The following is a 56,309-nucleotide window of genomic DNA, read 5'->3' as shown; positions in this document are numbered from 1 at the left end:
CAGCGTCACGCGCGGCAGCAGGGCTTTTTCGGCGCTTTCCAAGCGGGAATCGGCGGCACGCAAGCGTCTAAAGGCGGCGATCACATCCGGGCGGCGATCCAATAACTCGGCCGGCAAGCCGGCGCTCAAGGTGGGCGGCGGTTGCGGCAACGATAATGTAGGGTCGAATTCATTCGACCCATCTTGCTTGGCTGGATTGTCCCCCGGATAGCGGCCCAGCAAGGTTTGCAGTCGCTTGCCAATTAATTGCACATCGTTTCTAGCCTGCGCCAGCTGTGCTTCGGCATTCGCCAGATCGGTTAGGACCAGACGCAAATCCAGGCCGCGAGTCAAGCCCTTGTTGAAGCGGCCGCGTACCAAGTCGACGATCACACCTCGGTCCTTGACCGACTGCGCCGCTACCGCCGCTTGCAGTTGCGCTTCGCTGAATTCGAAATAGGCTTGAGCAATCCTTGCCGCCAATGACAGTTGCGCGGCGCGGTAATCGTCGCCGGCGGCCTCGGCTTCGGTTTCCGCCGCTTGTTGTCCGGCCTTGATCCGTCCCCAGACATCCAGTTCCCAACTCAGGTTAAACATCGCCGTAAACGCGCCGGATTCGCTGTTTTCGCCACCAATATTGGTCTTTGCGCGTTGATAGCCGGAGATTAAAGACAGTTGCGGCCAGCGTCCGGAACCGGCAATAACCGCCTGCTCACGCGCCGCATCGACGCTAGCCGCAGCGCTTTTCAAATCGAAGTTATCCGTCAGGCCTGCTCGTACCAACGCCATTAAATGCGGATCATTAAAGGTTTCCAACCAACCTGACGCGGCGGGCTCGGCAAAATGGCCGTTGCTGCTCCAGCGTGGCTGCACCTGAAAAGCCAAGGCTTTTGCGTCCCGAGGCGCAGGCGATTCACAGCCAACGGTCCATACCGCCGATAAGGCTGAAAGAATCCATAACATCGGGCGGTGGGGTTTGGTGGGCATTAGGTCGGGATGGGGCGGGAATCGATAAATAAATCTGATGAATAGGGGTGGCTATTGATTAAGACGTTCAAAGCGGCTAAATCCCCACCGCAACCGAAAAATAATTGGGGCAAAATTCCGCACGGCATTTGATTGGCAGCAAAGACTTGGAACCAAGCTAACTATTCAGCGAACCCGCTGAGGCAAACTCACTCGACCTCTTAACCGGTAAGTTGCTTCAACTAAACCAAAGAAGTCCGTCATGCCCACCGGAATTTGTTTTTACTGCGTTACAATCCCTACTTTGCGCATGGCGCTCGTTTCCAGTCAATTCTTCAAACTACCCAGCCACACGATGAATATTTCGTTTGAAATCGTCCCTCGCAGCCTAGAGGCCTTCGACCAGCAATACGGCTTTGTGCAAACGCTGGACAAAGGTATCAACATCATCAATGTCCCGGATATCCAGCGCTTCGATACCCGTAGCTGGGAATTGGCGACCCGCGTTGATCGAAGCAGATACCGCTTTATCCCGCATTTTCGCGCGATTGATTTTAAAATCGAAAGCGGCGAACTCTACCGCATCATCGAAGAATATGCGCTCGACAGCGTGTTGCTTGTATCCGGCGATCCGCCGGAAGGGCTGAAGCGGTCTTTTTACAATACCGATGTGGTCGATTTGATTCGGGCGGTGCGCCAGCGTTTCCCAAGCCTGCATATTTATGCCGGCTTCGACCCGCACCGCAGCGGCGTCCAGGATGAATGCGACTATATCCAGCGCAAGGTCGATGCCGGTGCCGGCGGGTTTTTCTCTCAGCCGTTCTACGACAGCCGCATGATCGACATCTACGCCGAGCATATGCAAGACCTGGAAACTTACATCGGCATCAGCCCGATCACCAGCAAGGCTTCCATGAACTACTGGGAAGTAAAAAATAAGGTCAAGTTTCCGAAGAGTTTTCGGCCGGATTACGACTGGAACGTCGAATTTGCCAACGGCGTAATCGCCTCGGCGGCGGCGAATGGCTTGAACGTCTATTTCATGCCGATTCGGATTGACTTGGCGCGGTATTTTGGGGCAATTAGATTGGGCGGGTAATGTTGACGCCGACCATCGTTCCCAGATTTCGCGTCAGGTTCCCTCTCCTTCTGGGAGAGGGTTAGGGTGAGGGGATAAATAAGGAAAAAACGTTATTCTGATCCCCTCATCCCAACCTTCCCTTTATGCCCCGTGGGTACGGCGGGAGAAGGGGCGGGTGTGGGGTTGCGCGAACGCTGCCATAGATGCTCTGTGTCGCCCTATATACTATTCGCTATCGCTGGACCCGATTGAATGCCGCTTCCGGCATCGGCTGCCCGGATCAATCTAATCCGAGAGTTAACCTAAAAAAACAACTCGCGCATTTTTTGCCCCGGCGATTCGGCACGCATGAACGCTTCGCCGACCAGGAAGGTATAGATGCCGTTATCCTGCATCAATTTCACATCGGCCGGGGTGTGGATGCCGCTTTCGGTGACGATTAATTTGTCGGCAGGGATGGTGTTTTTCAAATCGATTGTGGTTTGCAAGGACACGTCAAAGGTACGCAGATTGCGGTTGTTGATGCCGATCATATTGGTGTTCAACTTTAGCGCTCGTTCCAGTTCCTCCGCGTCGTGTACTTCGGTCAGCACGTCCATGCCCAAGCCAGTGGCGGTGTCGGCCAGTTCTTTCAACATCGCATCATCCAGTGCGGCGACGATCAGCAAGATGCAATCGGCACCGAGGGCTCGCGATTCGTGAATTTGATACGGGTCGATCATGAAGTCCTTGCGAATCGCCGGCAGTGGGCAGTTTTGCCGCACCATTTGCAGATTGGCCTCCGAACCTTGGAAAAACTCTTTGTCGGTCAGCACCGACAAGCAAGTCGCGCCGCTAAATGCATAATCGACGGCTATTTCCACCGGCTTGAAATTCTCGCGAATCACGCCCTGGCTGGGCGAGGCTTTCTTGATTTCGGCGATGATCGCCGGCTTTTTCTGATCGGCCTTGCTGCGCAACGCCGAATAAAAGCCGCGCGGACCTTGCACGGTGCCGGCCAGTTCTTCCAGCAGCGACAGCGGCGTATTGCTTTTGCGGCGGGCGACTTCTTCGGCTTTTTTGGTTAGGATGGTTTTTAGGATGTCAGGTGTATCGGTCATGATGCTTGCTTTGTTTGTGTCGCTAACGCGACGGTTATTTTAAAGTCGGGTCTCGGCCCGACAGCCGAGATACTTTCTTTTGCTTGGCCAAAAGAAAGTATCCAAAGAAAAGGCCACCCCGATGCCGCTTTTTCCCTGCGCTCCTCGGGTTTGAACGGGGTTTTCGGAAGGGCTATCCCTAGCCCTCCGAAAACGAGCGGCATCCCTGCCGCTCCCCTGCGGGCTGATCCGTCCAAACCCTCCGGTGCTCGGCGCGGCATAGGGGGAGAAAACCGTCCCGGAATTCTAAGTTGGAAAAACTGGGCCGGTAGGACCGAGAATTTAATCTTAATCGGGCGCAGACTGGTTTTGAATCCGCCATATTTATGCATTTATTAAAGAAATTCTTTAAATTGTTGTATTTCCTTGAGCGGCCAATAGTAGGCTTTTGGTTCTGATTTCAAAGTCTTCAGAAAAATCAGCTGCTTTCAGTTTTTTAACTAGTTTTCTGACTTGTTCGCATTCGGTGTAATTAAAATTTGATCGTAACCATAAAAAACATATTATGAGCCAAGATGAGTATTTGCATATGTCACTTAAGTCACCGTGATTAATTTTAACTCCATCGCCTTCATGAACAATTTTAGATCTAAGATCATAAAGTACATTAATGCGCTTTGATAAGCAACGAATATTAGGCCTGTCACTAAACTCGTGTCCGCAATACCAAATTAAAATAGATACGCCGTCAATAAGATTTTTTGTTATTCCCTGTTGAGAATGAAAACCTGTTGTCAGCAAGCTTTCAATGGAAATCCAATACTTGACGAACGCCGAATCTGTTTTGAAATCGTTTTGAGCTTCTCCGATCCAATAAATAGCAGATTTAACTGCCTTTTCATAGTTATTAGAAGGATAAAAAATAAACACACTTAACTCATTTAAATAACCATTTTTCTTTAAATCGGAAAGGTTTTTTCTATAAATGTCAAAAGGAAGTAATGGGGCCGCCCCCCGATGATTAGGTAAGGAAATACTGTTAGACTCAACATAAAAAAAATCCGAATTTTTTTTAGGCCATTCGTTTTCTATAGAAATCTTAACCAAACCTTCTTTCACACGATCATGGTGGAACACACAAAATATGAATCTAAAATAAGAAATTACCGCATTCGCCTTCTCTCTGGCGACTAGTTCAGATAAATAGCGACAACCAAAAATACTTACCACTAAAACAGTTTTTCCAACAGAAGTTTTATTTAAAGTTGAATGCAAATGTTCTGTCCATCGATGATTATCACTCTTGTTGTCATCAAAAAATCGGTCAGCTAATATTTTATCAAATAAAACTATCGATACATCGCCGAACGCCTCTTGCGATATATCTTTTAACATCAACCCTTCTACAGGAAAGTAAAAGCTATATTTATGTAGTTTTGAGTTAATTTTCTCAATCCATGAAGAAACAAAAAAATCAAAATCAGATTTATTTCTCGTAAAAAAATGTTCATCAACTGACTCCACAAACGCTGAAAAAACAGTATCTAAACTAGCAACCCCACTAATATCCTCCCAAGCCATAAATTCTTTACAAAAATCTAAAAATAAATTGCATGTCTCGCGAGAATAAGCCAGCCTTGATTTATGGAGGTCATTTGGGTAATTTTCAATATCTTCTAAACAGGAAGGGATAATGAAATTTTTCTTATTCATGATAGAAGAAAAAGAACACTGTAGTTTTTTATGCAATTTCCTAGGTATATTTTGAAATATAATTTCCATTGAATATATTTACTTTTAGCTCGTAGGATGTGCTGAACAAACTAGATAGCATCGTTCGCGACAGATAGGCCTCCTAACATCTGAAGCATCCTGCGATAGAACTTGAAAACCCAGATAAAAATTTATCCAACAACTTTTCTTCTCGCGACGGGGTTAATCCCCTATGCCGCGCCGAGCACCGGAGGGTTTGGACGGATTGGCCCACAGGGGAGCGGCAGGGATGCCGCTCGTTTTCGGAGGGCTATGGATAGCCCTTCCGAAAACCCCGTTCAAACCCTACGGCGCGCAGGAAGCTAGCGGCATCGGGGTGGCTTTTTCTTTGGATACTTTCTTTTGGCCAAACAAAAGAAAGTATCGCGCCTGTCGGTGCGCGAACCGACTTTAAATCAAGCCGTCGCGATAGCGACACACATGTAATCTCAAGCCGCTATCGTCTGCACCGTCAACTTAACCCCAAGCGCCTTACAAACCTTGGCAATAGTCTCGAAGCGTGGCTGGGCATCGGCGCGTAAGGCTTTATACAAAGCTTCGCGACTGATGCCGGCGGCATTGGCAATCTCGGTCATGCCTCGCGCTCTGGCGATGCTGCCGAGTGCATGGGCCAAGGCTGCGGAGTCATCTTCTTCCAGAACCACGGTCAGGTATTCGGCAATGGCTTGATCGCTATCCAGATGTTCGGTAATGTCAAACACGGGTAAGTCGGCGATTTTAATTTTTTCATTCATGATTCAGTCCTCCAACAACGCGGCTAGGCGTTGAGCTTTGGCAATATCAGCGGTCTGACTGGATTTATCACCGCCACCCAGCATCACAATCAACACATCGCCCCGCTGCACGTAGTACATCCGCCAGCCCGGACCGAAATGTTCACGCATTTCAAAAACACCCTCGCCTACGGTTTTCACGTCGCCGAGTTTGCCTTGTTGGGCTTTTTCCAATCGGCGCGCCAAACGGCGACGGGTCAATCCATCTTTCAAGCCAAACAGCCATTCGCTGAATGCGGGGAGTTGTTTGATTGTGTACATACAGAAACTGTAATCGAACGATTACATTACGTCAATACTTTAACCAGCTTTGGAATACTCAATCAACGCCTCAAACTTACCCAACGCACTCCCATCCGCCAAAACCTGATGTGCCCGGCGAATGCCGGCATCCAGCGAATCGGTCAAATCGGCGGCATAAATCGCCGCGCCAGCATTTAAGGCGACAATGTCGCGGGCCGGGCCAGGTTGGTTGTTCAATACCGCGCGGATGATAGCCAGGCTATCGGCGGCGCAGGTAATCGACAAGGTTTCCAGGCTGGCGCGGGACAAACCAAATCCTTCAGGCGTGATGGTGTAGCAATGGACAATACCGTCGATTAATTCGGCAACGTCGGTCGGTGCGGCGATACTGATTTCATCCAGTCCGTCCCGCGCGTGCACTACCAACACATGCTTGCTGCCCAGTTTTTTCAGGACTTCCGCGACCGGCACCAGCCATTGTTTATCGAACACGCCGATCAATTGATGCGGGGCATTGGCCGGGTTGGAGAGCGGGCCGATCAGATTGAACAGAGTGCGCACGCCCATTTCCTTACGCGGGCCGACGGTGTGGCGCACTGCGCTGTGATGTTTGGCGGCAAACAAAAAGCCCACTCCAATTTCGTTTACGCATTGCGCCACTTGTTCAGCAGGCATATCCAGATTGATGCCGGCCGCTTCCAATACATCGGCACTGCCGCAACTGCTGGATACCGAGCGATTCCCGTGCTTAGCTACTTTGCCGCCCGCCGCCGCGACCACGAAGGCGGCGGTGGTGGATATATTAAAAGTATTGGCGCCGTCGCCGCCGGTGCCGCAGGTGTCTATCACATGTTCGCCGTGTACCGGCACTTGGCGCACCAGCTCGCGCAACACGCTGACCGCCGCGGCAATTTCTTCGATAGTTTCGCCCTTGCAGCGCAACGCAATTAAAAAACCGGCGATTTGCGCATCGGTCAGCTCGCCTTGCATCATGGTACGCATCACCGCGCGCATTTCCTCGGTGCTGAGGTCTTGTTTATCCAGAAGTTTTTGCAGCGTGGCTTGGATTTGCATGGAATGGATAGCCAGTGTATTTGTCGAGGTTGGGATGATAACAAACGCCGGCAATTATAGAAAACCTGGCAGATGCTGAATCCGGAGCGAACCCGGTCGCTTTGGACGATAGAATCTCGCGAACGTTAAGTTTGCGGGGGTAAGCATCTCATGCCACAAAAGCAGACGGCGGGGCTGAAATCCGGTATCGGGGCATCGCTATTGGTAGGTAAAAAAGGCCGTTTTAACCTCAAGATAATTTATAAATTTCAAGTTTTTTTGACTTTACGCATTGATTAATCCGTATTGTCTCCAGGGTAATTGACGGTGGCTAATTTAGCTGTTAAATGACGCTTAAGACTAGCTTTTTAAGTAAGCGGCTTGATGCCGTCAGCTAGTCTTATAGTGCATGGCGATGGCCTTTGGCCGTTTGGTAATGCGCGAAAAAATTGTTCCCGTTAATCAATGGAGAAACGACCATGAAACACCTTTCTAAGCCGATTCGGCGACTTTGCATTAAGACTTACCTATTCAGTTTGCTGGCACTGCCTCTTTGCGTTGTGCAACCCGCTGGGGCGGCCATGATTTCCGCGAGCGCGGCCATCGACTGGAGTACCTTTAAAATTACAGCCATCGATATCGGGAATGGCCTGCCGACCTTGACCTGGAGTAACCAGAATGACAACAGCCAAGTAAATTATGGTTACTACTATGCCAATGACAGCGCGGCAAATTGGAGCTCCGGGACTACGGCCACCGAAGGGGTATCCACATCAAGCTATAGCAAGTCTGCTTCCAGCTCCACATCGATTAGCGAGATAAAATCCAATGCTTCAATCGACGGCGCCTTTCCTTATCAAGGCTTATCGGCTAGTAGCAATAGTCAACGATCCGGCAATTTTACCGTGCAAGGTAGCGGGCTTTTACTTTTTGAGGCGAATTACAGTTTGACGGGAGACGTGGGTACGTCGAGTAATGCCTCGGCAAGCTCCAACATTAACTTCAATTTGAGTTATTACAACGGCGAGCATTCCGGGTCAGTTAACCAAAATATCAACCGATATATTTCAAGCGGCTCCGCGCCCGTTGCGGAAACCGATGTCTTGTCTGTCGCTTTGGTCTTTAAAGACGGCTGGAGCGGAAACTTTTCCGCGAGTACCAATGCATATGTTTCCGGTTACGACTACGGCAGCGGAGGCGGCGGAAGCGTACCGTTACCCGGCGCTTTCTGGCTATTCGGCAGCGCATTAGCCGGAGCCGCCTCACTGCGGTCGGCGAATACTATCCGCATGATGAAATCATTCGCAAAAGCCGCGAGCTAAATTAGATGATTGGGGGGTAGCTTCCGTCTACCCCTTTTTATTGGAATTGCACTGGCCCAATGATCACCTCGGCGGGCATTTTGTCCTGCCGTCATTTGACTTTCATATTTCCCGGTCGGCATCCTTGATGCGGTTATTTAGCAGGCGTTTATTTTTCAAAAACCCGAACGATTCAATCGGTCGGATTCGGCCAACAGCCGCCGCCAAAACTCCCGATTCTCATTGCTGCCGTAGCCAAGCTAAGGCCCCTAAACCTGCCGCGCGGCCGGTGGCCAAGCAGGCAGTGAGCAGATATCCACCCGTCGGCGCTTCCCAATCGAGCATTTCTCCCGCCACGAACAAGCCGGGAAACTTTCGCAGCATCAGCTGTTGGTCCAACTCGGTGAAACTGACGCCGCCGGCACTACTGATCGCTTCTGCAATAGGCCGGGTAGCCGTTAGCGTGATGGGCAGTGCTTTCAAGGTTATGGCAAGTTTGGCTGGATCGTCCATTTCGGCGGCAGACAAGGTTTCGCGCAACAAAGCGGCTTTGGCGCCGCTAATACCTAAACGTTTGCGCAGATGATTGCTCAAGCTGTCCTTACCGCGCGGCTTGGCCAGACGGTCGATGATATTTGCCAAGCTGCGATCCGGCAGCAAATCCAACTGTATCAACGCAGAACCCCTGGCAGCGATTTCCTCGCGCACCGGCGCGGACAACGCATAGATCAAGCCGCCTTCCAAACCGTACTCGGCTACCGTCAATTCACCTTGCTGGTTGAACGACTCACCAAGCTGGTTGCTGAATAGGATACTGACTGGCTTGAGCGGCTGGCCGGCAAAACGCTCGCGAAAATAGTCGCTCCAAACCGTTTCGAAACCGCAATTGGCCGGTTTTAGTGGTTCAACTGCGATGCCGCGCTGCGACAATATTGATTGCCAAATACCAGTCGAACCCAACTGCGGCCAACTGCCACCGCCCAAAGCCAAAACCACCGCATCGGCCTGGACAATTCGCTCGCCATCGGGCGTATCGAAGCGTAGGTCATTTTCCACCCAACCTAGCCAGCGATGGCGCATGCGAAACTGCACGCCGTTGGAACGCAGGCGATGCAGCCAAGCTCGCAACAACGGCGCGGCTTTCATCTCGTTTGGAAACACGCGGCCCGAGGTGCCGACAAAGGTTTCGATACCCAAACCTTGCACCCAGGCCCGCAACGCGTCCGGTAAAAAATCGTTCAATATCGGTTCCAGTTCCGCGCGCCGTGCACCGTAGCGGGACAAAAACTGCGCGAATGGTTCTGAATGGGTAATATTCATACCGCCCTTGCCAGCCATCAAAAACTTGCGTCCGGCCGAGGGCATAGCATCGTAAACGCTGACGTTCAAGCCGGCTTGGCTCAATACTTCGGAGGCCATCAGGCCTGCGGGACCGGCGCCGATTATGGCGACAGAATGTTTTGAATGGGTCACAGACCTGTCAAGTGAGAATGGATATTGCGGCAGCTATTTAGCCAAAGCTACCGGATAGTTCGGATGCTGCGGATTGACTATCAGTACTTGCTGACGCGGGTCGACGATTAAATCCATTGCTTCCATGGGAATAACACCTAGCAAAGGCTCGTTGCCCAATACCACAGCCTCGGTTACATAGGTTCGATTGGCGAACGCGATTTCAATGGGGGCTATTTTGGGTACTTTGCGCTGATGACCATCAGCCAGGGTCACTACCTGCTGGCTGACTTCGGTAATATCGAAGCCTAGTTGCAAGGCAATTTCTTCGGTGACACACATGAAGGTTGCACCAGTATCGACCAAGGCGTCTATCTCGACTTGTTTGCGGTTGAATAGGTTGGTTATTTTTAAGGTCGCATAGGTCAAGCCCATAAGTTACCTCCAAAGATCGCTGGAATCGTTCTTCAAAATATTTCGAATCGATTTTGATGGATCGGCATTCAAAAACGGTTGGTGGCTTGCAATGGAAATCTCTCCGGATGTTTGATCATCTCCACAGTCAGGTCTATATCCATGTCCGGCCAATAAAAATGATTGGGGGAAGGCTCTTCTACGTTACAGATAGCCTGAAAGGATTGGTTTTTAAGCCACGGAAAATTGTCGTAGGACATATAGAGCTCCTTTTCCCGAGTGTTTAATAAAATGCCGTGGCTGAAAATTTGGCTTACTTCAACAATAAAATCTTTATCGCGAGCTAGTGTAGCTGAGTCGCGTGTCGTACCATTTTTTCGGAGACCGGAAATTTGCTGCCAAATCATTGGAAGCGCCGCCACACCCAAAATCAGTTGAAACCAAAAAGCAAACCAGAACAAACCCGGCCGCCTGTCAATATCAATAATCGAGCTACTGCGACCAAAACCGATTTCACCTATAAACAACGCTTCCAGACATCCGTATACAAAATATAAGTCCCAAGCGAGAAGCAACCACCAAAAGCACAAGCCAAGCACTATAGATATGCGCGATTTAGTCCAGCCCACGCCTTAAATTACCTTTCCAAAAAATTCCGCAACATATCGTGCCCATGTTCGGTCAAGATCGACTCGGGATGGAATTGCACGCCTTCTATATCCAGGGTTTTATGTCTGACACCCATGATTTCGTCGATGTTACCGGCCTCGTCCTGGGTCCAGGCGGTCACTTCCAGGCAATCCGGTAAGCTGGTTTGTTCGATGACCAGCGAATGGTAACGGGTGGCGGTAAATGGATTGTTCAGGCCTTTGAATACACCGGCATCCTTGTGATAAACCGGTGAAGTCTTGCCGTGCATGATTTGCTTGGCGTGGATAATGTTGCCGCCAAAGGCGTAGCCGATACTTTGATGCCCTAAACAGACGCCCAGAATCGGATATTTACCGGCATAGCGGTGGATCGTGTCCACGGAAATACCCGCTTCTTTCGGTGTGCAGGGGCCGGGGGAAATCACGATTTTGTCCGGGCGCAACGCTTCTATTTCTTCCACCGTCACTTCGTCGTTGCGCACCACCACCACGTCGGCGCCGAGTTCGCCGAAATATTGCACCAGGTTGTAGGTGAAGGAATCGTAGTTGTCGACCATCACCAATCTGACGCCGCTCATGCTTTGCCTCCAAGGCCGGCTTCGGCCATGCTGACGGCGCGGAACACCGCGCGGCCTTTGTTCATTGTTTCATCCCATTCGTTGCGCGGCACGGAATCGTAAACGATGCCGGCGCCCGCCTGAATGTGTAAGGTTTGATCTTTAATCACCGCCGTGCGGATCGCAATCGCTGTATCCAGATTGCCGGACCAGGAAATGTAACCCACCGCGCCGGAATAAATGCCGCGCTTGACCGGCTCCAGTTCGTCGATGATTTCCATGGCCCGAATCTTTGGCGCGCCGCTGACGGTGCCGGCCGGGAAGGTGGCCGCCAGTACATCAAACGCGTTTTTGCCTTCCTGCAATTCACCGGTGACATTGGAGACGATGTGCATCACGTGCGAATAGCGTTCGACGATCATTTTGTCGGTGAGCTTGACGCTACCAATTTTGGCGACTCGGCCGGTGTCATTGCGGCCCAGGTCTATCAGCATCAAGTGTTCAGCGATTTCCTTCGGATCGGCCAGCAGTTCTTTTTCCAACTCCAAATCCTGTTCGTGTGTCTCGCCGCGCCGCCGAGTACCGGCGATTGGCCTGACGGTGATTTCGTTGTCTTCCAGGCGCACCAAAATTTCCGGTGACGAGCCCACCACCTGTAGATCGTCAAGATTCATGAAAAACATGTAGGGCGACGGATTCAGACAGCGGAGTGCCCGGTATAGATCCAACGGCGCGGCGCTGAAAGGAATCGACATCCGTTGCGACAATACCACCTGCATGCAATCGCCGTCGGTGATGTATTGCTTGGCTTTCAGTACCGCATTTTCAAAGCCTTGTTGGGTAAAGCCGGAAATAAAATCGGTTTCCTGTACATGCTTGGTCGCGGCATTCGGTTGCGGGTGGGCGTGCGGTTTGCGAAGTTTTTCTACCAGACGATCAAGTTTGGCTTTAGCGTTGTGGTAAGCATTGTCCTGGGCCGGATCGGCATGGGTCAGCAACAGCATTTTGCCGGACAGGTTGTCGAATATCAGCAAGTCTTGCGACACCATCAACAGAATATCCGGCGCGCCGATAGGATCGGGCTTGCCGCTGGGTTGCAGACGCGGTTCGATATAGCCTATGGTCTCGTAACCAAAATAACCGACCAAGCCACCATTGAAACGCGGCAAACCCGGCACGTCCGGCACGTTGTAGTTTTGCCGAAATTCTTCTATCCACTCCAGTGGCTGGGCGTGCTCAAACGTTTGCGTGACCTGACCGTCTTTTTCGACCGTGATGCTGTGGCCGCTGATTTTGATACGGGTTTTGCAAGGCAAGCCGATGATCGAATACCGTCCCCATTGCTCGCCGCCATGCACGGATTCGAACAAATAGGAATAAGGGCCGTCGGCCAGCTTTAAATATGCGCTGAGCGGCGTGTCCAGATCGGCCAGCACTTCGCGGCAGATCGGGATGCGGTTGTAGCCTTGTTGGGCGTATGCGGTAAATTCGGCGGGTGTCATTATTATTCTCTTGAAGCAACCGGTTGTGCGACTGCCGATTGTAACGCACAACGCGCCCGGCAGCGACCCGCGCGGCTTAAATCTATTCGCTCTGAGTTAACCGGCTTTGGAATGCTCGCGCCAGTCGATTTTATCCAGACCGAAGCGTTCTATTTTCCGGTACAAGGTAGTGCGGGTTATGCCCAGGTTTTTTGCCGCCAAGGATATATTGCCCGCGCATTCGCGCAGGCTGGCTTTAATGCCGTGCAACTCCCAGTCTTCCAAGGTCATGGCCCGGCCCGGCACCGCCGCTAGCGGGTAACTTGGCCCGTTGTCCAAGGCTTTATTGGCTATCCCCGGCATTACCTTGCCGAGTTCTTCGACAAAATCCAGCGGTAAATCCTGGCGGGTGATCAGGGTGTCGCCAGCGGTGTATAGCGTCGCCCTGATCACGTTAATCAGCTGACGAATATTGCCCGGCCACGGGTGTTGCTCGATCAACGCAATGACGCTCGGGCAAATGCTGATTGCCTGGGGGTTGGGCAGATTTGCCAGTTCGCGCTGCAAGATGTGATGAATGATGCCGAGCTTGTCGTCGCGCTCGCGCAAGGGTGGCAGATGAATTTGCGCGCCGTTAAGTCGGTAATACAAATCGCGGCGGAAACGGCCGGCTTCCACGGCTTCCAGCAAAGGGACGTTAGTCGCGGCGACGATTTGCACGTCCACCTTAATCGGCTTGCTGCCGCCGACCGGGGTGAATTCCGAGGTTTCCAAAACTCGTAACAGCGTGGACTGCAAATCCAGGCTCATATCGCCGATTTCATCCAGGAACAGGATGCCTTTGTCGGCCAACAGAAACTTCCCAGGCTTGCCGGCGCTGCGAGCACCGGTGAAACTACCGGCTTCGTAACCGAACAGTTCGCTTTCGATTAAGTCATGCGGAATCGACGCGCAGTTGATCGCGATCAAGGGCTGACTTTTTCGCGGTCCGGCGTGCTTCAACAGATTGACGAAATGATCCTTGCCCACACCCGATTCGCCGGTAATCAATATGGGGATTTTGTGCTGCTGCAGCTTCTGAGCTTTGTCGACCAAGGCCGTTAATTGTTCGGACATCGCTGCTTCGTGCTGGCTGGGCGGCTTTTTAGCCAGTTTGAACGGAATTTTTTCCAAAACTCGGGCCTGTGCCACCGGATTTTGCGTTAAAGGCAAATTGGTATTCAGCAGTACGCAGAGCAGATGTAGAAACGCGAACAAGGAGTTCATGCTTTCCTGTCTATCGCTGATCAAGCCGATCACGGCCTGTATGTTGTCGTCCTGGTCCAACAAGGGGTAACCGACCGTGGTGAATGGGTGAAGCAGGCTTAAAAAATGTTCCATACCTTGAAACGCAATCGGCTTTTTTAACTGGGCTGCCGTGCCGATGCCGTTGTTGCCCAAGACTGTTTCGCTCCAGCGGCTGTGTTTTTCATACAAACTCCGCATAAAGGGACTGGCAAACGGATTTTCGCCTAACACTTGTAGCAATTGCCCATGGGCGTCCGTAAGCACCAGCATCACCCCGGCCTCCTTTAAAAATACGTCGAATTGGTGCCCCAAGCGGCTGAGCATATCCGAAATGCGTTGCGCCTGATTGCAGAAGGCGGGGAGCGGGTCGGTGGCGGTGTTTAGATGATCCCAACGCACATAATTGCCTAACGGCAATTGATAGTCTTCCAGGCAGCGGCGCCAGGATTCCGTAACTTCCGCGCGCACCCAGTCCGCGTGATCCGGCACGCAGCGGCTTTGCGCCATCCAGCGCCAGGCTTGTATCGGTCGGTCAACTTCAAACTCTAGTGCGGTTTTGAACGAGCAAGCTTCTTTGATGATTTTGACGTTGTGGGGCAAATGCAAGGCAATATCCATTTTTCCTCTTGTATTTTGGCGTGCCAAATTAGTATCGGCACAAAACAAAAATATAAAAAACAGAGGTTTAGCTGCTTTTTACTGCGATGCGGACCAAAATAACAAAATCAAAAAAAGAGGCAATGCGACATAACGTCACATTGCCTAACTCTATTGCAGAATTGAGGTAAAAAAGCTCTCACTTTCGGAGGTGGAGAGGAGGTAGGAAGGGTATTGATTACATGCGCGGATCTTCGCGGGTGGCGGCGGCCCATTCCGGCGAATAGCCGGTCATGACGGACAGGTCCGGCACGTTCATGACGACGGTGTCGCTGCTGATCAAGGTGCCCACCACACTGACCGCATTGCGCAAGGCCATACGCAGCACTTTCACGGGATCGAGAATACCAATCTCCAAAAAATGTCCGTAGCGTAACTGCTGCATATCCACGGCAAAGGTCGGATCAGTCTCCGAAGACAAGCGCATCAGCACTTCTTCACTGTTCAGGCCGCAATTGCTCAACAATTGCCGGAGGGGCGCGCCGAGCGCTTGCTTGACGATGGCGATACCTTGCTGTTGCTCGGCATTTTCGGCAATCACTTCGTCCAGCACCGCCATGCATCGCCACAAGCCCACGCCGCCACCGGGTAAAACCCCTTCCGCCAGCGCCGCCTTGGCGGATAAATAGGCATTTTCGATCCGTACCAAACGTTCCTTGATTTCCACATCGGTGATGCCGCCGACACTGAAGGTGCCGGTCTTGCCCGACAGGACCGAGATGCGCTCTTCCAGCTCGTCTGCTTCGTGTAAATTGCCGGTGGCGGAACCTTCGCCGGGCTTGCGGGCGCGAACCAGATCCAACTCCCGTTGGAGCGCCTGTATGCGTGTATTCACCGGTTCGCGCGAACCAGCCGCGCCGATGATCGTCGTATTGCCTTCTGATATGACCGCGCGCTGTGCCTGACCGAGTTGGGCCAGCGTGACGTCTTCCAGGCGCATGGCATGCGCCTCCAAAATAGCGGTGCCGCCAGCCAATAAGGCCAAGTCGCTCAAGCGATTGACGCGCTTGTCGCCAAAACCCGGCGGCTTGACCGCCACCACTTTGAAAATGCCGCGTACATGATTCAGCAACAAGCCGGTCAACGCCTGCTCGGCCACCGCTTCGGCAATCACCAACAGCGCCCGGCCTTCCGCCGCAACCTCTTCCAGAATGGGTACCAGATCCATAAAGTCACTGATTTCCCGGTCATACAACAGAATGTAGGGCCGCTCCAAAACCGCTTCAGCGCGGGTTTTATCGGTGATGAAATACGGCGACAAATAGCCTTGCTCGTAATGGATACCTTCCACAATCTCCAATTGATCTTCGCGGCCATTGCCCAGCTGAAAGGTCAAGGTGCCTGCTTCGCCGAGCTCGGCCAAGGCCTCTTTCAGCAACTTGCCGACACCAGCCTCGCCTTTACTGGCGACCAACGCGATTTTTTCAACCCAGTCTTCCGTGCTGTCGGTGACGGCGTTTTTTTGCAAATGCTGCTCCACCAAGATCAGCGCCAACTCCATGCCTTTTTGCAATTGCATGGGATGAAAGCCGGCCGCGACGCTTTTCAGCGCTTCCACCGCCAGGCTTTGCGCCAGAACAATCGCCGTGGTAGTACCGTCACCCACTTCGCGAGACACCGCACCGGCGACATCCCGCAACATGCGCGCGCCCAAATCGGCGATGCGATCTTCCATGACGATGGCATTGGCCACAGTGACGCCATCTCGGGTAAAGACGGGCATGATGCCGTCGGTCCGGTGTTGAATCATCACGGCGGGACCGGCGCTACCCAGCGTAACGCTCGCCGCTCGCGCCACCGCATTGATACCTTGCAGCAAACGCTGCCGAGCTTCCGGGTTGTAAATAACTTGTTTACTCATTTCTAGGATGTCTCAATCGGTTAGAGGTGTGAATTTAATTTCATTAAGGTTTGCCCCACTTGAGCGCGGGTTTGATGAGCACGTTTGGCATTGGCCCAGATACGGATAAGAATTTTGTCCCAATAGTCCAAGCCGCGTTTAAAGTCAGTTTCTTCTTCCGCAGTGAATTCCTGATTCCAGAATTCCTTTAATTCCTGAACCCTGGCATGCCCTAGCTTTTCCAGAATTTCCTGTTCTTCCATGACCAGTTTTCTGATCGTTTCATCCAGTTGAATAGCCATGCCTGCAAGAAACTCTAAATCATCGGCTTTCATAATTAGCCTCAGCATCGTTGCGCCTTTTTCGGCACGAAAATAGCGGTTTTAAATTGGCAAACAGGCGTGTCGAGCTTCGCCAAAACCCTACGCCAGCCTATTTGCCGGTGGCATTACGGCGACCCACTGGGCAGGAATTTTTCAAGGTAGATGCGTTCCTTGGGGATGCCCATTTCGGCGCACACCGCAAAGGTGGCGTCGACCATGCCCGGCGGCCCGCAGAGGTATAAATCGGGCTTGGCACCGGTATCCTTCAAATCGCGGCGCAGAATGTCCACCACGCTGCCTTTTTCACAATGCCAGTCGTCCGAGCATTTCCAGACGCAGTTTCTCAGCTCCAGCGTCGGCATTTGCGCGGCCAACTGGTTCAACTCGTCCAGATGAAAAATTTCGGCTTCGGTATTCACCCCAAAATAAATGATGCACTTCTGCGGCTCATCCCATTCCTGCATGCGGCGCACCATCGACAGTATCGGCGCCAGCCCGGTACCGCCGGCCACGAAATAGCGCGGGGTAAAGCCGTTTTCTTTCAAGCCGAAAATGCCCGACGGGCCTTTGACATTTAGTTTCTGACCCAGCTTGGCCTCGTTTTTTAAATACTCCGAAAATTTGCCGCCATCCACGATGCGAATCAAAAACTCCAGATCGCCTGTTTTATTGGACGTATTGGCGGGGGAATAGGAACGGGTGATGGTCGTGCCGGGAATTTCCAAATCAAAAAACTGCCCGGAGTCGAACTTAATGGTTTGATCGTCCCCCGTGCGCCGCAGCAGAAGTTTCATCACGTTGATGGAGATTTGCGACAACTCAATCACTTCCGCTACAAACGTCAAACCTTCCGGCGAGAATGAAATCCTGTCGTAGGTATAAGGCACTTCGACTTCTAAATCGCTTACGGGGTAGCAGCGGCACAACAACACTTCGCCGGCCTCTTCCTCTTCATACGGCAAGGCCTGCGAACTGCATTTGCCCAACACATAATCGCCTTCCGCGCAAAATCCTTTGCAGGTGGCGCAGCCACCTTCGCGACACGACGACATCAGGTAAATATCCTGCCGTACCGCGGCAGTGATGACATCCTCGTCTTCGTAACAATCAAAGCAAACGGATTCCCCGTCTTGAGTAATGATTTTAATTTGATGGGCGCTCATGTCATTCTCCAAGGCATTGGCTTTTGGCCGACACGCTGAAAAACGCCAATACGTGGTCAACCGCGCGCCTCGATGCGTCCAGCGTCAGGGAACAGCCTTCCTGCACCAGTTTTTGGTCGCGGTAGATGGTCCAACGCCACATAAATTCCAGATCTTCGCTGAATGCAGTGTAGGGTTCGATATCGTATAGCTTGGTGAGCTTGTCGGCTTCGCACGGAAAAGCGGGCGTAACCGCCGACTTAAAATTTGAGAAAAAATCCATGATACTGATTCTATGAAAGGGTTCGTTGGTATCGAAGCGCACACAAACGCAGCCTTGCTCACTGCTACGTAAGCTACCAGTAGGTTTTGTCCGCTATCGGTTTATTGGCTGTAAAGGATTCGCCACGCCTCCGGCGTGGCGATCCACAACATGCCGTACCCGCCTAGTCAGGTCACGGCAATCCTGCCCGGCGATTACTGTAAGGTAACCACTTTCACACCGCGTTTTTTACGCAATGCCTCTAACGGCAAGGCGTAGTAGTCGGTGTTACGCAGTTCCATCAACTTGGTGCCCAATTGCCTATCCGTGTCGAGAAACACATTGACCGGCATGACAGGCGGTTTGCAAGCCAGTCTGAAGTTGATATGAATGCGCTCCGCTTCGTACATGTCCTCGCAGGCTTCCATTTTGCCGATGACTTCATTGGCGACTTGCTGGGCATTGGCGCCGCAGCTGCAATTGTTGAGCAGCTGGGTGTCGTTGAATTCCTTATGTTTCAATAGCGCCAGCTTCTCTTCAATTTTCAGCTCTATCCAAAGGCCATCCAGTTCCAAAGACCAGTCGGTTTTGAACGGGCTCATGTGCTTGGCGCGAAAATCGGTGATGAAGGCATGCGCTTTCGCCACCGTGTCCAGCGTCGCAATTTTTGCCATCCAGGCGTTACGGGTCGGATTATCGTGAATATTTGCCATTGTTATCCCCTATGCTGCGGCTAAGTCTTTGAGTTTGACGTCAAGGCCCATCAATTCAGATGTGATGGTAAAGGTTTCGCCCAAGGTGTAGGCCCGGCCGATGGTGGATGAAACATCCACCAACAAGTCGTAAACGCTGTAATGTTTACCCAGCAACTCCGAGACTTCGACACAGTCGATCTCGATTTTGCCGGTCGCTTTCAGCCACCAAAAGCCGGCGCGATCTTCGACCACCAGCGTGGGGTTGTCCGCCTTGTGAGAGCCCTGCAAAATTTCTTCGACCACAGTGTTGAGTTCGTCCGACTTTTTCAAGACCAGCACCACCTCGTGGCTTTCATGCACGACCTGGTTGTCTTCGGCAAAGTACTCGTCGGCAAAGGCTTTGCCGGTTTTTTGCATAATGCCTGCGTTGTAAGCATTTGAACTTTTAGACATGATATTTCCTTATTTAAGTCCGCTTAATACGGTTTTGACGAGGGCGGCGGTATCGACTTTGTAGTTGATCGGATCGGCAAAATCGCGTTTCCAATCGGCAAATACCCTAACCAGCGCCGCTTCAATGGCGGCTTTGTCGCTGACACCTTTGATTTCCGGAATCGTGGCGTAAATAGCCATGAAATCTTTCAGTGCGTTGACGGTTCTGGGTAGCCATTTATTGGCCCAGGCCCGCATCAAACGATTGTTGTAATCGCCGAATTCCACATCGGCGCCCAGACAGGTATGGAACATGTCGGTGGTAATGCCCTTGGTTTGCGAGAAATACAACTGCATTTGATTGATAAAGAACGGGGTCAAGTTGTCGCCGTAATAAGACGACAAGCGCATAAAAAACTCTCTGCGCACAAATTGCCCGAAGATCGGATCGCAAATCATATGGCCCGAGAACAGGATTTCATTCCAGTCGTAAGTGGCTTGCCAAATATCTTGCACCAATTCTCTGGCGCCTTTGAAAATAGCGCCTTTAGTCCATTCCTGTTTCGGAATATCGGTGGACTCGGGGAAACCCGGCACCAATTTGGACAAAAAGGTTCTCTCCGCCTGGATCATTTGCGCGTTGTCGACCTTGTCCAGGCCAATCATCGCACTGCTCATCCGCAAGGTATCACCCAGACAATCGCGCACCACGGAGGAATGCGAATTGAACAGGCCGTACTCGTAAAAGCCGAACGCGCCTAGATAATCGCCCAATACTTCATCACGCCAGACCGGATCGATGGAACGCACATGGCCGTCGGCGGAATAAGCTTTCAGGAAGCGGTCGGTATAACGCCACTCTTCGGCTTTATCCTTGACATACAGCGCATGCCAACGGAAAGCCGGGTCGCGGTGCGCCAGCCAATCCGAGCTGCGCATTTCGGTGGATTCGTTACTCCAGGACGGGCGGCCGCCATGGAATTTTTGGGTCCAATCGCCCCAATCCAAACCACCGGGAATCCAGTCCGGGGTCGGCTGGCTATAGCAACACAACACTTCGTATTCATTAATCCTCTTACCGCGCGGCTTCATGAAATAGTTCATTTTCCGTTGTGTTTCCAACGGTTTATCCGGCACGGCGGCCATGATTACTGCGGCAATTTCCGGGTCGGTCAGGCCGCGTCTGCCACCATTCACTTCTATAGTCATAAGCAATTTCCTTAAAGAGTTGAAACGATTAGAGGGCTTTCAAAGGATCGGAAAACACACAGTTAATCCGTTTGATGTCGTCCAGTGTCCACAGCTTGCCGTCTTTTTTGGTGTGTGGCTGGCTGATCAGGGTTTTGCCGTCGCTGCGCAGACCAAAACCTTCGGCAATCACTTCGGACAGTTCGCGACCTTCGTATTGCTCGAAGATGTTTTGGCACTCATAACGCTCGGGTTCCGACAGCCACATTCTTTCGCCCCACTGGTCGCTGAAGGAATGTTTTTTGCCGTTGTATTCAAGAACGCGCAGAGTGCTTTCGCCTTTGCAGTAACTAGGGCAGAACGGTACTTGCGAAACCCGGTCGATATAGATCGGATGGTTGTTTTCGATAAACCATTGGATGGGCAGGAAGCCGCTGCTGGGATCTTCGCAACCTCGCGCACGCCATTCGTCATAGACTTTGCCGTACATGTCGTACCAGCCTGGGTAGTTGGCTTCGTACCAATCAGCCTCTTCCTGGGTTGGCAGGCTCAAACGGAAGAAACCGGTGGGCCACAAGGCATAAGCAATCAGGAACAAGTCGTGATGCGCCCAGTACGCATCTTTTTTGGCGTCGCGTAAGCTGCGTGGCGATTCCACGCCGTATTTGCCCAGGCGACCGATCCAAATGCCGCCCCAATCTTCGTACACCCAGCGATTCCAGGTTTTTACCCAAGGCTCGACTTTGAAATGACTGCCGTACTCGAACATCATGCCCAATACCGGTGTGAAGTACTTTTGTTGGGTCCAGAAGGCGTTGTTCAAATCGGTGTTCAGATATTTCGAAGCCGCTTCGTCGTTGGCGATGGATACCACGGTTTGATAACCGTTGGCCATGTGGCGCAGTTCGTCGGTTTCGATGGACAGGAACACAGTCGGTGTCATTTCGTCGCCATTGGCGGACGCCCACTCGGTTACCGCCACGATCAATGGGTTGGTAAAGCAGGCTTCACCGACCAATTGCAGGTTGATGGAACACTCCACCGCATCGCCGGAAATAAAGCCGTCGGAGAACACCCGCTTCATGCCTTTCCACAATGGACCAATGGCTCGAGTGCGGCGCGCATCGTTATGGCCGGCGGCATCCTGACCTTGTTTGGCAAAGTAATAGTTGATGTAAGCACATTGGTTGGTGTGACGAATTTCGTCCAGCACTTGGCCCAAGTAACCGTTTTTTTGTTCGGGTGCGGTCGCTGAGTCCCACAACATACCAGTCGCGGCGATCGCATTGTATTCGCCCACTTCCAGGAAGTTGGAGATGACCTTCATCGATTCATTCCATTTCGGATGCACGCGATTGGCGGCATCCACCCGCGTCAACACGTCTTGCAAGCTACCGAATTGACGCTCGTCCTTAACCGATTCCATGCGCGCATATTCTTTAGCGATCAGCTTGAACTGCTCCTTGGTATCGTTGGCCATTTTGTATTTGGTGGAATACTTGGTCCGATTTTTATCAAAATCCCAGGTAAAGCTCTGCATCCAGCGGTGAACTTCCTGTGCACCTACACTGACGGGCGCCGGATTGGCGGCCAACGCATCGGTAGCGGCTTTTGTAGCAGTACTTATAGCCATATTGAATCCTCGTTGTGGTGTTATAAGAATGGCGAGGCTGTCGTCATTCAGCTAAGCGGTGACTTTCCGTTGCCTTAAAGCGCTGATTGGCCTGGACTGACGCCAGCCTCGGAGGTCAAAAAGCAACACGTGTGCCAGTATTTAGAATTTTGATTAAGTCTTTACTAACAATGTCTTAGAGAAAATTGTCTATGGCTTTGAGGCTGCGCTTTTTAAGAATGAACGTCCAATAACTGGACACTGCTTAGAAATAAGACGTCTAGTTCGCCGGGTTTGCTGATCGATACCGGCACTGGGATACAATGCCGGTTTTGTTTGGATTACGAGAAAATTCGCAATGAAACTGCTGAGCTTTAAACACAACGGTCAAATTCAAATCGGCGCGCTGCTTGCCGAGCAAATCGTCCCGGCTGGCGCGGATTTGCCCGGCAATATGCTCGATTTTCTAGCGGCTGGAGAGCCGGCAAGACAAGCGCTGCAAAAGCTGATCGATGCCGGCGGCAACCGCATACCCTTGAGCGATGTGCAACTGCTGGCGCCGATTCAGCGTCCAGGTAAGTTGCTGGGGGTTGGTTTGAATTATGCCGATCACATCGGTGAAACGGGTTTGGAAAAGCCGGAATATCCGACTTTTTTCACCAAACAAAGTACTTGTGTCATCGCCGACGGCGACGCGATACATGTGCCACCCGTATCGGACAAAGTGGATTACGAAGGCGAACTGGCATTCGTGATTGGAAAGCGCTGCAAACAGGTGCCGGTCGAACAAGCACATGACGTGATCGCCGCTTACACCATTTGCAATGATGTGACAGTGCGCGACTGGCAGCAGCGCACGCCGACCTGGACCTTGGGCAAGTCGTTTGATACTCATGGCCCGCTGGGGCCTTGGCTGGTCACTGCCGACGAAATCGCCGACCCGCACAATCTGAGCTTAAAAACCTGGGTGGACGACGAGTTGCGGCAAAACGGCAATACCAGCGAGATGATTTTTAACTGCTACGAGTTAATTGCGTATCTGACGCAAGTGATGACACTCGAACCTGGCGATGTAATCAGCACCGGCACGCCGGCCGGCGTGGGGGTAAAAATGAAGCCGCGCGGCTATCTAAAACCGGGGCAGACGGTACGCATCGAAATCGAAGGCATCGGCACGCTGAGTAATCCGGTGATTGCCGAGCCGGAACATTTTTTGGTTGCTGGCTGACTTTAAGCATCGATTAAGTCTGCCTGGAGTAAGCTTGAGCTCAACTAAACATTAGAGGGCCAACCAGCCAAGAGGCAGTCATGAAAACCATACAAGTCGCCATTCTCACCATCGCCGCATTAACCCTGTCGGGTTGCGCGACCGGCTATTATCAGCGTGGTTATGGGAGTTACGGCAGTGGCTATTCGTCGCCAAGCCATTACCAAAGCTATGGCCGCGGCTATTCCAGCCCGAGCACCAGCATCACGTATGGCAGATACTATGTGCAGCCGAGTTATCGCTCGGAGCATCATCACGACGATCACCATGACTGGCATCAACCATCACCGCATTTCGATCGTCACAATGGTGGCTGGGGCGGTCGGGATTTCGGGCGTCGGGACTTTGTTCGGGAACAGCACGCCGAACAAAGGCCCCATCAGCAGCAATCGATGCCGGAGCGGCAAGAACGTGGTTTCGGTCGCAGGGATGGCGACGGCGACCGTCAACCGCGCGGTGGTTGGGGCGGCCGTTTCGGAAGACGCGGCGATTAACGTTGCCGGGACAATCTACAATTCGATGCGTATCCCCAGCTCGATCACGCGTTCGACGGGGATTTTGAAATACTCTATCGCACTGCTGGAATTGTGCGTTAAGAAGCTGAACAAGGAACGCCGCCATTTCGGCATCGGGCTTTTACGACGGAACGAAAGTTTTTCGCTGCCGATGAAAAACGATACGGTTTTTTGATCGATATCCAAACCTTCGTGACAGCAAAGTTGCAGGGCGCGCCGCACGTCCTGTTCCTCCTGGAAACCGAAGTAAAGTTTCACCCGGTAAAAATTACCGCTGTCGCCGAACATACGGATTTTTACCCGGTGCGCTTCATCGACATAAGGCTCTTCGCGAGTCACGATGGTCAGCACGATGAGTTTTTCGTGCATCACATGGTTATGCTCCAGATTATGCAGCAGCACCTGCGGCACGCCGTGGACGCTGCGGGCCATATAAATGGCGGTGCCGGGCACCGTAACCAGGGGCCGGTCTTTCAAGCGTTCGTCCAGCTCTTCAAACAGCACCCTTCTTTCTTCCAGATATCTGGCCAATAATTCCTTGCCTTTGATCCAGGTAGTCATAATTAAAAACAACACCGTACCCACCACCAGAGGCAACCAGCCGCCATGAGGGATTTTCAGGCTGTTGGAAGACAGGAACAATAGATCGATAACTAAAAATGTCGATAGGAAAGTAATACTGGTGGCTCTGTTCCATTGCCATAGTGCCTGGATCACAATAAACGCCAGGATGGTATCGACGATCATCGTGCCGGTCACCGCAATGCCGTAAGCCGATGCCAATGCGGACGAAGATCTGAAACTCAAAACTAAAATAAACACCGAGACCAACAGTAACCAATTGACAGCAGGCAGATAGACTTGGCCCATTTCGTCGCCGGAGGTGTGGCGAATATTCATCCTTGGGCAGTATCCAAGTTGGATGGCTTGCCGGGTTACCGAAAACGCGCCGGAAATGACAGCTTGCGAGGCGATCACGGTGGACAGTGTGGCCAGAATCAGCAACGGATACATGGCCCAGTGCGGCGCCATCAAATAAAACGGATTTTCGACAGCCTTGGGATTGCCGATCAGCAACGCGCCTTGGCCGAAGTAATTGAGCAGCAAGGCCGGAAATACGAAATAAAACCAGGCACGCCGAATCGGCTTCAAGCCGAAATGTCCCATATCGGCATATAAGGCTTCCGCGCCGGTAATCGCCAGCACCACCGCCCCCATGATTAAAAAGCCCTTCCAGCCCAGTTCGAACAACAAACTGACCGCATAGTAAGGGTTGATCGCCATCAGTACATCCGGGTGTTGGACAATATTGACGACACCCAAAAGCCCCAGCGAGGCAAACCAGAAACACATGATGGGCGCAAACATTCTGCCGACTTTGCCGGTGCCTTTGGTCTGGATAAAGAACAGTACACTGAGCACGACAATGGTAATCGGCAAAACGTAGTGTTCCAGGCGCGGCGCCACGATTTGCAAGCCTTCCACGGCGCTGAGCACCGAAATAGCCGGTGTAATCATGCTGTCGCCGTAAAACAGCGAAGCGCCAAGCAGACCGATAGTGACGATAAATGCCTTACGTTCCGGATTGTCCCTGGAACCGTGCAACGCCAAGGCCATCAAGGCCATGATGCCGCCTTCGCCCTTGTTGTCGGCGCGCATGATAAAAATCGCGTATTTGGTGGTTACCACCAAGGTGATGGCCCAAAAGATCAAGGACAACACCCCGAGCACATGGGTGGCGTCGGTCGGCAAGCCGCCGTGAAAAACCTCTTTTACCGCATACAATGGGCTGGTGCCGATGTCCCCAAACACCACGCCTATCGCACTTAAAGCCAGTGTGTTGACTTGTCCCTGGGTATGATCGGATTGTTTTACGGGCATATGGAATGAATCGGAGATACAAGACGGGAGCGGAAATTATGCCACAGATTGTAATTTAGCCCGAAATCGTCGTCAGCCAGTGGGGATTTTAACGGCTGAAACGTCTTAGTAGGGAATGGTTGGATAGCGTCATCTCCTGTAAGGATGGCTGTCGCGCTAGGACGTATTAATTTACAATGCCCGGCTAAATTCGAATCGCGCTTAATTTTGTATTCAACAGTTTATATGTATTTATTTAAAAACCACGAGGATGCTTTGCAAAATAAAGAGTTAGCGTCATTCGGCGGTTATCTGCCGGCGGTGGCAAGCGGTTCCGGCTCATTTTGGCGGACCCTATTGGGCGAAGAGCGGCCCGCCAGCATGCTCAGGCTGTTAACCCTTCTGGTATTGTTGCTGCATATTTGGGGTTTGCAGCAATTATTGAGACCCGAGGAAAAAGTCACGCCGGCACAGCCTTTGATGATGGAAGTGTCGATGATAGCAATGTCGGCGCCAAAGCCTGCTGCGGCTCCGCCGCCTCCAGCACCGCCGCCACCTAAAAAAGAGCCGCCACCGAAAAAGCCGCAGCCGAAGCCGGTTCCGAAAAAAGCGCCGCCCATCGTGCAAAAGGCGCCGGAATATGCGCCGGTGGAGCCTGTTTCCGAGCCGCAACCGACACCGGTAACTAATACCGCTAGCAATCCGCCGGTGACGACTACGACAACCAGCACTACCGCGACCAACGCCGAGCAGTTTACCGAAGCTAATTTTCGGGCCAATTATGCCCATAACCCCAAGCCCGAATATCCGATGATTGCTAAAAGCCGCGGATGGCAGGGCAAGGTGATGTTGCGGGTGCAGGTGTCGGCGGAAGGCTTGAGCGATTCGGTGGCTGTCGAACATAGCAGCGGCCACGAAATGCTTGACGAATCGGCGGTGGAAGCCGTGAAAAAATGGAAATTCATTCCGGCCAAACGCGGCGAAACGCCGGTGGCCAGTTCGGTGATTGTGCCAATAATTTTTACTTTGCGTGAATAAAAATCGGAGAGATTAATGCCCTACCATATAGCCCCGGAAGCGGTTATCGACGCTACCCTTTACACATTGCTGGTGTTTTCGTTGATAACGTGGACTTTGATTTTTTTCAAAATCTGGCAGTTTGCCAAGAATAATTATTATAACAAACAGTACAACACCGCTTTTTGGGACGCTACAGATTTAAAAGCCGCTGAACAACTGCCTCCGGAAACCGCGCGCGGCCCGAAAGCCCGCATCGCCGGCTGCGGATTTGCCTGGCTGGCGGAAATGACGCATCCGGAAACTTGCACCAGCCTGAAATTTCGTGGCTCTCCACAAGACTTGCTGGAACAAACCTTACGTAAACAGACGCAGGACGAGCAGCGCCGGATGGAAAGCGGCTTGACCATGCTGGCCAGCATCGGCAGCACCGCGCCATTCGTCGGCCTGTTCGGTACCGTGCTAGGCATTATGCATGCCATGCACGATATCAGCGCCAGCGGTTCGGCCAGTTTGGACGTGGTAGCCGGGCCTATCGGCGATGCATTAATTGCCACGGCTATCGGTATCGCCGTAGCCGTACCGGCAGTGTTGGCCTATAATTTCTTCCAGCGTCGCGCCAAGCACCATCGGGCTTCGCTGGAAAATTTCGTCGACGGTTTTCTCCACATCGCCTTCGGCGACTCAAACATCAATACCAGTAAAAACAAGGATTAATTACATGGGATTTAAAACAAACTCAGACGACGATGGGCCGGTAAGCGAAATTAATGTTACGCCGCTGGTAGATGTGATGTTGGTGTTGGTGATTATCTTGTTGGTCACCGCACCGTTGTTGACCCAATCGGTCAACGTGGCTTTGCCGAAAACGGCCTCCACTACGCCGGATTTGGAAAAGCAGCCGATGCAATTAGGTATAGACGCGCAAGGCGCCGTGACCCTGAATAAAAACGCCGTGGCCGATTTAGCGGCGTTGGATACCACGCTAAGAAGCGAGTTGGCCGGCAACCCCGAGCTAATCATTCATATTTATGCCGATCAAGGCGTAAATTACGGCAAAGTTGCGGAAGTGATGGCTACAGTGCAACATGCCGGTATTTCCAAACTGGCATTTGTGACCCTGGAAAAATAGGCAATATCGGCTGGGTTTTGTTTGCCCAACCCGCGCTCTACCCTCGAACGCTTTAACTATTCTGTTTAATAAATCCGGGTCGCCGATTACCCGGATTTATTTTTCCCGACATTCTTTTCAATATATTCGATCATCAAGCCGGCAATATCTTTGTCGCTGGTCTTTTCTATGCCTTCCAAACCAGGCGAGGAATTGACTTCCATCACCAGCGGTCCGCGTTTGGAGCGCAGCAAATCGACGCCGCAGACATTTAGACCCATGATTTTCGCGGCGCGTACCGCCGCCGAGCGTTCCTGCGGAGTCAGCCTGACCAGCGTGGCCGTGCCGCCACGATGCAGATTGGAACGAAACTCGCCTTCGCGGCCTTGACGTTTCATCGCCGCTACCACCTTGTCGCCGATCACGAAGCAGCGGATGTCGCTACCGGCGGCTTCCTGAATGAACTCCTGCACCATGATGTTGGCGTTTAGGCCCATGAAGGCCTGAATTACGCTATGCGCGGCATTGTGAGTTTCAGCGAGTACCACGCCTATACCTTGCGAGCCTTCCACCAGTTTGATCACCAGCGGTGCGCCGCCGACTTCAGCGATTAGATCTTCGATATTGTCCGGATTGTGAGCAAACGCGGTAATCGGCAGGTCGATGCCTTTGCGGGCCAGCAATTGACTGGACGCCAGTTTGTCGCGGGAGCGGCTGATCGATGCGGAATTGTTGAGGACGAAGGTGTTCATCACCTCGAACTGCCGCAACACCGCCGTGCCGTAAAAGGTGATAGACGCGCCGATGCGGGGAATGACCGCATCGTAACCCACCAGATTTTCGCCCATGTAATGAATGGACGGCTTCATCGAGGTGATGTTCATATAACAATGGGTCGGGTCCAATACCCTGGCCTCATGACCGCGGGCGGCGGCGGCTTCCAGCAGCCGGACGCTGGAATACAGCGTCGCGTCGCGCGACAGGATTGCTATCTTCATAGGCTAATGGTGCCGCGTTTACAGATGAATGCCGTCAAAGTCGCTGACTTGAACATGTTCGGCGCCGGCATCTGGCACCTGCTCGCGCACCAGCCAGCAGGTCGCGAAACCGGCCTGACGGGCAGCGTCCAATTCGTCCTTTATATCCGACAAAAACAGGATTTGTTCGGCCGGTAAGCCGAGTTCGGCGGCAATATGCTCATAGGAAATGGCCTCTTTCTTACCGCCAATGTGCGTATCGAAGTAACCGGAAAATATTGGCGTGAGATCGCCGAAGTCGCTGTATCCAAACAGCAGTTTTTGCGCCTGCACCGAGCCGGATGAATAGACATATAGCTTGTAGCCCAAGCCAAACCAGTTTCTTAAGTTGCGCACTGCATCTTCGTAGACATGGCCGGTGAAATCACCGTTGCGATATCCATCCTGCCAGATCAAACCCTGTAAGGATTTTAACGGCGTAAGTTTTTGATCGGTATCTATCCAGTGGATAAATTGCGCAATCAGCGCCTCCTCATCCAGTTCACCGCCGGCAATTTCCTTGGCCTCGGCCAATAATGGCTTTATCTCGGTTTGCGCTCGATGGTTTCTAATAAAATCCGGCAAGTGGGCGCGGGCATACGGAAACAACACATCTTTTACAAACGACAGCGACGAAGTCGTGCCTTCGATATCGGTGACGATGGCTTTGATCATAACGCGGTCAAATATTGATCCAAAGTCGGAAAGCTTTCGGCAATCGGATTGCCGGTAAACTCCGCCACCCAGCCGTCTTCGGTCGTGAATAAACGAATGCATTTAAACGCCGGGGTTTCGCCCATGTCGAACCAATGCGTGGTGTTGGCCGGCACACTAATCAGATCGCCTTGCTCGCACAGTACCGCATAAACCTGGTCGCCGACATGCAGATAAAACAGCCCTTTGCCTTCCACGAAGAAGCGCACTTCGAAATCACTGTGCGTATGCTCGGATAAAAACTTCTGCCGTAACGCGTCTTTATTGGGATGGTCGGCGTTCAGACTAGTCACGTCTACCGACTGAAAACCATATTGCTGTTTGAGTTTGTCTATCGAACTTTCATAAGCCTTTAATACCGTCTCGGCATCGTCCGCAGCCGAAAATTGGCAATCGGCCTGCCATCGTTCGAACTGTACGCCAATCCCTTGCAGTTGCTCGGCTATTCCGGCAAAGTCCCGGAAGGTATTGCCGTTTTGCGGCTGATTAGCAGGGTAGAGGGTTAATGCGCTCATAATCGTGTTACTCCATGTAGGCGAATTTCAACGTCGAATAAAAATTCCAGTGCTTCCAGGTGACGCAAAGCGTCGTCTACGGATGCGCCCCAAGTATAAAAACCGTGACCGGCGATAATATAGCCGTAAACTGCATGGTCGTGGCGGTCCAGATAATTCTCCACCTTGTCGGCCAATCTGGGAATGTCCTGATCGTTACCGAAAATGGGGATGGAAATGCGGGTTTCATGGGTGTTGATGCCGGTAAACGCTTTCAGCAATTCGTAATCCTTCAGCACGATCTCATGCTTGAACAAGCGCGCCGTCAACGTGGCATTAATCGAATGTGGATGCAGCACTGCCTGAACCTCGGGAAAACGTTGGTATAGCGAAGTATGCAACAGTGTTTCCGCTGACGGTTTCTTCCCGTCCAGGGAACGGCCTTTGCTGTCGATCAACATGATGTCGTCGGCTTCTAAACGGCCTTTATGCCGGCCGGACACAGTGATAGCAATATTGCCGTCGCTGAGTTTGGCGGAGAAATTACCGCTGGTAGCGGGTACCCAGCCCTTGCCATCGATGAAGCGGCCGGCGGCAATCAACTGATCTGCCTTGCGGAAAAATTCGTCGGTTTTTGCTGTCATGGAATGTTTTGCGGATTGCAAAAGAAAAAGAAGAGAAAGAGTTGGCCTGTAAGCCGGGTTCTGTCGTGAACAGCCATTCATCTAGGCGTCAGATCACTCTGACGCTCAAGCAATCTACCCAGGAGCAACGCGGGCCACGCCAATGCTCCTCTATTTGATCTTGCTCCGGGTGGGGTTTACCCTGCCACACCTGTTACCAGTTGCGCGGTGCGCTCTTACCGCACCATTTCACCCTTACCGGGTTCCGAAGAACCAGGCGGTATATTTTCTGCGGCACTTTCCGTAGGCTCACGCCTCCCAGGCATTACCTGGCACCCTGCCCTATGGAGCCCGGACTTTCCTCCCTTTTATTTGCATAAAACGGCGACTGTTCGGCCAACTCTGCGGAGGATTATACAGGCAACGCCGGAAAATAGTTACGGCACATGTTTTCCGACCCTTAAAACCGAGCGGCAGTTAGTGGCGATAGCCGGGTTCGTGGTAAATTTCCGCATCATTCAAGCTTCCAAAGGTATCGCCATGACCACCATCCGCCAAGACGATTTCATCCAAAGCATCGCCGATGCCTTGCAATATATTTCCTATTACCACCCGCAAGATTTCATTCAGGCCCTGCATGCGGCTTATCTCAAGGAGCAAAGCCCGGCCGCCAAGGATGCGATGGCGCAAATTCTGATCAATTCGCGGATGTGCGCGGAAGGCCGGCGGCCGATTTGTCAGGACACCGGTATCGTCACAGTGTTTTTAAAAATTGGCATGGAGGTGCGCTGGGACGCCAAGTTGAGTGTCACCGAGATGGTCAACGAAGGCGTGCGCCAGGCTTATCTGCATCCGGATAACGTTCTTAGGGCTTCTATCCTGTCCGATCCGGCCGGCAAGCGCATTAACACCAAAGACAACACCCCGGCGGTCGTCCATATGGAACTGGTGTCAGGCGACAAAGTGGACGTGGAAGTGGCGGCTAAAGGCGGCGGTTCGGAAGCCAAATCCAAATTCGTGATGCTGAATCCGGCCGACAGCATCGTCGATTGGGTGATGAAAACCGTGCCGACCATGGGCGCCGGTTGGTGTCCGCCCGGTATTTTGGGTATCGGCATCGGCGGTACCGCCGAGAAAGCCATGATCCTGGCTAAGCAGGCTTGCATGGGCTCTATCGACATTCAGGACTTGATCGCGCGCGGCCCCAGCAACGCGCTGGAAGAATTGCGACTGGAGTTGTACGACAAGGTCAACGCCCTAGGCATCGGTGCGCAAGGTCTGGGGGGGCTGACCACGGTGCTGGATGTAAAAATCCTCGATTACCCAACCCACGCCGCCAACAAACCGGTGGCGATGATCCCCAACTGCGCCGCCACCCGCCACGCCCATTTCGTATTGGACGGCTCGGGCCCAGCCGTATTAACGCCGCCCAAATTATCGGACTGGCCGGAAATCACGCAATCCGCCAGCACGGCGCGACGGGTCAATATCGACGGCCTGACCAAGCAAGACGTTGCCAACTGGAAACCCGGCGAAACCTTGTTGCTCAGCGGTACTTTGCTGACCGGCCGCGATGCCGCCCACAAGCGCATCGCTGATCTGCTGAACAAAGGCGAACCTTTGCCGAACGGTGTGGAATTAAAAGACAAATTCATTTATTACGTCGGTCCGGTCGATGCGGTGCGCGACGAAGTGGTCGGCCCTGCCGGCCCGACTACTGCGACGCGGATGGACAGCTTTACCGAGACAGTGTTGGCAAAAACCGGCTTGCTGGGCATGATAGGTAAATCCGAACGCGGTCCGATAGCGATAGCCGCCATCGCCAAACACAAAGCCGTGTATTTGATCGCGGTTGGCGGCGCGGCCTATTTGGTTTCCAAAGCCATCAAACAGGCGCGCATCGTCGCGTTTCCCGAATTAGGCATGGAAGCGATTCACGAGTTCGTTGTCGAAGACATGCCGGTGACAGTGGCTGTAGATAGTCTCGGGGAGTCGATCCACAATACCGCGCCTAAAGTTTGGCAAGCGAAGATTGGGAAAATACCCGTGGTTGTGGAGTGATTTGTTTACTTTTTAACTGATCTTCAAATAAGCGTCATACCCGCACGGATACCCACAGGGCACAAGAGCGGGTATCCAGTGCCATGGATGGTAGACTTCGAATCAACCCTGAATTCTGGTTGCCCCTAAAGCACCCCTTCATAAATCTCCGCCACCGCTAATTCCAAGCCTATCGATTGCAACAAGACCTGCTCACCTTCCCGATAAAGCCGCAAATCCCATTGTTCGTCGCGGCTGTAACACTCCACGCGCTGGGTGTCCTGAGCAATCAACACGTATTCTTCCAGGCTGGGTAGTTTGCGGTAACGGTGGAATTTTTCGGCGCGGTCGTAACGTTCGGTAGCATCCGATAACACTTCGATGATGAGTTTCGGCTGGCTATTGTAATGTTCGGCGGTGTCGGTGGCAGAGCAGGTGACATGTAGATCCGGGTAGAAGAAGCAATCGTCCTGGGCGGTTTGCACGCGGACTTTCATATCCGAATTAAAAACCCGGCACGGTGTAGCGCGTAAATGTGCAAAAACTAATCCGGACAGATTCATGCTGATGATGTTATGCGACCTTTTTGCCCCTGACATCGCATAAACCTCGCCATTAATATACTCATGCTTGATCTCGCTGACCAATTCACCTTGCAGATAGTCCGCCACGCTGACTATTAATTTTTCCGCTAACGCCATGTGTATTTCCTCTTGTTCGCCTAGCCGGGATTTTAACCAACAGTGGCACTAAGCGATAGCATCGACAAACACAGCTCCCAAGCCGGCGGTCTTTTCTGCAGCCTGGAAAACCAGGTCTAAACTGAAAACTCATTTTTTCCGTTTGGTCTGCCATGCAAATTGTGTCTTTATTATTCATTGGATTTTCTTTAGGCGCGGCAATGTTGTTAATCGTCGGCAACCTCATGCAGCGCCAGGAACTGCTGCGCGGCACCGCGCAACGGGCCGGATTTTTGTTGATCGCCGGCTTGGCAGGCATTCAAATCCTGCATCTGGGCTGGATACTAAGCCGATTCGATTACCTGCACTCTGCGCTGTATTTGCTATTGCTTTACAGCATCGCCCCCAGCTTTTATTTCTACAGCCGGCAGTTATTGCGTTCTCAAGTTCACTACCGCTGGCAGGACGGCCTGCATGGTTTACCGTTGGCGCTGAGCATTGGCTTGCCTTACCACCTGGCCTTGCCCGGTGCTTTTTTAATCGGCAGCGGCTATTTGCTTTGGCTGGCGAAAACGGTCTATTTACTGCGCGCACAACGCCGGCGTTTTCATCTGGAGCTGTTGGCGCTGGGGACTTTGTTTGCGATTGCGCTGGCAGTGTTGGTGTTGGGTTTTATCTGGCCCTTGCTCAATGAAACCGACTTTATCGGCGCTTACAGCATCTTGATCGGTTTGGCATTTTTTGCGGTTACGTTGACCTTGCTGCGTTTCCCCGGCATTGCCGCCGACGTGTCGGAAGCTGTGCAAGCAGCTTATGCGGAATCGACGCTAAAAAATATCGATAAAGCGGCAGTGTTGGCCAAGCTCGACGCGTTGATGACACAGGACAAACTATATGCACTGGAAACCTTGAACCTAGGCCTGTTGTCGGAACAACTGGAATTGAGCCAACATCAATTATCCGAACTGATTAATACCGAATTTCAACAAGGCTTTTCCCGCTACATCCGCGAGCAGCGCATAGCCGCAGCGAAAAAACTGCTATTGGCAGAACCTAATGCGTCGGTATTGTCGATAGGCCTGTCGGTGGGTTTTAGCACCCAGTCTAATTTTTACGCGGCGTTTCGCGACATCGTCGGCATCGCACCGGGACAGTATCGAAAAACACACGCCGCCTAAAAAACTCCATTTTTATCATTTTGTAAATCCATAAGTCGTTGAGGTTTATGGGTTTATCTTCAGCAGAAATTATTTTTATTCCTGTCCTATCAATCTGGAAGTGCGTCCAAATCGCTGTCGTTAATCTGCTTCTGCCTCTCAAATTTGGAGCACAACCATGAACATTCTATTAACCGGCGCGACCGGTTTTATCGGCAACGCCGTACTACGGGAATTGCTGCGACAGGGTCACCAGGTCACGGCCTGTTGCCGTCACCCCGAACGCCTGCTGATCGATCATCCAAAACTAACATTGCTGACCTTGGATTTTGCCAAGGCCGGCAAGATCGAATGCTGGTTGCCGCATTTGCAAGGCATAGACGCAATCGTCAACTGCGTGGGCATCATTGCGGAGAGCAAGCACCAAAGCTTTGCCCAATTGCACACCCAAGCGCCGACTGCCTTATTCCAGGCAGGCGCGCAAGTCGGTATTCAAAAGATCGTCCAACTTTCCGCCCTCGGCTCCGACGCTGATGCCAAATCAGCCTACCACCTCAGCAAAAAAGTAGCCGACGATGCCTTACGTGAATTGACCGTGGACTGGTTTGTACTGCAACCGTCGCTGGTTTACGGCCCGGGCGGGCAAAGTAGCGGCTTGTTTCATGCTTTGGCCGCATTTCCAGTGCATTTTCTACCGGATGGCGGACGCCAGCTATTACAACCGATTCATATAGCAGATCTGGCTACTGCTGTTTGTCATTGTCTTGAACCGGCTGTGTCTGGTCGCCAGAGCTTGGCTTTAGTCGGCCCCAGTCCGATAACTTATGCGGACTGGCTGCAAGGGCTTAGGCGGCGCCTGGGCAAACCCAAGGCCAAAACGTGCGCCATTCCTTACCAGTATGCGTTGACTATGGCTGGTATGGGCAAATGGCTGGGCGAGCCGATTTTGAGCAAAGACAACTTGGCGATGCTGAATCGAGGCAATTGCTCCGATTCCGGTCCAATCAGCGTGTTATTGGGCCATAGCCCGGCCAGCGTCAACCAGGCCTTATTCGAACAACCGGCCAGCCAAGCCGAGCGTTGGCATGCCGGCTTGTATTTTCTCAAGCCTTTGCTGCGATACGTGATTGCCTTCGTCTGGTTATGGAGCGGTATCACCTCGCTGTTTTTCTATCCGCATCAGCTCAGTTATCTGTTGCTGGCACCGCTCGGCATCAACGGCTTCGGCGCGCCAATGGCTTTATACGGTTTGGCCGCAATGGATATTGCCTTGGGTTTGGCAACCTTAGCCCGGCTTAGGATTAGAAGCCTAATGCTTTGGCAGTTTTGGATCGTACTGGGCTACAGCGCGGCAGTGGCTGCATGTTTACCGGAATTTGTGTTCCACCCATTCGGCCCGCTACTGAAAAACCTACCGTTTTTAATGTGTTTGTTGATGGTCAGAGCAATGGAAGGAGAACAGTCATGACGTATTTATCTTTAAAATTGATCCACATCCTCAGTGCCATCGTGCTGTTCGGCTTGGGTTCCGGCACAGTGTTTTACAAGGTAATGGCCGACAAAAGCGGCGATCATGCGGCAATCGCCACGACCAGTAAACATGTGGTATTGGCTGATTGGTGGTTCACCACGCCGACCGTGATTATCCAGCCGCTAACCGGCGTCTTATTGGCAGAGCAATTGTCGGCCTCGTTCGGCGACGGCTGGCTGTGGTGGACGTTGGTGCTGTATTTAATTACCGGGCTGTGTTGGTTGCCGGTAGTGATCTTGCAGATCCGCATGCGCGATATTGCCGTCGAGTCACTGGCCCAAGGCCGAACCTTGCCATATCTGTACCACTATTATTCCAAAATCTGGCTATGGCTGGGTGTGCCGGCCTTCTTCGGCATGATAGGCATCACCACCTTGATGGTATTTCACAATTCACTCTGGAGCTAAGCCATGTCAGTATCATTGATGCAAAAAGTATTGGGCGACGACTGGCAACAATTGCCGGAAGTGATTCAAAGACATTATCAAATCAGCGGCGGCCAACAAAGCCGGTTAGTGGGTACGATGGAGATAGGCTATCCAATTTACCTGTTTCCATTAATCTGGGTGATTCATTTATTCGGTGGATTGTTGCTGTGGCGCGGGCAGGCGGCGCAAGCCGAAGTGGACAAGGCCGCCAACGGCGAATGGTTGCACTGGCACCGGACGATGACTTACGCGGACGGTAAAACCGACTGCTTCAGTTCGCGGATGAGTTATGCGACTGACCACGAGTTAGTCGAACTAATAGGCTTTGGCTTTGGTTTGCGCTTGAACGTCAGCGTCCAAGACGGCGAGTTGCGCTATCGCAGTAATGGTCATTTCTGGCAATGCGGTCCACTCCGCCTGAACATCCCGGATTGCTTATTGGTGGGTTCGGCAAGCATCAGCGAACGTGCAATTTCTGAGGACGAGTTCTATCTGGACTTCAGCATCCGCCATCCCTGGTGGGGTGTCAATTATTACTACCGAGGTAACTTTCGCTATCGCTGATAAGTTTATAGGCGGGAAGGGCGGCTAAAGACCAGGATACAAATGGTGCTCTTCCCAGGCGTGATGTGCGGCGTGCATATCCATCAGGCCTCGGTGTTCCAGTTTTTGCAAACAATCCAGAATAATCGCGGATTGATCGGAAAAGGCGGTCAAGGTGGGGGTTAAATCGGCCATCGAGCCACCGCTGTTGACGATCTCGATTAGCTGACCACCGAGGCTATGGAATTTCTGATGCGGCAGTTCGATTGCGTCGAAATCGGCACAGCCGCGGAAGTGTTGACCGGCGCCGTAATACCACTTGCCCAGCCGACAGTCGTGATAGTCCAGCGGCAGTTGGTAGGCGTTACGGTCCAGGGTATGGTGCGGGTTGGCGGCGATGCGGACGATGTCGCTGACCAATCTTTTCCGCCACTGGATATGGTCGACGATGGCCATATGGATCAAGCCGATCGGCAAGCCGGACCAACGCAAATCCTGCTCGATGAAATAAATAAAATCACTCAACGGCAATGGCCGGCTCAGCCAATAACCTTGCACCTTGGTGCAGCCGGATTCCAACAGCATTTGATACTGAAGATCGGACTCCACGCCTTCTGCGACGATGCCAATGTCCAGCTCGTGCGCCATGCGGATCGAGGTTTCGGCAATCGTTTGATTTTTGGGGGTGTCTAGCATGCGGTTGACGATGCTGCGGTCGAGTTTGATGGTGGTAAACGGCCAGTGGCTTAGGGTTTCCAGGGTTGCATAACCGGTGCCGTAATCGTCCATCGCCAGGCCGATGCCCGCTTCGCACAGCGATTGAATATGTTTTTTTACGGACGGACTGGCGTTAAGCACAGTGGTTTCGGTAATTTCGATTTGTAGATTTTTGGGCGGAATATGCAACTGTTCCACGGTTTCCAGGACCATTTTGCTGAACCGGTCATCGGCAAAATCCTGAGCTGTCGCATTGAAGGAGGTCACCAGCTCACTATCTATATCCGAGAAAATCAACAAATCGCGCGCCAACTTGCTGAACATCCGGTAAGTGATGTCGCGGATTTGGCCCGACTGTTCCGCTTGTGGAATAAAGCTATCGGGCTGGATGACACTGCCATCGGGTTTCAACCAACGAATCAAGGCTTCCGCACCAATGACCTTGCCGGTGATTAACGATACTTTAGGTTGGTAATAGTAAACAAACTCGTCTTTATCCAGTCCGTCTAAAATGCTTTGTTCGTTTATTACAAATTCAGTCATATCTAAAATATCTTGTTGCCATGTGAGTCCTCGACGATCATATGACTGATCACGACAATCAAGCAAATCAATAGCTGTATTTAGTTCGTGGAGTGCGCATTATTTGTGCAACGGAGTGGCTGGCTAAAGATTGTGTTTCCGACCAACAAAACCGGTGAGCCCTAAATTGAGCATCAGGAGAGTTAACTTATGAACGATCAATCAGGCATCCAATGGCCGGAGCATTACCATCCGCAAAATTGCCCGGTGCATGTGCGCAACGAACTGGATATGGCGGCTCAACCGGAACGGGTTTGGGCCTGGTTGGTGCGGGCGCCATTGTGGCCGAGTTGGTACGTCAATTCGGCCAATCTGCGTATCCTGGAAGGTGCCGGTGAGGTGCTTGAGCCGGGCACACGGTTTCGTTGGAAAACGTTTGGCGTCACCATTACCTCCACCGTATTGGAGTATGTACCAAATGAACGACTGGCTTGGGACGCCAAGGGTATAGGCGTCGACGCCTACCACGCCTGGCTGTTACGACCAAGCGCGAAAGGTTGCGATGTACTTACCGAAGAAACCCAACATGGCTGGCTGGCGCGTCTTGGCCAACTGTTTTTACCAAAGCGGATGTCCAAATATCACCAGATTTGGTTGGAGTCATTGCAGGACAAGGCTTTGTCGGGATTTCCGGATAGCGATTGAGATCGTCCGCGCGGGAACGACGGGCCATACCTAATTCGAGTTTTCTATTTATCCCACTTCCGCTACCAAACTGGGGTAATCGGTATAGCCAATTTTCGGGTCTTGGCCTGCAGCACCATAAAAAGTTTCAGGGTGGTAAGGATTTAAAGGCACATTCAGTTGCAGGCGGCGAACTAAATCGGGATTGGCAATGTAGTCCTTCCCAAACGAGACGGCATCCGCTTCGCCGGCGGCAATGACTTGCTGCGCGGTTTCCCGATTGAAACCTTCGTTGGCTATCAGCACACCGCCGAAGTGTTTTTTCAACTGAGGACTGATACGGTTTTCTCCGAGTGATTCGCGGGTAAAAATGAAGGCGATGCCGCGTTTACCTAATTGCTCCGCAAGGTAACCAAAAGTGTGCAGAGGATCGGAATCGCCCATGGTATGCGAATCCCCCCTGGGGGCGAGATGCACACCCACACGACCGGCACCCCATACCGAAATGGCTGCATCGGTCACTTCCAACATCAAACGAGCACGGTTTTCCACCGAGCCGCCGTAAGCATCGGTTCTTTTATTGGTGCTGTCCTGCAAAAACTGGTCTAACAGATAGCCATTGGCGCCGTGAATCTCCACGCCGTCAAAACCGGCACGTTTGGCGTTTTCCGCGCCTTGGCGGTAAGTCTCGACAATGCCGGGAATTTCGCTGATATCCAAGGCTCTGGGTGTCACATAGTCCCGCATCGGCCGCAGCAGGCTGACATGCCCCAAGGGCGCAATCGCACTGGGCGCGACGGGCAACTCGCCGTTTAGGTAATCCGGATGAGACACCCGGCCAACGTGCCAGAGTTGCAGAAACATCCGTCCGCCGGCGGCGTGAACCGCTTGGGTCACCTTAGCCCAGCCCGCCACGTGCTCATCCGACCAAATGCCGGGAGTGTCGGGATAGCCCACGCCTTGCGCGGACACGCTGGTGGCCTCGCTCAAAATCAGCCCGGCATCCGCTCTCTGCGCGTAGTATTCGGCCATCAACTCGTTAGGGACGCGGCCGGCACTGGCCCGGCAACGCGTCAAAGGCGCCAGCACGATTCGGTTCGGTAAATTGATGTCCCCTACTTTGATGGGCTCAAACAGGTTGCTCATGTGGTCTCCCTATTAAATGCAATTATTAGCTGTTTTACCTTACAACACGCTATCCAGCCAGGTATTTTATGGAAATATCAAATCATGAGGAACCATCGATTAATAGCTGGCACCCAAAAATTCGGCTTAAGAATAATCGTCAGTTAAGAGATGTTTAAGCCTGAGAGAGAACAATCAGCCGCAACTGAAGATCCCGGATAAGGAGGGTTTATGTTCAGGCTGACCACACTATTAGCAATCATTTTGCTCTTTTCGAGCGCAACATTTGCGGACGACGGAGACTGGGGCAATAGACGCCATCATAACTATCGGCGGGATAGTTATGGGTATAGCTATAACAACCCGTATTATCGGACATACGCGCCGCCGCCCGCAGTGGGCTATTATCAGGCCCCGGCAGACTATTACAGGTTGCCGCCAGTAAGAGGATTTGTCTACCAACAACCCATCCGTGCACCGCGTTGTGACCGGAATATCCGGCGAGGTTGGTAGTCGTGAACATTAGAATACGCTTGGCGCTGATCTTTTTGAGTCTGACGATGTTGAGCGGCTGTGTGGCTTACGCGCCCTATGCCGATTCCTATCCGGCGACGTATACGCCGTATGGTTACGGTAGCTATGGCTATAGTTACGGCTATTCAGCGCCGGTTGTACCGGTACCCATGTATCGCGGCGGATGGGGATATGGAGGCCATAGAGGCTATGGCGGCCATCACGGTCGCGGGCATTTCGGTCACCACGGACATCATTAAGCTGAGTTTCGGCCAAGTGGCACGTGACATTATGTCGCATTCTCGGCATTAGCAAACGCTGATACTATAGTGACTATTGCAGAGATGTTCAGCGCAATAACTTCCTCCCTCAATCCGGCCTCGTGTCGGAATTTTTTTGCCTAAAAAATTTGCTTCTACACGTGCTGCAGGTCTGTGAACCCATTAATCAGAAGGCGTTTTTTGTCTGAGCGGATCGAGTAGAGGTTTCAAGCCGTTGTGATCCATCTCCTGCATCAATGCCAATAGCCTACCTAGTTCGCCACCCGGAAACCCCTCTCGCGCAAACCAGTTGAGGTAGTGCCCGGGCAGATCGGCGATGACGCGACCCTTGTATTTGCCGTTAGGCATCGGAACGCTAAGCAACTTTTGTAAATCTTCGGGTTTCATTGATAAGTTTCCGTAACTATTCAGCGCTAAGCTCGATCCGTCGCCTGATGCAGAAGGTAGGTTTAGGAGAGTGAGAACAGAGTATTTAACCTATTTATTAACCCGGTCCTTAAATTCCCAGGCTTCGTCATTCCCGCGAAGGCGGGAATCCAGTATAGCCGTTGGGCTCCCGCCTTCGCGGGAGCGATGATATTTAAGGGTCGGGTTAATAATTTCTTCCCCATGACCTGCTAAGGTTAAATGCGGTGCGTTGTTCCAGTAACGCTCCTGATCAGACTTGAATTGACAGGAGGTTGCACAATATAGCGAAATGGTCTTCAAACAGCTCTTCTTCCAACGCAGGCAGCTGCGTGATCGGTACCCAAGCCACGCTTTCAAGATCGTCAGCAGCTTTTATCTCAGGCCAAGTTTTATCAAGCCAAGGTGTTCCCAACGCAAAGTGATGCGCATGGGTGATTACCCGGCCGCGGCATGATCTTCTCGGGTGGGAAAAGACCTTAACGTGTTGCAGACAATCTCGCAAAGCGTCATCCGGCACATTCAGACTGGTTTCTTCCTTTAATTCGCGGATCGCACCTTGTAGCAATGATTCGCGTTTTTCCAGAAAGCCACCCGGTATGGCCCACAGTCCTTTACCCGGAAAATGCTTGCGCTTGCCCAGCAACACATGATTATTGACAGTGACCACCGCATCGACGGTGGTGGCAATGATATCCCAAGGAATCCCGGCGTAGACTTGATTCGCTTGATCGATTTTAGTGTATTCGGCTTTTAGTACGGCGTACTCGGGACTATTTGACCAATCATTTAGAAATTCCCTCACCGGCATCGAAATGCGATTGGCGATGCTTGCCAACCCAGTCTCCGCATTTTCTGCCGCAAACAGCTGGTTACGCAACGCCGTAGCATTGATGTCAAACTTTGACTCTATCTCCACCATCGACCAATCCGGAAAGTTATCCAGATAATAACTGGTGTCGTCTTTTTTAAAGCCTACCAACACGATCCGGTCGGCGTCGAAAACACAAGCGCTAACCTGCCGCCTGACATCGGCATTCCAAAGCATATCGTCGTAATAATCCCGCACCGGCAAAAACCGCAGACGGGCTTGATCGCCCTCCGCGAGAGTGGCTGTGATCATGGCCGCCCGCTCGGTCCATTTAAACGGATTGCGGATGTTTCTGGACTGAAACGATGAACCGACTATCACCAGCACCTCATCGGCGATTTCCAGTGCCCGGCTGGTGAGTTGCTCGTGACCCTTGTGATAGATTTGGTAACGGCCAATCACAATGGCTTTTTGGTACTTGGTCATCGCGTTTACCCTTAGTGCTTGGCCGCAATCGGCATTTGCCGGCCGGCGCCGAACGCTCTGGGCCGCACCCGAATAATCGGCGGCGCCTGCCGGCGTTTGTACTCGTTGCGCGCGATCATGCCGACGATGCGTTGGTACACCGCTTCGCCGGCTGCGGTGGCTCGATAGCCCGCCACAAAGTCATGGGCTTGCTGGTATTCATGTTCAGCCAGTTGCTTGCCTTCGATGAGCAGTTTCAAGATTTCATCCAGCACCTCATAAGGCGGCAAGCTATCGGTGTCTTTCTGATCGGGCGCCAATTCGGCCGAGGGTGGTTTAGTCAAAATCGCTGCGGGAATGATCTCGCGGTTGGCGCGCTGATTAATATAGGCCGATAAGCGATACACCTCGGTTTTGTAAAGGTCGCCGATCAGGCCCAAGCCGCCGTTGGTGTCACCATACAGCGTGCAATAACCGACCGATATTTCACTTTTGTTGCCGGTGGTCAGTACCATCGCGCCGGAGTGGTTGGAGTACGCCATCAGGATGGTGCCGCGCAGGCGGGCCTGCAAATTTTCCAGGCTCAAGCCGCGCAATTCGTCGGTAAAACTGCTTTGAAATTGCGTGCCAAAATCATTCACCAGCGTCTTGATCGGGTAGCTGTAAAGCGGCACGCCCAAGGCATCGCAGAGCAGTTGCGAATCGCTCACCGAACCACTGCTCGAAAATGCCGACGGCATCGTGATGGCGATGACATTCTCCGGCCCCAAGGCCTCGGCGGCAATCGCGATCGTCAATGCAGAATCGATGCCCCCCGACGAACCCACCACGACTTGCTTGAAGCCGCAACGCCGCACATAGTCGCGTAAGCCCAACACAATATGTTGCAGAATAAATTCCTGATCGTTATCGATTTGGTGTTCGACAAACTGCGCAGCAGGTTGAAATCCGCCCTCTACAAAACCCAACGTGTCTATCACGGTTTGGAAAGCCGGCCATTCGAGTGCGATCTCGCCGTTGGCATTCACCGCAAACGAAGCGCCGTCGAACACAATGCTGTCTTGTCCGCCGACTTGATTAACGTAAAGTATCGGCAACGCGTGTCGGTGTGCCGCACCGCAAATCACTTTGTGCCGCTGTGCGCGCTTACCGATATTGGACGGGCTGGCATTAATGCTGACCACAAAATCCGGGCGAGCCTCAGCAAGTGCTTCGTAAGGATTAACCGGATAATCGTCGGCATTGTCGTTCCAGCCGTCTTCGCAAATCATCAGACCAACTTTGTAGCGGTCGATATCGATGCTCACAGCGCCCTGTTGACCCGGTTCAAAGTGACGGCGCTCGTCGAAAACATTGTAAGTAGGCAGCAACTGCTTGTGATATTCGGCAATTATTTCGCCGTTATGTATCGCAAGCAGCGCGTTATACAACGGCTTGCCTGGGCCGGTGGATGTCTTAGGCATGCCGACAATGGCGGTGATCTCCGGATATTGTCTCGAGAATGTGGTCAGTTCCGCCAGAGCTTCGTATGCTTTGCGAATAAACGCCGATTCGTTCAACAGATCGCCAGGGTAATAGCCGCATAAGGACAATTCCGGAAATACCAAAAGTTGCGCCTGTTGCTCGCCGGCTTTTTGGAACGCGTCTTTCGCAATCTCGAGATTGCCGGCAAAATCGCCAACCATCGGATTGATTTGGGCGATGGCGACGGTCAAGGCATTACATGTAGACATAAAGTTTCCTATGCAGAATTTAGGCGTAGTGATTAAAAATCTGCCGCAAATAGGCGATAAAGGTTTGGTCATTACATAAGGTTTTGCCAGGAGCGTCGGACAATTTCGCGACCGGGTCGCCGTTACAGCGCACCAGCTTCATCACAATATTCAATGGTTTGGGGCCGCCCAAGTCGTTGGTTAAGTGGGTGCCTATGCCAAAGCCCAACTGAATGCGATCAGCAAAATGATCATAGAGCCCAATCGCCTTGGGTATATCCAGGCCATCGGAAAACACCAGGCGTTTGCTGTGCGGATTGATGCGTAGTTTTTGATAATGGGCGATGGCTTTTTCGCCCCAAACCACCGGGTCGCCGGAATCGTGTCGCAGGCCGTCAAACAGCTTGGCAAAATACAAATCAAAATCGCGCAGAAAAGCATCCATGCCAATGGTGTCGGTCAACGCCACCCCCAGGTCGCCGCGAAACTCCTGCGCCCAATCTTCCAAGGCCATGCGCTGAAACTCGCGTAGCCGCACCACATGGGCTTGATAAGATTGCAGATACTCGTGCGCCATGGTGCCGATAGGTGTTAAACCGAATTGTTTGGCCAGATAGACGTTGGACGTGCCTTTGAACAAGCTGGGCACTTCGGCTTGAAACGTGCGCACGACTTCTTCTTGCCAACTACCCCAAGCGCGCCGGCGCAAACCAAAATCGAAAATCTCAAAGGCATGGGTTTTTGAGGGTTGCTTGGCAAAGACTTTCAGGGTAGCCAATTTCTCCTGCAAACGGCGCCGGCCTTCCGCCAGCAACGCCGCCTGGTCGAAGCGACGAAAATACAATTCAGAGACGATGTACAAACAAAATATCTCGAAATTCATCACATGCACTTGCGGACCCTGGGCTTGAATTCTTAGGGTGTCGCCTTCGGCAAATACCTTGATGTATTTGCTTCTAAACCGAAATAAGGACAGGAACTCGATGAAATCCGGCTTCAAGTAACGCAGCCTGGCCAAATACGCCAGTTCGTCATCCGCGAATTGCAAGGAACAGAGGTGATCCAGTTCTTGTTTGACATCGCCCAGCAATTCAGCCAGCGGATATTCCGGCGTACTCCGGCAGATAAAATCGTATTCGGCGCTGGCCTCCGGGCGTTTATGCAGCATGGTTTGCCACATCGGAAATTTGTATAAATCGTTTTCCAGCAGGCTTTTGACGATAGCAGTCATGAGCATTCCTTAATATTGAGTGTTTGCGGGGACGAGTTCTAAGGCAATTTCGGCGCTGGTCGCCAGACGAATGCCCTGGGCACGCAGCTCGGTAAAAAATTGCTCGACTGCCGCTTCGAATCCACTCACCGGACTCATGCAGTCAGTCAGAATCACCAGTTTGTGTTTTAGCCCGGCAGCGCCGAACTGCAAGATGTCGTTAATCGTTTCCTTGACGCAATGACTGCTGGCTTGGCCAGCGATCAATAAACGATCCGACCGAGCGAGCATTTCCAGCACGGCCAGATTCAACTGCGTGGCCTGATCGGTAGGATCGGGGATGACGGCCTTTAACGCGGAAAAACTTTCCGTCCAAATGTTTTCGCCTTTTTGCACAAAGGTAACGGGCTTGGAGGTCCGGGTTTCCCAGTCGCTCAAGGCCTGTGCCAATTCAGCATTAAGATTGTGTCCCTGTGTGCCGATTAGACAATGCGGCGGCCACAGTATAAAAGGCCGTTGCATCTGTTCCAGTTGTTGCAGGTAGTTTAGAACATAGTCGTTTTGCTCGGATGTCACTTCTGCTGCGGCCAGCCGATAGCGCCTAGCTATAAAATTAGCGGTTGTGACCAAAGAAAACGGCGGCGGCGCTGTGCCTTGTTCAGTTAGCCAAGACGTGTTGTGCGCTAGATCAATCATATGGTGACTATCGAGCGTGGCAAGCACCCCGCCAATGCCTGATCCAACCTGGTTAATTAGCTGCGCCAGTCTCAGGCAATCCTGATAAGCACCGGGCACGGGTAAAGCCGGCACATAAGCCTCGGTGGAGTAATCGCAAAAATCGTTTTGCGCATCGATGATCAGTAACTGAGTATTTGGCATGGGCTTTAACCTGAAACAATATTTGATGTGGGCTTAGATTAACCCAGTTAGTTTCAAGTTGCAACTAACAAAAATATTTCACGACCCGCTTTTTATAGAGGTATTGATAGAATTGTTTATAATCCTTTACTAAGTACGATCTCTAGCATCGCCCAACTGAATATTGATATGCCCGAGCCAATTATTTCAACCGTCGATATCGTCTTGCTGATCATCAAAGACGATCGCTTGTGTGTCACGCTGTCCAAGCGCGACAAAGAACCTTATGTAAACCAGGAAGCCTTGCCTGGCGGTTATATCCATGCTCAAGACGATAGAGATTGCCTGGACGCTGCGGTGCGCATCCTGCAACAGAAAACCGGCTTGCTACCGCCCTATTTAGAGCAACTGAAAACTTTTGCCGGCGCCGCGCGAGATCCGCGCGGCTGGTCGATTTCGGTGGTGCATTTTGCCTTGGTCGATGCCGATTTGATCCTGTCCGCAACCAATCCGGGTCTGACGATTTGGCCGGTGGATGCCTTGCGGCGCTTACCGTTTGACCATAACGAGATCATAGCCACCGCTGTGGAGCGGATTCGCAACAAGTCGCAGTATTCCTCCTTGCCTTGTTATTTGGCGGGGGAAACCTTTAGCCTGCCAAGATTGCAGAAGATTTACGAGGCCTGCTTGGGCGAAACCTTGAACAAAGTCAGTTTCCGACGAAAAATGGACGAACTAGGCGTGTTGGAAACAGTAGCTGGGCAGACCGAATCAGCCGGTGCGCATCGGCCGGCGCAGCTATATCGGCTGAAAAGCGAATTTAAAAATCAGTTAAAACTATTGGTGCGCGGACTATAGCGCTCGATCTTTTAGCTTAGTGCCGGCCTGTTACAGAATCGTTTTTTTGCATCAAACCATCCAGCGTCAAACCACAACTCGGCGCAAAGGCCTGCATAAAAAACACCACTTCCGGCTGCTGCAATTCATGAATATTTTTAGCCAGTTGCTCGGCGGCCATTTCAAACTCGGTATTGCCGGCCTTGAGTTCGGCTTGGCATTTTAGGTAAGCGGAAATTTTATCGGCCGCTTTGATAATTTGCTGATGAGCCTCCGGCAGGCTTTCGTGTTGAATAAATGATCGAAAATCCTCGCGCAAGGCGTCCGGCAACAAGTTCAACAGCTCGGTTTCGGCCTGTTGTTCGATTTGCTTATACGCGCCGAGTATCGCCGGCGAATGGTATTTGATCGGCGTCGGCAAATCGCCGGTGATTACTTCCGTCACATCATGATACAGCGCAGCGGTTGCTATGGCATTGGCGTCGACTTGACCATCAAAATAGCGATTTTTGATCAACGCTAGGGTATGTGCGATCACCGCCACCTCCCAGCTGTGCTCCATGACATTTTCTTCATGGGCGTTGCGCTTCAAGCCCCAACGCTTGATCCAGCGCAAGCGCGATAGGTAGGCATAAAAACTGCTGCTAATGGCTGGCATCAATGATCGCTGTAAGTTGTCGTGCAAACATTGCGTTCATCGCAATGCACGGTCTTTTTGATGGTCGTTGGCTTTTTAACCGCTTGATTGGCAGCCACAGTCTCCAGGCTGGTCATGGACTGATTCGCGGGTCTGTTACCGGTTTGATTATTGGCTACCAAGGTCAGCGTATTGCCGGTTTGTGTCATCTGGAAATATTTTAAAGTATTCATCCCAATCAACACTTCATCCAGATGATCGTTGATGTGCGCATCGAGATTTTTGATGACGGCACTACCCAAAACCAGGCTAGTGATTTGAGTCGCGCGATCCGCTACTTTGCCGCCGGCGGTATTCGATTGCACCACCCCGCCAAAGGGCAAACCGGCTTGGATTGCCATCCTGCTCGGAATCACGGTTTTGGTAGCACCAGTATCGATCAGAAAAGGCATGGGCACGTTATTGACCAGCACCGTGCCGCGAAAATGACCTTGCGGGTCGGTTTCCAAGACAACGCCGCCGGCTTTGGTGGAAATCAGATTAGATTGCGGCTGGACTTGCGGAGCACTAGCGACCGGTAGCGGTATATCCGTCTGCCTTTTGGCCTGTTGGAACGTCAAAAAGGCATCGGCGCCGAACCACAGTGCGGCAATGGTTAAGACCGGAAACAACAGATAACGCGCACTGCTGGTTGTTTTTACCTGACGACGCGGGGTCTTCTGATTGACAACAAAATCGGGACTGTTGCCTGGCGACGCCTGTTTATATTTTTCCCGGTAGTAGTCGCGGTCCTGTATACCCATGTTCTGTCCCGATAATCTGCGTTTAGCGAAAAACTCGTAACATTTTCAGCTACGCGCCGATTATTACCTAAAACACCTCATGCCGGTGAACGTGAACTGGAAAAACGCGTATCGTTTCAGGGAAAACAACTACTCGCAGCTAAAAACAGGATCCGACATCATCGTAAATTGGATGCCCAACCCCCGGAAACTTGAAAGATCAACCATGGCCATTCCAGGCGTTTTAAAACTGGGTTTCGCTTAGCTCAACCCAGTCCTATGCCAATCAATCCGCTGGTTACGAGAAATACAACTCGCGCAATTCGCTCTTCGAGGCGGCGCTTAACTCTTTGCCATCGCTTTTGCGGATGACCGTGTACACACCTTTACCCAAAACGATTTCCTCACCATCGCTGGCAAAGCCGACGACATTATGATTGGCATCGAAAGGAATACGGTGCAGACCGCCGTTATGGCTGTTGAAGTCGGCAATAATGCCCATATGCGGCGGGTTTTTTACTGAATCCCACCAAGGCAATTTGCCGGCATCCTGCGCCCAGGTTTCGCTCAGGGCTTCCGGCGGCAGGCAACGCTCGACCAAGTATTGGCCGATTACAGCAAATTGCATACGGGCGATTTTCTCGGGTTCGGTGCCCACCATATCCCGAGTTTCAAGAATATCGCCGCTCAGAAAGGCATTGCTTGCAGAAACGACGCGGTTCCAGATGCCGTCAAGATTTTTGTGTTCAAACATTTTATTCCCCTTAGTCAATTTGATTTTGGACAGGCATCAACAGCCAAGCAAAATCATGACCAAGTTCCACGGATTGCAATATCGGGAAATAACTGTTTGTTTTTAAATGCTTAAAGACGCTCTGATTAAGCCCTTCGACAGGCTCAAGGCGAACCGTATGTTATTGATTCCGCTCGTGGTGAGCTTATCGAACCACTTGTGCCCTGAGGGTATGAGCGTAATCAACTTGTTTAGAGTTTCCTTATGCATAGAAAGCCAGCACTTTCCTGGTAACCCCAAAACCCGCAAAAAAGCAGCCTAACCCAGGGAATGCTTAACAACAGTCCGACAATTTATCGAATTCCCGACAAAAACGCTCTGGATCATAAGGTTAATCGTAGCGAAAAAGTGTCCAAAGCCTGACGCGTTTTTCATGCCAACGATCAATAATCAGATTTATAGCTACCAGCGACCGCGATGGTGATTCTCAAACCGTGGCATTTGCTGCGGTTGCGGTGGGTAGACGAAACCCCTTACAGGTGGCAAACCGTAATAATCGGCTGGAGCCTGATAGCCTGTCGGAGGCTGATGAATGTAGCCGCGATAACCACCCTGGTAGCCTTGATAGCCTTGGTTACTTTGATAGTCTTGATAATCCCGATCCTGGTTATAGTCATTCCGGTAATCGTCTCGGCGATTGTATTGCCGCTGTTCGGGTTGCTGTTGGTATTGTCGCTGCTGCGGCTGTTGACGCGGTATATAGACCCAGTCATCCTGATCGCCAAAAGCCGTGCCTGACAAAAACCAGCCAAATACCAAAATCATTGAATGCCTGACCATAAATCCTCCTGAGTGGGATTCTTCAGCGTTAGCACATTATCGCTCCTCTTGGATCAAAGAGCACTTAGAGCTTGGATTATTCAATTACATCGCTTGCGATTATCCATCTATGGTCGTCAGTTTCATCGCAGTTGGAAATAAGCTTCTTACGAACACAAAAAAGGCCTCTACCGTAATCAGCGATAGAGGCCATAGAGTGTCGCGACCAGGAGGAGCCGCTAAGAGGTCACACAAAAACTATATATGAGCGGGTATAGCCAAATTCAAGTTGCTGGCTAAGGACGCAGTACCAAACAAGAGCGTGGACAGGATAAATTGACCAGACATAAAGCTCAGCATGCCAATGACAAAAAACATTCCGGTCATCGCGTCTCTGTATAAGCTTTTTGAAGTATTCATCTGGTTCACCTTTTCTGTGTTTAGTTGCTTTGCAAGCACGACTTCACTATAAACCCATCCATAAAATAAACAATTAGGTGTTTATTGTTTTATTTGTTTCTTTATTAGAAACTATTTGAAGGGGCATTTGGGAGAAACGCGGGGCAGTATCGGGAGAATCAGCAATTTTGCTGATGTCGCGCAGCAGGTGCGAGTCCGAGTTTATTCATTGTCTCCGGCCAATGCAGTGTCGACTGCCCGCAAAATGTAGTCGTTGTTACGAATATCCCGTGCGAGCGCTACGATCTCTTCATAGGCATAATTGTGCAAATTGAAACTCATCTTGTCGATGCGATTGTCATCAATGAATATATCGAGTACCAACAGCACAGAGTTGTCGTACTGATCAGTGTTATCAAGCACCTTAACGCCGGCCACGATTCTCATGTGTTCATCGATGGCATTGATGTATCGCAACGACGATAAATGCTCGATTTGTTCGGGAGTTAGTACATTGTTTTTGGTCATCATGAATCTTAAATATAGGCTGGAGCGCTTGTGGTTTAATTGAGAGCGTTCGTTCCAAAAAGCTTGGCTTCAAATACCAGGCAAATGCTCCAACACGGATTATTGGGAATCGTACAACCAACAAACTTCATGCCAGATTTGTCGGCACAACTTGGTGGATGCTGAAATAGGGCCGTTACCGGAATTTTACCTATCAAAAAGCTATCCCTAAGCTAACCCGCTCGCCAACGTTTGGACTAAAGCCCGATTTAACCGTGCCGTTTTATTGGTGTGCTACTTGCTTGCTTAGTAAAAACTCATATCCAAAGGGCTATTTTTGTAGTGTTTACCTCAAATCATCCCACAATTGTTACTGACTCCTGGCCGACATCCGACCAGCAGAACCGCTGTGTCAGCACCTTGCCCAGTGGTCATTGTCACGGCGAAGACGAGGAGATATCCCTTGGATGACAAGTCTGCGGATGATGAAGAATGGGTCATCTGGAATGGCGCGCTCGGCCTCGTCACCACGGTGGTAATTCAGCGGGTCGAAGCGAGTGCTGGCGGTAGAATCGCCTGGCTGGAGGAACCCTTCGACATGGTCGGCCCTTTCAGCTTCGACGCGCTATACACGCACGGTCGAATCGCCTACGCCGCCTGTATCGTTATGTCGCGCCAGAGATGGCAAGACGACCAAGTGGAACTACGGCGGGAGTCCCTCAAAATACGCCGTGCGGCAGAGCAACGCATAAACGAAAAATTTGAGCGTCTCTATAGCGGCCAGCACCGGCATCAATTCAACCACAAACCATTGGACGAACAGCGTCACCGTCAGATACTAAATCTGCCAATCGATGGAACGCTAGAATCATCCCAGATTAAAACCGCTTTTCGACGGCTGGCCCAAAAGGCCCATCCCGATGCCGGCGGCAGCAACGAACAGTTCATTCGCATAACGGAAGCGCGCAACGCATTACTTGCGCACATCTAGGATTGCTACCCGCAATCTCGATTTGCGCTGAAGATATTGCCAAATTCAAAGTACCGGTCACTTTGGCGAGGTTTTGTGATGGTCATCGTAAAAGCTCACGGTGCGCAACTAACGACCAGTTCATCACTGTATTGACCCACTTCCCTATCTTTCAACACATAAACCGCCGTATAACGGCGCAGCTCAGGCTTTCCGGCAACCAATAGTGCACGGTTATCCACATAGCGGGTTTGGGTGTCGCGGGCTAGAAACATAAATTCGCTTTCATTCTCCCGTTGGGAATAGATATTGATGCCGTCACTTTTGAATTTTTGAAAACTCAATACCACATTCCCGCCGGTCTGATCGGCAGCCTTCAGCACCGGTTTGGCATCGGTTAAGTCCGTATTGATTTCCGCGCCGACGATACCCAGCAGACTACCCAATGCTTCCGTATAACCGGGGTGAGCTTTGATGCGCCGTGCCAACGCTCTTACCTTATTCTCGAATTGGCCGCGGTAAGCCTGTTTATCGGCGGTCGCATGATGCGCGGCCGCGGCGGCGATATTGGCGGCCGATACCTTGACATGCAATTCTTGGTTCTCGGTATTGCAAGCGGCAATATCCTCGTCGGATAAACCCAACTGGGTTTTCAACGCAGCAAGATTGACGATAAACCGGTCATGCCACATCAACAAATCGCCATCGGGGCGGGGGAAATAATCTGCTTTAGCCATCAGTGTGCTCCTTATAAATCAACGATAAACAAGCCACGCAGCGGCCAACAGGCCGAATCGCCGGCGTAAGTATTGGAATAAATCGAAGGGAATGACTAGCGTTAGAACTATGTCGCCAAAGAGTATAGATAAGCTATCAACTTACACAAGTGCGGCTAAATGTCGCGCGTTTGGATATTAAAACCGGCCGAGGGCATAGCCATAGGCTTTAATGCAACTTCCGAAGCATCCGTGCGGGTTGCCGACCACCGCGAAGGCATTCCAAACAGTCCCGGCGGCATATAAAAATCTCTGGAAGGCATATCCAAATGTCCGGAACGCACCTTCGCAAACCTGGAAGGCACCCCGGCAGGTTCGAAGGCGCAGCCAAAAGACGCGAAGGCACCGCCGGACTTGTTGTGGATACAGCCGAGAGTTTTTTATACGCCGCCGGCTTGGGCTTATATGCGGTCGCGGCCAAAGGGAGTGCGTTCAAGCCGATTTTATGCCGCAATTTCTGAGGGTCTCGCCGATTTTGACTGGTAAGCTTGGCTCATAAATTAATCGTGAGCCACAAGAAAACACCTTTTATTACAATCGCTTATTTTTATATAGCGACCACTTGGCGCAGTCGTTTGGCTCAGTCTTGCCAGATAGAACCAATTTTGAGCCAAATGACCGGAGCTGGGAAAGTGCACCGATCCTATTCCGTCTTGACTAAAACTTGCTGTCCTAATCCCAGGGTTAAATACCACTCTAATGTGTGACGCATAATACCTGTCGTCTACTACGCTCAGAGCGACTAGACCTTGGACTTGCAACGCTTCGGCGTAAACCTCCATGGCATTTTGTCTGTCACGAGCCAGAGAATAAAACTTGCCCGGAGTATCGATGGCACATTGTTGTTAGCTTTTCTAAGGTTAGCATCGTAAATTCATAAAAATGGGGTGAGTCGGGATGGGCTTATCATGATTTTGTCTATACAATAACCTCATGAGATTGACTTTTGATCCCGCCAAAAACGCCCGAAATATCCAGGAACGCGGTTTGCCTTTCACTATGGTCGAAAACTTCGATTGGCAACATGCCTTGATCATGGAAGACACCCGCCAGGATTATGGCGAACGGCGCTTCAGAGCATTCGGCAAGATTGAAGACCGTCTTTTTGCCGTGGTGTTTACACCCCGTGACGATGCCCTGCATATCATCAGTTTTAGAAAAACGAATAAACGAGAGGAAAAACGCTATGGCCAATCGAATTAACCCCGCTTCGCTCGACGATGATAACCCGGAATGGACAGAACAAGACTTTGGCCGCGCTCGTCCGGCATCAGAGGTGCTACCGGAACTTTTTGGTGCGGAAATGGCAGCTGAAATGCTAAAACCCAAAGGCGGCAGGCCACGCAAGGCTAATCCCAAAGTATTTACTGCCATTCGTTTGGATGCCGATATTGTCGAGGCTTTCAAGGCAACCGGGAGTGGCTGGCAAACCCGCATTAATGACGCCCTGAAAACATGGTTGAAAGAACACCCGGAAAATAGAACGGGCTGAAGATTTGGCTCGTTCCCACGCGCCCGTGGTAACCCCGCACTTGTCCGCGACGCGGTTGAACTCCAAAGTTACAAAAATATAATGAATGCTTTCAACTTTTGTTTACAAACAATCTAAGACTTTATTTTGTCTACATTCATGTAAACTAGATCAACAATCGTAAGTTTGAAACCAATTATGGTGACTGTTCTTCGATAAATCTCTGTAAAATTCTCGCCGATGGATAGCTAGACATTGATGCTATTCCGTTTGCAAGTTCAACTGGAAACAGAGCTCCCTCAAACTTATGGCTAACAAGACTTGGGATAGTAGCAATGATGCGCTGCAGTCCAATTAGTTGCTCCTTGGTTGGCATCGAAGCATCGGCTAGATAATCTCCCGTTGGTATGTTCAATACCATGTATGTGCCCGGATCAATCTTGAGGTAGACCTTCTCACCCCAATTTGTTCGCTTACCGTAAGGATTGGCAAGATCCGGAGAGCGATGAACTTCCCGACGGACAAACTCATGCGACAGCACGGCAAACGAAGGCGATTGATCTCGTTCATGTGGCTGCGCAAAGCGAACTATAGATGCCAAATGATCGAAAAAGGCACCGCTTTTCTCCTGACCTATTACATGAACTGACCTAGAGGTATCTTTCGCATGCTGTAAAAAGTCTCGAATGTTTGGGACTAACTTCGAGTACTGACTTCTCAACGTCAGTGGGCCGTCCTTGATAAACAGAGTATCTGTGACAAGACTTTTGTCCGTGTGTCCCCAAAGCACGCGAATTGCCGTGAAAAGCATCAGGGTTTCCATGATCAACATGTAGGCAGATGCCACTGAATCGGGGGCACTTTCCTCATCCATATCTAGATGAAATCCGATCATATCGGTCAAGAAGACTGTCTTTGTACAGTTTGGGCATACCCCCTCGTCTGCGTCGTTTGGTAACCCCTGAACAATATCTTCATGGCAGTGGGGGCATTGAAATCCAGGCGAATTAGATATATTGGCCTTATCCCATTTCTTGTAGGCAATCCATTTCAGAGTTTCATAGAAGGCGCCGCCCTCGTCAATCTTCATCGAATCGCGAACTATATGCCTTACCGCATCATAGTTGGTGCCAAGTTCTGTTCTGACGTTTTTCAATGGAAAAACAGTGGCGTGGAAGACTGCGCTTCCCGTTAGGACATCTTGTAGCAATAGTGGATGAGGGTGGTCTTTATCAATGGCTTCGAGACGGACCCGATCAACAGCCAACAAGGCAGTTTTAACGAATGCAACTTCTCGCGGAGGTTTTTGTTCTGATTGAATAGAAACAAACGAGCCGTCAACTGCCCAAACATTTCGTAGCGGTATTGCACCCTCAGCATTGTAGGTCTCCCAAAGCGTATTAGTTGGATCCTGTTCGTCATGCTTTGCAGCCTCGAACTCATTCACTAGTGCGCGTACCCAATCACTTTGGATAACTGCTAAATGGCCGAGTTTTGAGGCTGATTCCCCTGGCAATCTTGCTCCGGCTGAATATGGCATAGCAATACTCCCTAAGATGCGGTAGCTTCAAACCGATGTGCTTGAACCGGTATAACGAAACGATGTGACATAGTCAGCATTCGCATATAACCAGGGGTTTTAGCCCGAAGGATATCCTCCTCTATCCCAGAAAACGCTATCTGAACTCGAGAAAGACTCTTTGTCTCGTCCTGACTTGAAAGATGACCAACAAAGAAATTTTCAGTTTGCGCAAGAAGTTCGCTATTTATAGTGGATGGCGACTGCGTTGAGTACACCATGCCTATGTGGAATTTTGCTCCCTCTTTCGCAAACCTAGT

60 protein-coding genes and 1 other RNA gene are annotated in these 56,309 nt (G+C 51.5%); 19 read left to right on the top strand and 42 right to left on the bottom strand.

The window, feature by feature from the left end; all coding sequences use genetic code 11:
- Nucleotides 1-966: TolC family protein (locus NP589_RS11120; protein ID WP_256607043.1), on the bottom strand; the 966-nt coding region annotated here is incomplete at its 3' end.
- 334 nt (nt 967-1,300) lie between these two features.
- Here NP589_RS11120 and NP589_RS11115 point away from each other — a divergent pair.
- A complete protein-coding gene (locus NP589_RS11115; protein WP_256607042.1) occupies nt 1,301-2,044 on the top strand; it encodes a methylenetetrahydrofolate reductase in 744 nt (247 codons plus the stop codon).
- A 284-nt stretch (nt 2,045-2,328) separates the two neighbouring features.
- Here NP589_RS11115 and trpC read toward each other — a convergent pair whose 3' ends face one another.
- From trpC to trpD, 5 genes are all read right to left on the bottom strand, one after another.
- A complete protein-coding gene (gene trpC / locus NP589_RS11110; protein WP_256607041.1) occupies nt 2,329-3,126 on the bottom strand; it encodes an indole-3-glycerol phosphate synthase TrpC in 798 nt (265 codons plus the stop codon).
- 387 nt (nt 3,127-3,513) lie between these two features.
- Nucleotides 3,514-4,818: a HEPN domain-containing protein gene (locus NP589_RS11105; protein WP_256607040.1), complete on the bottom strand. Its 1,305-nt coding sequence runs from the start codon at nt 4,816-4,818 to the stop codon at nt 3,514-3,516.
- Nucleotides 4,819-5,306: 488 nt separating this feature from the next.
- Nucleotides 5,307-5,612: an addiction module antidote protein gene (locus tag NP589_RS11100; protein WP_256607039.1), complete on the bottom strand. Its 306-nt coding sequence runs from the start codon at nt 5,610-5,612 to the stop codon at nt 5,307-5,309.
- Between the two features lie 3 nt (nt 5,613-5,615).
- Nucleotides 5,616-5,912: a type II toxin-antitoxin system RelE/ParE family toxin gene (locus NP589_RS11095; RefSeq protein WP_256607038.1), complete on the bottom strand. Its 297-nt coding sequence runs from the start codon at nt 5,910-5,912 to the stop codon at nt 5,616-5,618.
- A 39-nt stretch (nt 5,913-5,951) separates the two neighbouring features.
- Entirely contained in the window at nt 5,952-6,968 is a 1,017-nt protein-coding gene (trpD, locus tag NP589_RS11090; RefSeq protein WP_256607037.1) for an anthranilate phosphoribosyltransferase, read from the bottom strand.
- Between the two features lie 428 nt (nt 6,969-7,396).
- On the opposite strand from trpD, the gene NP589_RS11085 reads away from it, so the two are divergent.
- Nucleotides 7,397-8,269 carry a hypothetical protein gene (locus NP589_RS11085; RefSeq protein WP_256607036.1) on the top strand — a complete coding sequence of 291 codons (873 nt, stop codon included), beginning with the start codon at nt 7,397-7,399 and terminating at the stop codon, nt 8,267-8,269.
- A gap of 219 nt (nt 8,270-8,488) precedes the next feature.
- Here NP589_RS11085 and NP589_RS11080 read toward each other — a convergent pair whose 3' ends face one another.
- The 14 genes from NP589_RS11080 to mmoX form a co-directional block, all read right to left on the bottom strand.
- Complete coding sequence (locus tag NP589_RS11080) at nt 8,489-9,721, bottom strand: TIGR03862 family flavoprotein (protein WP_256607035.1); 1,233 nt, start codon at nt 9,719-9,721, stop codon at nt 8,489-8,491.
- Between the two features lie 33 nt (nt 9,722-9,754).
- The gene (locus NP589_RS11075; RefSeq protein WP_256607034.1) at nt 9,755-10,135 is read right to left on the bottom strand and encodes a clan AA aspartic protease; all 381 of its coding nucleotides are present in this window, start codon (nt 10,133-10,135) and stop codon (nt 9,755-9,757) included.
- A gap of 68 nt (nt 10,136-10,203) precedes the next feature.
- Entirely contained in the window at nt 10,204-10,743 is a 540-nt protein-coding gene (locus NP589_RS21755; protein ID WP_256607033.1) for a DUF2442 domain-containing protein, read from the bottom strand.
- A gap of 8 nt (nt 10,744-10,751) precedes the next feature.
- Nucleotides 10,752-11,342 (bottom strand): anthranilate synthase component II, encoded by a 591-nt coding sequence (locus NP589_RS11065; protein WP_256607032.1) that lies wholly within the window; start codon nt 11,340-11,342, stop codon nt 10,752-10,754.
- The gene (gene trpE, locus NP589_RS11060) at nt 11,339-12,823 is read right to left on the bottom strand and encodes an anthranilate synthase component I (protein WP_256607031.1); all 1,485 of its coding nucleotides are present in this window, start codon (nt 12,821-12,823) and stop codon (nt 11,339-11,341) included. The genes NP589_RS11065 and trpE overlap by 4 nt, the downstream gene beginning before the upstream one ends.
- Nucleotides 12,824-12,919: 96 nt before the next feature.
- Nucleotides 12,920-14,707 (bottom strand): sigma-54-dependent Fis family transcriptional regulator, encoded by a 1,788-nt coding sequence (locus NP589_RS11055; protein ID WP_256607030.1) that lies wholly within the window; start codon nt 14,705-14,707, stop codon nt 12,920-12,922.
- A 217-nt stretch (nt 14,708-14,924) separates the two neighbouring features.
- Entirely contained in the window at nt 14,925-16,607 is a 1,683-nt protein-coding gene (groEL, locus tag NP589_RS11050) for a chaperonin GroEL (protein ID WP_256607029.1), read from the bottom strand.
- Between the two features lie 20 nt (nt 16,608-16,627).
- A complete protein-coding gene (locus NP589_RS11045; protein WP_256607028.1) occupies nt 16,628-16,921 on the bottom strand; it encodes a hypothetical protein in 294 nt (97 codons plus the stop codon).
- A 113-nt stretch (nt 16,922-17,034) separates the two neighbouring features.
- Nucleotides 17,035-18,072 carry an aromatic/alkene monooxygenase hydroxylase FAD-binding subunit MmoC gene (gene mmoC / locus NP589_RS11040; protein ID WP_256607027.1) on the bottom strand — a complete coding sequence of 346 codons (1,038 nt, stop codon included), beginning with the start codon at nt 18,070-18,072 and terminating at the stop codon, nt 17,035-17,037.
- A 1-nt stretch (nt 18,073) separates the two neighbouring features.
- A complete protein-coding gene (mmoD, locus tag NP589_RS11035) occupies nt 18,074-18,334 on the bottom strand; it encodes a soluble methane monooxygenase-binding protein MmoD (RefSeq protein WP_256607026.1) in 261 nt (86 codons plus the stop codon).
- A gap of 194 nt (nt 18,335-18,528) precedes the next feature.
- Entirely contained in the window at nt 18,529-19,026 is a 498-nt protein-coding gene (gene mmoZ / locus NP589_RS11030; RefSeq protein ID WP_256607025.1) for an aromatic/alkene monooxygenase hydroxylase subunit gamma, read from the bottom strand.
- Nucleotides 19,027-19,035: 9 nt separating this feature from the next.
- On the bottom strand, nt 19,036-19,461 hold the full coding sequence (gene mmoB / locus NP589_RS11025) for a methane monooxygenase regulator MmoB (RefSeq protein WP_033157497.1): 426 nt from the start codon (nt 19,459-19,461) through the stop codon (nt 19,036-19,038).
- A 9-nt stretch (nt 19,462-19,470) separates the two neighbouring features.
- The gene (gene mmoY / locus NP589_RS11020; RefSeq protein WP_020483902.1) at nt 19,471-20,649 is read right to left on the bottom strand and encodes an aromatic/alkene monooxygenase hydroxylase subunit beta; all 1,179 of its coding nucleotides are present in this window, start codon (nt 20,647-20,649) and stop codon (nt 19,471-19,473) included.
- 28 nt (nt 20,650-20,677) lie between these two features.
- Nucleotides 20,678-22,261 carry an aromatic/alkene monooxygenase hydroxylase subunit alpha gene (gene mmoX, locus NP589_RS11015; protein ID WP_256607024.1) on the bottom strand — a complete coding sequence of 528 codons (1,584 nt, stop codon included), beginning with the start codon at nt 22,259-22,261 and terminating at the stop codon, nt 20,678-20,680.
- A gap of 337 nt (nt 22,262-22,598) precedes the next feature.
- Between mmoX and NP589_RS11010 the strand changes: the two genes are divergently transcribed.
- Together NP589_RS11010 and NP589_RS11005 are read left to right on the top strand one after the other, a co-directional pair.
- Nucleotides 22,599-23,468, top strand: a complete 870-nt coding sequence (locus tag NP589_RS11010) for a fumarylacetoacetate hydrolase family protein (protein WP_256607023.1) — start codon at nt 22,599-22,601, stop codon at nt 23,466-23,468.
- An 80-nt stretch (nt 23,469-23,548) separates the two neighbouring features.
- Complete coding sequence (locus tag NP589_RS11005; RefSeq protein ID WP_256607022.1) at nt 23,549-24,001, top strand: hypothetical protein; 453 nt, start codon at nt 23,549-23,551, stop codon at nt 23,999-24,001.
- 15 nt (nt 24,002-24,016) lie between these two features.
- Here the strand turns inward: NP589_RS11005 and NP589_RS11000 are convergent, their stop codons facing one another.
- On the bottom strand, nt 24,017-25,903 hold the full coding sequence (locus NP589_RS11000; protein WP_256607021.1) for a potassium transporter Kup: 1,887 nt from the start codon (nt 25,901-25,903) through the stop codon (nt 24,017-24,019).
- Nucleotides 25,904-26,128: 225 nt separating this feature from the next.
- Between NP589_RS11000 and NP589_RS10995 the strand changes: the two genes are divergently transcribed.
- The 3 genes from NP589_RS10995 to NP589_RS10985 are packed head-to-tail and all read left to right on the top strand — an operon-like array spanning nt 26,129 to nt 28,031.
- Nucleotides 26,129-26,920 (top strand): energy transducer TonB, encoded by a 792-nt coding sequence (locus tag NP589_RS10995; RefSeq protein ID WP_256607020.1) that lies wholly within the window; start codon nt 26,129-26,131, stop codon nt 26,918-26,920.
- Nucleotides 26,921-26,935: 15 nt separating this feature from the next.
- On the top strand, nt 26,936-27,616 hold the full coding sequence (locus NP589_RS10990; protein WP_256607019.1) for a MotA/TolQ/ExbB proton channel family protein: 681 nt from the start codon (nt 26,936-26,938) through the stop codon (nt 27,614-27,616).
- A 4-nt stretch (nt 27,617-27,620) separates the two neighbouring features.
- The gene (locus NP589_RS10985; RefSeq protein ID WP_256607018.1) at nt 27,621-28,031 is read left to right on the top strand and encodes an ExbD/TolR family protein; all 411 of its coding nucleotides are present in this window, start codon (nt 27,621-27,623) and stop codon (nt 28,029-28,031) included.
- Nucleotides 28,032-28,117: 86 nt separating this feature from the next.
- Here NP589_RS10985 and rimK read toward each other — a convergent pair whose 3' ends face one another.
- The 5 genes from rimK to rnpB form a co-directional block, all read right to left on the bottom strand.
- Nucleotides 28,118-29,008: a 30S ribosomal protein S6--L-glutamate ligase gene (gene rimK, locus NP589_RS10980; protein WP_192392564.1), complete on the bottom strand. Its 891-nt coding sequence runs from the start codon at nt 29,006-29,008 to the stop codon at nt 28,118-28,120.
- A gap of 18 nt (nt 29,009-29,026) precedes the next feature.
- Entirely contained in the window at nt 29,027-29,701 is a 675-nt protein-coding gene (mtnC, locus tag NP589_RS10975; RefSeq protein WP_256607017.1) for an acireductone synthase, read from the bottom strand.
- Nucleotides 29,698-30,255, bottom strand: coding sequence for a 1,2-dihydroxy-3-keto-5-methylthiopentene dioxygenase (locus NP589_RS10970; RefSeq protein ID WP_256607016.1), 558 nt, complete (start codon nt 30,253-30,255; stop codon nt 29,698-29,700). Before NP589_RS10970 ends, mtnC begins: the two co-directional genes overlap by 4 nt.
- Nucleotides 30,252-30,878 (bottom strand): methylthioribulose 1-phosphate dehydratase, encoded by a 627-nt coding sequence (locus tag NP589_RS10965; RefSeq protein WP_256607015.1) that lies wholly within the window; start codon nt 30,876-30,878, stop codon nt 30,252-30,254. The genes NP589_RS10970 and NP589_RS10965 overlap by 4 nt, the downstream gene beginning before the upstream one ends.
- A 33-nt stretch (nt 30,879-30,911) precedes the next feature.
- Nucleotides 30,912-31,261, bottom strand: an RNA gene (gene rnpB, locus NP589_RS10960) — RNase P RNA component class A.
- A 136-nt stretch (nt 31,262-31,397) separates the two neighbouring features.
- Here rnpB and NP589_RS10955 point away from each other — a divergent pair.
- Nucleotides 31,398-32,918 (top strand): fumarate hydratase, encoded by a 1,521-nt coding sequence (locus NP589_RS10955; protein ID WP_256607014.1) that lies wholly within the window; start codon nt 31,398-31,400, stop codon nt 32,916-32,918.
- Between the two features lie 125 nt (nt 32,919-33,043).
- On the opposite strand, the gene NP589_RS10950 is transcribed toward NP589_RS10955, so the two are convergent.
- Complete coding sequence (locus NP589_RS10950) at nt 33,044-33,598, bottom strand: Uma2 family endonuclease (protein ID WP_256607013.1); 555 nt, start codon at nt 33,596-33,598, stop codon at nt 33,044-33,046.
- Between the two features lie 200 nt (nt 33,599-33,798).
- Between NP589_RS10950 and NP589_RS10945 the strand changes: the two genes are divergently transcribed.
- The 4 genes from NP589_RS10945 (at nt 33,799) to NP589_RS10930 (ending at nt 37,257) form a co-directional block, all read left to right on the top strand.
- Nucleotides 33,799-34,755: an AraC family transcriptional regulator gene (locus NP589_RS10945; RefSeq protein ID WP_256607012.1), complete on the top strand. Its 957-nt coding sequence runs from the start codon at nt 33,799-33,801 to the stop codon at nt 34,753-34,755.
- A 157-nt stretch (nt 34,756-34,912) separates the two neighbouring features.
- Nucleotides 34,913-36,202, top strand: coding sequence for an NAD(P)H-binding protein (locus NP589_RS10940; protein ID WP_256607011.1), 1,290 nt, complete (start codon nt 34,913-34,915; stop codon nt 36,200-36,202).
- Nucleotides 36,199-36,672, top strand: coding sequence for a DUF2269 family protein (locus NP589_RS10935; protein ID WP_256607010.1), 474 nt, complete (start codon nt 36,199-36,201; stop codon nt 36,670-36,672). The genes NP589_RS10940 and NP589_RS10935 overlap by 4 nt, the downstream gene beginning before the upstream one ends.
- A 3-nt stretch (nt 36,673-36,675) precedes the next feature.
- Nucleotides 36,676-37,257, top strand: a complete 582-nt coding sequence (locus NP589_RS10930; RefSeq protein ID WP_256607009.1) for a DUF4166 domain-containing protein — start codon at nt 36,676-36,678, stop codon at nt 37,255-37,257.
- Between the two features lie 24 nt (nt 37,258-37,281).
- Here NP589_RS10930 and NP589_RS10925 read toward each other — a convergent pair whose 3' ends face one another.
- A complete protein-coding gene (locus NP589_RS10925; protein ID WP_256607008.1) occupies nt 37,282-38,496 on the bottom strand; it encodes an EAL domain-containing protein in 1,215 nt (404 codons plus the stop codon).
- A gap of 189 nt (nt 38,497-38,685) precedes the next feature.
- Between NP589_RS10925 and NP589_RS10920 the strand changes: the two genes are divergently transcribed.
- Complete coding sequence (locus tag NP589_RS10920; protein ID WP_256607007.1) at nt 38,686-39,180, top strand: SRPBCC domain-containing protein; 495 nt, start codon at nt 38,686-38,688, stop codon at nt 39,178-39,180.
- Between the two features lie 48 nt (nt 39,181-39,228).
- On the opposite strand, the gene NP589_RS10915 is transcribed toward NP589_RS10920, so the two are convergent.
- On the bottom strand, nt 39,229-40,305 hold the full coding sequence (locus tag NP589_RS10915; RefSeq protein WP_256607006.1) for an alkene reductase: 1,077 nt from the start codon (nt 40,303-40,305) through the stop codon (nt 39,229-39,231).
- A 494-nt stretch (nt 40,306-40,799) separates the two neighbouring features.
- On the opposite strand from NP589_RS10915, the gene NP589_RS10910 reads away from it, so the two are divergent.
- The gene (locus NP589_RS10910; protein WP_256607005.1) at nt 40,800-41,057 is read left to right on the top strand and encodes a hypothetical protein; all 258 of its coding nucleotides are present in this window, start codon (nt 40,800-40,802) and stop codon (nt 41,055-41,057) included.
- A 183-nt stretch (nt 41,058-41,240) separates the two neighbouring features.
- Here the strand turns inward: NP589_RS10910 and NP589_RS10905 are convergent, their stop codons facing one another.
- The 5 genes from NP589_RS10905 to NP589_RS10885 all read right to left on the bottom strand — a co-directional run bounded on the left by NP589_RS10905 (nt 41,241) and on the right by NP589_RS10885 (nt 46,560).
- Complete coding sequence (locus NP589_RS10905) at nt 41,241-41,465, bottom strand: DUF3820 family protein (RefSeq protein WP_256607004.1); 225 nt, start codon at nt 41,463-41,465, stop codon at nt 41,241-41,243.
- 271 nt (nt 41,466-41,736) lie between these two features.
- Nucleotides 41,737-42,780 (bottom strand): bifunctional nicotinamide-nucleotide adenylyltransferase/Nudix hydroxylase, encoded by a 1,044-nt coding sequence (locus NP589_RS10900; protein WP_256607003.1) that lies wholly within the window; start codon nt 42,778-42,780, stop codon nt 41,737-41,739.
- 11 nt (nt 42,781-42,791) lie between these two features.
- On the bottom strand, nt 42,792-44,492 hold the full coding sequence (locus NP589_RS10895) for an NAD+ synthase (RefSeq protein ID WP_256607002.1): 1,701 nt from the start codon (nt 44,490-44,492) through the stop codon (nt 42,792-42,794).
- A 19-nt stretch (nt 44,493-44,511) separates the two neighbouring features.
- Nucleotides 44,512-45,702: a nicotinate phosphoribosyltransferase gene (gene pncB, locus NP589_RS10890; protein WP_256607001.1), complete on the bottom strand. Its 1,191-nt coding sequence runs from the start codon at nt 45,700-45,702 to the stop codon at nt 44,512-44,514.
- Between the two features lie 9 nt (nt 45,703-45,711).
- Nucleotides 45,712-46,560 carry a cysteine hydrolase family protein gene (locus NP589_RS10885; RefSeq protein WP_256607000.1) on the bottom strand — a complete coding sequence of 283 codons (849 nt, stop codon included), beginning with the start codon at nt 46,558-46,560 and terminating at the stop codon, nt 45,712-45,714.
- Nucleotides 46,561-46,728: 168 nt separating this feature from the next.
- Between NP589_RS10885 and NP589_RS10880 the strand changes: the two genes are divergently transcribed.
- Nucleotides 46,729-47,397, top strand: a complete 669-nt coding sequence (locus NP589_RS10880) for an NUDIX hydrolase (RefSeq protein WP_256606999.1) — start codon at nt 46,729-46,731, stop codon at nt 47,395-47,397.
- A 16-nt stretch (nt 47,398-47,413) separates the two neighbouring features.
- Here the strand turns inward: NP589_RS10880 and yfbR are convergent, their stop codons facing one another.
- The 5 genes from yfbR to NP589_RS10855 form a co-directional block, all read right to left on the bottom strand.
- The gene (gene yfbR / locus NP589_RS10875; protein ID WP_256606998.1) at nt 47,414-48,034 is read right to left on the bottom strand and encodes a 5'-deoxynucleotidase; all 621 of its coding nucleotides are present in this window, start codon (nt 48,032-48,034) and stop codon (nt 47,414-47,416) included.
- On the bottom strand, nt 48,034-48,816 hold the full coding sequence (locus NP589_RS10870) for a retropepsin-like aspartic protease family protein (RefSeq protein WP_256606997.1): 783 nt from the start codon (nt 48,814-48,816) through the stop codon (nt 48,034-48,036). Before NP589_RS10870 ends, yfbR begins: the two co-directional genes overlap by 1 nt.
- Before the next feature lie 277 nt (nt 48,817-49,093).
- Nucleotides 49,094-49,549: a hypothetical protein gene (locus NP589_RS10865; RefSeq protein ID WP_256606996.1), complete on the bottom strand. Its 456-nt coding sequence runs from the start codon at nt 49,547-49,549 to the stop codon at nt 49,094-49,096.
- Between the two features lie 441 nt (nt 49,550-49,990).
- Complete coding sequence (locus NP589_RS10860) at nt 49,991-50,368, bottom strand: hypothetical protein (RefSeq protein WP_256606995.1); 378 nt, start codon at nt 50,366-50,368, stop codon at nt 49,991-49,993.
- Nucleotides 50,369-50,968: 600 nt separating this feature from the next.
- Entirely contained in the window at nt 50,969-51,277 is a 309-nt protein-coding gene (locus NP589_RS10855) for a hypothetical protein (RefSeq protein WP_256606994.1), read from the bottom strand.
- A 439-nt stretch (nt 51,278-51,716) separates the two neighbouring features.
- On the opposite strand from NP589_RS10855, the gene NP589_RS10850 reads away from it, so the two are divergent.
- Nucleotides 51,717-52,244: a DnaJ domain-containing protein gene (locus tag NP589_RS10850; protein WP_256606993.1), complete on the top strand. Its 528-nt coding sequence runs from the start codon at nt 51,717-51,719 to the stop codon at nt 52,242-52,244.
- Nucleotides 52,245-52,339: 95 nt separating this feature from the next.
- Here NP589_RS10850 and NP589_RS10845 read toward each other — a convergent pair whose 3' ends face one another.
- Nucleotides 52,340-52,960, bottom strand: a complete 621-nt coding sequence (locus NP589_RS10845) for a hypothetical protein (RefSeq protein ID WP_256606992.1) — start codon at nt 52,958-52,960, stop codon at nt 52,340-52,342.
- A 159-nt stretch (nt 52,961-53,119) separates the two neighbouring features.
- On the opposite strand from NP589_RS10845, the gene NP589_RS10840 reads away from it, so the two are divergent.
- The 3 genes from NP589_RS10840 (at nt 53,120) to NP589_RS10830 (ending at nt 54,491) form a co-directional block, all read left to right on the top strand.
- Nucleotides 53,120-53,245, top strand: coding sequence for a hypothetical protein (locus tag NP589_RS10840; protein WP_256606991.1), 126 nt, complete (start codon nt 53,120-53,122; stop codon nt 53,243-53,245).
- A gap of 687 nt (nt 53,246-53,932) precedes the next feature.
- A complete protein-coding gene (locus tag NP589_RS10835) occupies nt 53,933-54,202 on the top strand; it encodes a BrnT family toxin (RefSeq protein WP_256606990.1) in 270 nt (89 codons plus the stop codon).
- Nucleotides 54,186-54,491 (top strand): BrnA antitoxin family protein, encoded by a 306-nt coding sequence (locus NP589_RS10830; RefSeq protein ID WP_256606989.1) that lies wholly within the window; start codon nt 54,186-54,188, stop codon nt 54,489-54,491. Before NP589_RS10835 ends, NP589_RS10830 begins: the two co-directional genes overlap by 17 nt.
- A 175-nt stretch (nt 54,492-54,666) precedes the next feature.
- Here NP589_RS10830 and NP589_RS10825 read toward each other — a convergent pair whose 3' ends face one another.
- Together NP589_RS10825 and NP589_RS10820 are read right to left on the bottom strand one after the other, a co-directional pair.
- On the bottom strand, nt 54,667-56,010 hold the full coding sequence (locus NP589_RS10825; RefSeq protein WP_256606988.1) for a hypothetical protein: 1,344 nt from the start codon (nt 56,008-56,010) through the stop codon (nt 54,667-54,669).
- Nucleotides 56,011-56,021: 11 nt separating this feature from the next.
- The coding region (locus NP589_RS10820) for a hypothetical protein (RefSeq protein WP_371929667.1) at nt 56,022-56,309 on the bottom strand (288 nt) is incomplete at its 5' end.

This window comes from Methylomonas rosea, assembly GCF_024505055.1.
GTDB lineage: Bacteria > Pseudomonadota > Gammaproteobacteria > Methylococcales > Methylomonadaceae > Methylomonas > Methylomonas rosea.
The sequence above is the reverse complement of the archived record's forward strand: the minus strand, read 5'-3'. Positions and strand labels throughout refer to the sequence as shown.

Coding starts and splice junctions, on each gene's coding strand:
- NP589_RS11065 (WP_256607032.1), bottom strand. CDS start 11,342: ATGAGCGGCGTCAGATTGGTGATGGTCGACAACTACGATTCCTTCACC.
- mmoD (WP_256607026.1), bottom strand. CDS start 18,334: ATGGATTTTTTCTCAAATTTTAAGTCGGCGGTTACGCCCGCTTTTCCG.
- NP589_RS10905 (WP_256607004.1), bottom strand. CDS start 41,465: ATGAAACCCGAAGATTTACAAAAGTTGCTTAGCGTTCCGATGCCTAAC.
- NP589_RS10985 (WP_256607018.1), top strand. CDS start 27,621: ATGGGATTTAAAACAAACTCAGACGACGATGGGCCGGTAAGCGAAATT.
- NP589_RS10935 (WP_256607010.1), top strand. CDS start 36,199: ATGACGTATTTATCTTTAAAATTGATCCACATCCTCAGTGCCATCGTG.
- yfbR (WP_256606998.1), bottom strand. CDS start 48,034: ATGCCAGCCATTAGCAGCAGTTTTTATGCCTACCTATCGCGCTTGCGC.
- NP589_RS10950 (WP_256607013.1), bottom strand. CDS start 33,598: ATGGCGTTAGCGGAAAAATTAATAGTCAGCGTGGCGGACTATCTGCAA.
- NP589_RS11100 (WP_256607039.1), bottom strand. CDS start 5,612: ATGAATGAAAAAATTAAAATCGCCGACTTACCCGTGTTTGACATTACC.
- NP589_RS10845 (WP_256606992.1), bottom strand. CDS start 52,960: ATGGCTAAAGCAGATTATTTCCCCCGCCCCGATGGCGATTTGTTGATG.
- mmoZ (WP_256607025.1), bottom strand. CDS start 19,026: ATGGCAAATATTCACGATAATCCGACCCGTAACGCCTGGATGGCAAAA.
- mmoY (WP_020483902.1), bottom strand. CDS start 20,649: ATGACTATAGAAGTGAATGGTGGCAGACGCGGCCTGACCGACCCGGAA.
- NP589_RS10940 (WP_256607011.1), top strand. CDS start 34,913: ATGAACATTCTATTAACCGGCGCGACCGGTTTTATCGGCAACGCCGTA.
- pncB (WP_256607001.1), bottom strand. CDS start 45,702: ATGACTGCTATCGTCAAAAGCCTGCTGGAAAACGATTTATACAAATTT.
- NP589_RS10885 (WP_256607000.1), bottom strand. CDS start 46,560: ATGCCAAATACTCAGTTACTGATCATCGATGCGCAAAACGATTTTTGC.
- NP589_RS10900 (WP_256607003.1), bottom strand. CDS start 42,780: ATGACCAAGTACCAAAAAGCCATTGTGATTGGCCGTTACCAAATCTAT.
- NP589_RS10915 (WP_256607006.1), bottom strand. CDS start 40,305: ATGAGCAACCTGTTTGAGCCCATCAAAGTAGGGGACATCAATTTACCG.
- NP589_RS11045 (WP_256607028.1), bottom strand. CDS start 16,921: ATGAAAGCCGATGATTTAGAGTTTCTTGCAGGCATGGCTATTCAACTG.
- NP589_RS10840 (WP_256606991.1), top strand. CDS start 53,120: ATGTCGCGCGTTTGGATATTAAAACCGGCCGAGGGCATAGCCATAGGC.
- NP589_RS11095 (WP_256607038.1), bottom strand. CDS start 5,912: ATGTACACAATCAAACAACTCCCCGCATTCAGCGAATGGCTGTTTGGC.
- mmoC (WP_256607027.1), bottom strand. CDS start 18,072: ATGAGCGCCCATCAAATTAAAATCATTACTCAAGACGGGGAATCCGTT.
- NP589_RS11005 (WP_256607022.1), top strand. CDS start 23,549: ATGAAAACCATACAAGTCGCCATTCTCACCATCGCCGCATTAACCCTG.
- NP589_RS10860 (WP_256606995.1), bottom strand. CDS start 50,368: ATGGTCAGGCATTCAATGATTTTGGTATTTGGCTGGTTTTTGTCAGGC.
- NP589_RS10865 (WP_256606996.1), bottom strand. CDS start 49,549: ATGTTTGAACACAAAAATCTTGACGGCATCTGGAACCGCGTCGTTTCT.
- NP589_RS10965 (WP_256607015.1), bottom strand. CDS start 30,878: ATGACAGCAAAAACCGACGAATTTTTCCGCAAGGCAGATCAGTTGATT.
- NP589_RS10945 (WP_256607012.1), top strand. CDS start 33,799: ATGTTGTTAATCGTCGGCAACCTCATGCAGCGCCAGGAACTGCTGCGC.
- NP589_RS10925 (WP_256607008.1), bottom strand. CDS start 38,496: ATGACTGAATTTGTAATAAACGAACAAAGCATTTTAGACGGACTGGAT.
- trpC (WP_256607041.1), bottom strand. CDS start 3,126: ATGACCGATACACCTGACATCCTAAAAACCATCCTAACCAAAAAAGCC.
- NP589_RS10855 (WP_256606994.1), bottom strand. CDS start 51,277: ATGATGACCAAAAACAATGTACTAACTCCCGAACAAATCGAGCATTTA.
- NP589_RS10895 (WP_256607002.1), bottom strand. CDS start 44,492: ATGTCTACATGTAATGCCTTGACCGTCGCCATCGCCCAAATCAATCCG.
- NP589_RS11105 (WP_256607040.1), bottom strand. CDS start 4,818: ATGAATAAGAAAAATTTCATTATCCCTTCCTGTTTAGAAGATATTGAA.
- NP589_RS10880 (WP_256606999.1), top strand. CDS start 46,729: ATGCCCGAGCCAATTATTTCAACCGTCGATATCGTCTTGCTGATCATC.
- rimK (WP_192392564.1), bottom strand. CDS start 29,008: ATGAAGATAGCAATCCTGTCGCGCGACGCGACGCTGTATTCCAGCGTC.
- NP589_RS10990 (WP_256607019.1), top strand. CDS start 26,936: ATGCCCTACCATATAGCCCCGGAAGCGGTTATCGACGCTACCCTTTAC.
- mmoB (WP_033157497.1), bottom strand. CDS start 19,461: ATGTCTAAAAGTTCAAATGCTTACAACGCAGGCATTATGCAAAAAACC.
- NP589_RS10995 (WP_256607020.1), top strand. CDS start 26,129: ATGTATTTATTTAAAAACCACGAGGATGCTTTGCAAAATAAAGAGTTA.
- NP589_RS10955 (WP_256607014.1), top strand. CDS start 31,398: ATGACCACCATCCGCCAAGACGATTTCATCCAAAGCATCGCCGATGCC.
- NP589_RS11115 (WP_256607042.1), top strand. CDS start 1,301: ATGAATATTTCGTTTGAAATCGTCCCTCGCAGCCTAGAGGCCTTCGAC.
- mtnC (WP_256607017.1), bottom strand. CDS start 29,701: ATGATCAAAGCCATCGTCACCGATATCGAAGGCACGACTTCGTCGCTG.
- trpD (WP_256607037.1), bottom strand. CDS start 6,968: ATGCAAATCCAAGCCACGCTGCAAAAACTTCTGGATAAACAAGACCTC.
- mmoX (WP_256607024.1), bottom strand. CDS start 22,261: ATGGCTATAAGTACTGCTACAAAAGCCGCTACCGATGCGTTGGCCGCC.
- NP589_RS11055 (WP_256607030.1), bottom strand. CDS start 14,707: ATGGATATTGCCTTGCATTTGCCCCACAACGTCAAAATCATCAAAGAA.
- NP589_RS10830 (WP_256606989.1), top strand. CDS start 54,186: ATGGCCAATCGAATTAACCCCGCTTCGCTCGACGATGATAACCCGGAA.
- NP589_RS10930 (WP_256607009.1), top strand. CDS start 36,676: ATGTCAGTATCATTGATGCAAAAAGTATTGGGCGACGACTGGCAACAA.
- NP589_RS10970 (WP_256607016.1), bottom strand. CDS start 30,255: ATGAGCGCATTAACCCTCTACCCTGCTAATCAGCCGCAAAACGGCAAT.
- trpE (WP_256607031.1), bottom strand. CDS start 12,823: ATGACACCCGCCGAATTTACCGCATACGCCCAACAAGGCTACAACCGC.
- NP589_RS11010 (WP_256607023.1), top strand. CDS start 22,599: ATGAAACTGCTGAGCTTTAAACACAACGGTCAAATTCAAATCGGCGCG.
- NP589_RS10870 (WP_256606997.1), bottom strand. CDS start 48,816: ATGGGTATACAGGACCGCGACTACTACCGGGAAAAATATAAACAGGCG.
- NP589_RS10825 (WP_256606988.1), bottom strand. CDS start 56,010: ATGCCATATTCAGCCGGAGCAAGATTGCCAGGGGAATCAGCCTCAAAA.
- NP589_RS11075 (WP_256607034.1), bottom strand. CDS start 10,135: ATGGGCTTGACCTATGCGACCTTAAAAATAACCAACCTATTCAACCGC.
- NP589_RS10920 (WP_256607007.1), top strand. CDS start 38,686: ATGAACGATCAATCAGGCATCCAATGGCCGGAGCATTACCATCCGCAA.
- NP589_RS10835 (WP_256606990.1), top strand. CDS start 53,933: ATGAGATTGACTTTTGATCCCGCCAAAAACGCCCGAAATATCCAGGAA.
- groEL (WP_256607029.1), bottom strand. CDS start 16,607: ATGAGTAAACAAGTTATTTACAACCCGGAAGCTCGGCAGCGTTTGCTG.
- NP589_RS11000 (WP_256607021.1), bottom strand. CDS start 25,903: ATGCCCGTAAAACAATCCGATCATACCCAGGGACAAGTCAACACACTG.